This is a genomic window from Colwellia sp. BRX8-5, from assembly GCF_014077325.1.
Classification (GTDB): domain Bacteria; phylum Pseudomonadota; class Gammaproteobacteria; order Enterobacterales; family Alteromonadaceae; genus Colwellia_A.
In genome coordinates, this window is the sequence record NZ_JACGVR010000027.1 from 1 (window position 1) to 56,089 (window position 56,089).

The following is a 56,089-nucleotide window of genomic DNA, read 5'->3' on the forward strand; positions in this document are numbered from 1 at the left end:
AAGGCTTCCTCCATGAAACAGTACAACAAAAATAGAAGTTACCTCGCTTTGGCTATTGCCGCAGCATTAACCAGTAATATAACTTTTGCAGCAGCAGAAGACACATCGGCTGCAGCAAAAGACTCAGGTCTTGAACGTATTGAGGTTACTGCGCGTAAAAAAGTTGAAAGTTTACAAAATGTACCTGTAGCTGTTACATCGGTAGGAGCAGAACAACTCGCACAAAATGGTATTAGTGCCATGACAGAAGTTCAACAATTTTCGCCAAATACAACGTTGCAAAGCAGCCGTGGCACTAACTCAACCTTAACCGCATTCATTCGCGGTGTGGGTCAAGACGATCCATTATGGGGTTATGAACCTGGCGTAGGTATTTATGTTGACGATGTATATATTGCTCGTCCACAAGGCGCGGTTCTTGATATTCTTGATGTAGAACGTATTGAAGTATTACGTGGCCCACAAGGAAGCTTATATGGTAAAAATACTATAGGCGGTGCTATTAAGTACGTCACTAAAAAAATGTCAGGTGACGTTGAAGTCGACCTCAAAGCAACCTTCGGTAATTATGGTCGCCAAGATTATAAACTAGCGGGAAAAATTCCTGTTATCGAAGATAAACTTTATGTGGGTTTTGCTTTAGCCAATTTAACTCGTGACGGCTACGGTGAATTTTTACAGTCTGAATTACCTGATCAAGATTTAGAGAACTACAATAAAGATGTTTTTGCTGGTCGTCTTACCGTTGAATTCACACCGACAGATGATCTTTTCTTTCGTTTTAATTACGATAAAACAATTGATGACTCAAATGCGAAGGGAGGTTACAGACTTTTACCAAGCATTGTTACTGACGCACCTGTACCAGACAGCGTCTACGATTCTTATACCAGTATGCCTACCTGGAACAGTGTTGAGTCAGAAGGCTATAGTCTAACAGCAGAATATTATGTTAATGATACCTGGTCAATTAAGTCAATTACAGCGAGTCGAGAAAATTATTCTAAGACCAATATTGATTTTGATAATACACCAGAGCGCATTTTTGATGTACCCGCTATTTATGATGACGAACAATTTACGCAAGAGTTTCAAGTAAATTATGATTCAGACAACCTAACTTTTGTTTCTGGTCTTTATTACTTTGACGGTGAGTCTTGTGGGACCTTTGATGCGATTCTAGAGCATTTAGGCAAATCGCTTAGCTTACCAGGGCTCACTCGTGAAGTTGCTGGTTGTAATAATAGCGAAAGTTATGCGGTTTATGCACAAGGCTCGTACAATATTACCGATAAGCTTTCTATGACCTTAGGTGCTCGTTATACCGATGAAGAAAAAGTGGCAAACGTTAATAATGGCTTAGCATATGAAACTATTTATCCAGAAAGTGATTGGGTACCAGGTTATGTTCGAAGTGATATTACTTTCCCTGAAGTGCTTAATGACAGCGAAAGCTGGTCTCGCTTTACGCCTCGAGTTGGTGTTGAATATCAATACACCACAGACATGATGTTTTTTGCTAGCTATTCACAAGGCTTTAAATCAGGAACGTTTAACCCTAGAGCCAGTGGCCCTGAGCCAGCAGTAGACCCAGAAGTGGTTGATTCATATGAAATGGGTGTAAAAAGTGAATGGAATGACAATTTAAGAATTAATGCGACAGTATTTTACCTTGACCATACCGACCGCCAATTTGTAACGGTATTACCGGTAGAAGGTGGTGATGGTAGTGAATTAAGTCAACGTTTAGGTAACATTGGGCAATCAACGGCTTCTGGCTTAGAACTAGAAGTTCAATATTCTGTTACCGACAACTTAAATTTATTTGCAACTTTAGGTCTAATTGATGCATCGTTTAAAAAAGTAAATTCTTTTGATGGTGAAGGTAAGTCTATTGATATTAGTGATACTTTCACTATTACCAATACGCCAGACACTACTGCTAATATAGGCTTTGCTTACAATATCGAAAGTACTATGGGGGATTTTGTTGTTAATGGTAATTACTATTATCGCAGCGACTATGACTTAACACCAACAGATAACTTATTAACACAAGACGGTTACGGTTTATTAAACGTTGGCGTTAATTGGTATAGCAATGATGGTGATTGGACCGCTTCGTTACATTGGAAAAACATCACCGATGAAGAGTATTTAGTGGGTAATTATGCTTTTCTGGGCGAGCAAAATAATGATGGTAGCTACGCACCCGGTTTAGGTGGCGATACTACGTTAATTGGTTATTATGGTGATCCATCAACTGTTGCCTTTAGTGTTGGTTATAGTTTCTAGGTGTAGTTTGTTATTTTAACTGTAAAAGGGCGAGTTATTACTCGCTCTTTTTTGTTGATATAATTTTGGTTAAGTCACTACTTTAGTTGAAAATTAAAAGTGTGCGTAGTAGAAAAACATCCCTTAAACTGTTATTAATTAAATGACATTTTGATATACCGATAGAGGATAAAGCATGAGTACAGCGCAAGTAGTAATTGCTGATGATCATCCGTTGTTTCGTACGGCGTTAAAACAAGCTGTGGTCGAATGTATGCCTGCCTGTAGCATTATTGAAGCGTCTAGTTTTAGTGATTTATTGCAGCAAATAGAACAATCACCAGGCTTAGAAATAATTTTTCTTGATTTACATATGCCAGGTAATAATGGTTTTACGGGACTTACTCAGCTACAAAACAATCACCCAGACCTTATTGTTATTATGGTGTCTTCTGATGAAACACCTAATATTATGCAAAAAGCGATTAATTTTGGTGCGGCGGCCTTTATTCCCAAGTCTGTTGATTTATCGGTCATAGCACAAGCGATAAATTGTGTACTCGCTGGCGGAACTTGGTTACCTGATAACTTTGATATTTCATTAGACAGTGAACAAGTTACTGCAAATAAGTTATTGGCTCAGCAATTAGCAAAATTAACTCCGCAGCAATACAAGGTCTTGTCTTATGTTGCCGATGGGCAATTAAACAAGCAAATTGCCGGTATTTTAGATATTAAAGAAAATACGGTAAAGAAGCATGTTTCAGCAATCTTGCTGCAACTGGGCGTTTATAACCGCACTCAAGCGGGTTTAGCTTATCAGCAATTGATGTTAGCGCCACAAGAAAATGAAAGTCTATAATGTTAAATAATACAGCGGTTAATTATGTTTTATTCTTTGATAATTTACCCAGGCTTTGCGTGATCAGTGATAGTGCTGGCGTAATAATTTAACAAAAAACTGTGCTGACTGGGATAACGGATAACGTTTTCGAGTAACAATTCCTACACGACGACTAATGGTTGGTGAAGCTAATGGGCGATGCTGAATGTTAAGCGCTTGTATTTGTTGTTTGTACAAAGACGGTATTGCACTGACGCCTAATTTATTAGCGACCATTTGAACGACAGTAGCCAACTGATTACTTTCATACTTTACCTTTAAAAATAAAGCCTGTTCGGCTAATGTCTCCTCCATAAGTAAGCGAATACTCGAAGGTCGTTGCAAGGCAATAAAAGGATAATGGCTGAGTTGCTGCCAGGTTAACTCTTCAGCTTGTTCTAGGTCATGGTTATCTGGGAATACCGCCAGTAATTCATCACTAAACAGTGTTTCAAAATGTAAATCATCAAATTCACCAGGATCAAAGGTAATCGCAAACTCTACCTTAGCATTTTGCACCATAGCAACAGCTTCTTCGGCGATAACATCATGCACTCTTACTTTAATTTCTTGATATTGGGTTGTAAAAGCCAGTAAATGTTGCGGCAAGTGGGTACTCGCAAATGATGGCATTGCGGCTAAAGATAAATTTCCACGTTTGAGAGAAAACAGCTCAGCAAGCTCAATAAAAGCATCATCAAAGTCTGCTAACAAACGTTTTGCTGTTGGTAAGAAAATTTGCCCTTCAGGCGTTAATGATAAGGTTCTTGTTGAACGCGCCAGTAACTTACCGCCAACGGTCTCTTCTAAATTTTTGATACTAATACTTAATGCTGGCTGTGATAAATGTAAAATTTCACTGGCTTCGGCAAAGCTTTTAGATTGGGCAATAGTGATAAAAGTGCGTAGTTGCTTGAGAGTAATATTCATGCAATTATCCTAAAATATCCAGTTATAAGTTTTATTTATCAATAGTTAATATTAATTAATTTTACATATTTATGCAATTGTATAATGCTGGTGTTAAGTCAACTTCCTTAATAACTGGATAAAAATAATGGCAGGATTTAATAAAGTAGTGAATACCTATGAAGAAGCAATGGCAGGGTTAACCGATAATATGACGGTGGTCGCTGGCGGCTTTGGTTTATGTGGTATTCCTGAGAATTTAATCAAAGAAATCGAGCGCCAAGGCATTAAAGGGTTAACGCTAGTTTCTAATAACTGTGGTGTTGATGATTTTGGTTTAGGCCTGTTGTTACCTAAGCGGCAAATTAAAAAAATTATTGCTTCTTATGTTGGAGAAAATGCTGAATTTGAACGACAAATGATGTCGGGAGAATTAGATGTGGAATTAACACCACAAGGTACTTTAGCCGAAAAAATGCGCGCAGGTGGTGCTGGTATCCCCGCTTTTTATACCGCAACCGGTGTTGGCACTTTAGTGGCAGCAGGTAAAGAACAACGTCAATTTAATGGACGAGATTATATTCTTGAAGAAGCTATTACCGGTGATTTTGCCATTATTAAAGCCTGGAAGGCTGATAAGTTTGGTAATTTAGTTTACAGAAAAACAGCACGTAACTTTAATCCATTAGCCGCGACCGCAGGAAAAATTACTGTGGTAGAAGTTGAAGAAATTGTTGAGCCAGGTGAGCTAGACCCAGATGAAATTCATACACCGGGCATTTATGTTAATCGTGTTATACAAGGCACTTTTGAAAAACGTATTGAACAACGCACTATTCGCACGACAACAGGAGAATAATCATGGCTTTAGACCGAAATCAAATCGCTCAGCGTGTCGCGCAAGAATTACAAGATGGCTTCTATGTTAATCTTGGTATTGGTATTCCTACCTTAGTAGCTAACTATGTCCCTGAGGGGATAGAAGTAATGTTGCAATCTGAAAATGGCTTATTAGGTATGGGACAATTTCCCAGTGAAGCTGAAGTCGATGCCGACTTAATTAATGCCGGTAAACAAACTGTGACTATGGCGACCGGTGCATCAATATTTGATTCTGCACAGTCGTTTGCCATGATCCGTGGCGGTCATGTTGATTTAACGGTGCTGGGCGCTTTTGAAGTCGATGTTAACGGTAATATTGCTTCGTATATGATTCCCGGTAAGCTAATTAAAGGTATGGGCGGTGCAATGGACTTGGTCGCTGGCGCAGACAATATCATAGTAACCATGACCCATGCGTCAAAACATGGTGATTCTAAATTACTGGCAAATTGTACACTGCCGTTAACCGGTAAAGGCTGTATAAAAAAAGTGTTAACCGACTTGGCTTTTATTGAGATTAAAGACGGTCGTTTTCATCTACTCGAACGTGCCCCAGGGGTGAGTGTTGCAGAGATTGTTAAACTAACCGCAGGTGAATTAGTCATTCCTGATGATGTTCCTGAAATGCAGTTTTAGTCATATGTTTTTGACTAGAAAAGAGTGAAAATTAATCAAGCTAAGTGATTATTGTCAATGTTGTTAGAACCGCTAGAAGACAATAAGGCAGTAGTTTATCGTGCTTAGCTATGTTATCGGGCGAGCAGGGCGCAATGGTCTGTAAAGGCACCTAAACAAAACTATAAAGATAAAAAAGGATGGCTGTTTAGCCATCCTTTTCTGTATAACCCATACGGAGTTATTGTGCTGTTACTAAGCTTACTTGTTTACTGGCCGTATTGGTTTGTATAACCCATACGGAGTTATTGTGCTGTCACTAAGCTTACTTGTTTACTGGCCGTATTGGTTTGTATAACCTATACGGAGTTATTGTGCTGTCACTAAGCTTACTTGTTTACTGGCCGTATTGGTTTGTATAACTCATACGGAGTTATTGTGCTGTCACTAAGCTTACTTGTTTACTGGCCGTATTGGTTTGTATAACTCATACGGAGTTATTGTGCTGTCACTAAGCTTACTTGTTTACTGGTCGTATTGGTTTGTATAACCCATACGGAGTTATTGTGCTGTCACTAAGCTTACTTGTTTACTGGCCGTATTGGTTTGTATAACTCATAAGGAGTTATTGTGCTGTCACTAAGCTTACTTGTTTACTGGCTGTATTGGTTTGTAAACCAAAATGGTCAAGTGAATAAGTATAGCTGGCTAGTTCATTAGGTATTTGACTCGAATGAACTCCGCTTACCGTACATGTTCCGCTACCGCAAACTATTTGATCATCCCAACTTTTAATAGAATAAACACGATTAGCAATGACTTTATTACCTAGCCAATCAAGAAATGGACTTGATACCGATAAGCCATTACTGGCACAGGTAGGGATCCAAACATTCCATGGATATGCGCCACAAGTCCATAAACCGCGATAAGCACCTGCAACGCCGACAAAGGCATCCACTTGGCTACTTTTATTGAGTTTAATAATTTGTTGTGCTGCTAAAGTAACCCCCATAGAGTGGCCAATTACATCAATTTTTCCTGTGCATGACGCACTAAGCGCTGAATTGATAGCATTTCGAACAGGTGTTTCTTCTGAGCCGCTGTGATTATTATAAGCGGCATTACTACCACCCCATGCTGGGCGGTATATTTGACTGCTGCTGTAGCCTTTCGCGAGTAAAGCGTCGTAGGTATTATCCCAATCTGACGGCGTGCCAGTATTGCCATGCACCAGTACCACGTTATCGAGACAACTGGCTTGCACGGTTGCACTGGCGAGTAACAAGCCAGCAACGGTTAATATTGCCTTTAATTGGATATTTATTTTTCTTTTCATAATGAATCTCTCTTTGTTTTATTATTATTTGAGTGTTATTTCAATATTTTCTACTTGGTCTATTGGTTAGTTTTATCAAAAGATAAAGTAAACATTAGGAAGTAACTGCAAGTGTTGTATCTAGGTATTTTATTAGCCGCCAATGTTGACCTTTACGGCGAACTATCGGTCGTATTACCAACTAAAACACTAGTCATAAAGCGGTTAGATAAGTTCGAGTGAGGGACGTCACGGTTGTTAAAATGTATGTAAAAAAGTGTAATTAGGACCTGTTTCATAAAAAGCCTATTATTTATTGTCATTTATTTTTGACTTGTCCTGAGGGGTACTCTCCATTTTTGTATCCAAACTGTTTGAAATTTGAACTCAGCAACATTAACGAATATTGGTAGCAAAAGAAGTGACTCTTTAGTAGTAGAAGGATTATGTGGAATAAATTAAATAATTCTCGCTTAATTAAAGTGTCTGTTGTGGCGGACACTTTTATCAGATTTTTGAGTTGTTTTTCAAAGAGATTTTGAAGCCAGTAAAGATAGAAATACTTGACGTTTTTATTCGTAGTTTTATTATTGTTAAAGTCTTTACAAGATATTTAAAATAATAGCAGCGCCACTAACTTTGCTGTCACTGCTAGTATGACTAAAGCGATAATAACTGTCGTATCAATTTTTTTAACGCTAACGCTTTAATTGGTTTACGCATAAACGAGAAATCGGCACCGCTGGTATGCTCTCGCACTTGTTCAGAGGGGTCTGCAGAGCAGATAATACAAGGAGCTTGCCACTTATGGTTAGTAAGCGTTTTTTGAACTAAATCAACGCCATTTTTGTCATCATCTAAGTGGTAGTCTGAAATAATTAATTTGGGTTTGAACTCTTTATCAACTAGTACTTCTGCTAAGTGTTTTTCATTTCTCACGGCAATAACATGACACCCCCATTCAGCGAGTTGCGATTGCATCGCTTTTAGCATTAAGGGCTCATTATCAATAAGTAAAATAGGTAACTGATTAAATTCAGCAGAGGCGCTAATGCTATTTTGAGTATTAACAACCGAGGCTCTGACCGGTAATAACTTACTACGAGGCAGAGTAATGCTAAAGCATGAACCTCTACCAACCGTAGATTTTACTGAAATGGTTAACCCTAAAAGTTTAGCTATACGATCTGATATGGCTAAACCTAGCCCCAAACCCGGTTGGTCTTGAGTTTCATTTAAGCGCTCAAACTCTTTGAAGATAGTTTGCTGTTTGTTTTTCGCAATACCCGGTCCATTATCCCAAACTTCAATAACGATCTTGTCTTGTTGTCGCCTAACGCCAAGTAATACTTTGCCTTGGCGGTCGGTTTGTGGGCAATAGTTAATAGCATTGGAGAGAAAGTTTTGCACCACACGGCGTAACAATCTTTGGTCGGTTTCAATAATACAGTTAGATTTTACATAGCTAAACGTTAGATTAGCTTGCTCTGTCAGTAAGAAAAACTCTTTACTCAAGGGGGCTAATAATTCGTCAACATAAAAAGAGGTGATCGCAATGTGTTGCGACTTACCATCTAAGCGAGATATTTCAACGAGATCTGAGAGTAAACTTTCTGCAGCATTTAGTGAATGACGAATGTTGCTGGCTAATTCTTCTAAATGAGTACCGGTTACTTTTTTATTAAGCATACTGGTAAATAAAGATAAAGCATTGAAAGGTTGCATTAAATCATGGCTGGCAGCCGCTAAAAACTTAGTTTTACTTTTATTAGCTGTTTCGGCTTCTGCCTTTGCATGGTTTAGTTCACGGGTTCGTTCAATCACTCTTTGTTCAAGGGTCTCGTTCGCCCTTTGTAAAGCTTTTTCAGCTTCTATATGTGCGGTTATATCTGAGAAAGTACTAACAAAACCACCGCCAGGCATCGCTTGGCCTCTAATTTCTAAGACAATACCGCTTGGCATTTCTCGCTGAAAATAATGACTGTTCCCTTTACGCATATAGTCAATTCTGCGTGTTATAAAATCATCGGTATGCTCGGCACTATTTTTTGTAGAGTTACCTTTATCAGCAATAATGACTCCGCGATCGGCATTGTATTGAATAAGCTCGGAGATTGGTTTACCGACACAAACTAAACTGCTTGGGTAATCTAGTAATTCTATATAGCGTTTATTCCAAGCAACTAAGCGCATGTCGGCGTCAACAACACTTATACCTTGTTCTATATTTTCTACACCGGCTTGTAATAATTCGCGATTAAATTGAAACAACTTGCTGGCTTCATCAACAATATTAACGACATATTCCAAAGGTAAGGCTTGTTGTTTACTTGCGGCTTTCATTACCATGCGCGTTGAGGCTGAGCCTAATACGCTTGATAACTGCAAGCGGGTATACTCGACCAGCTTTTGACTCGCGGCGGTATTACTAAGTTGTTTTGCATGATTATGATGAAAATCATCGGCGCTTGTATCATTAACGAAGCGTTGCAATAAGTGATAAAGGTCTTTACTTGATAAGTTTTGTTGAATCGCCCCCTGCTTTTTACTGATAAAGAGCTCTGCTTGTAATCTTTCGCCAACACTGCGCTGACCAAATAATGAAAAACCAATAAAACAGCAAGTATTGGCTAATAAACTAAATAATAAACCGTGACTAATATTATCGAGAAAGTCGACACCAAAAAGTGCATAAGGCCGTAAGCTGCTTATACCAAATAATCCTGTAGTTATCCACGGAGCGTTCGGCAATAAACTGGGTAGCAATAAGGTATAAAACCAGCAAAGACTGCCGACAATTAAGCCAATAAAAGCGGCGTTACTGGTTGCTCTTCGCCAATATAATGCGCCAACAACTAAAGGGGCTAATTGTGATAGAAGTACGAATGATAATAGGCCAATGGTGGCAAGGTGATTTTGTTGATTAACGATCCGCTCAAAGCCAAAAGCCAATAGCAGCAGTAAAGCAATTGCTATGCGGCGAATATTTAATAACAGCCCTGACAGTTGTTTTTTCTGGGTATTAATATAACTGTTGTAGTGCAGTAGCAAGGGGTTAACGATTTCTGTTGTTACCATAGTGCTGAGTACTATTGTGGCGACTATGACCATGCTGGTTGCTGCGGCTAAACCACCAATAAAAGCGAGGCCACCAAGCCATGCTTGCTGAAAAAAGAGTGGGATAGTAATAACATACGTATCGGCATCAACACCACCACCCGGAAATAAACTTTGGCCAGCTAAGGCAATAGGTAAGATAAATAAATTAATGGCAATTAAATAAACGGGGTAGAGCCAACGTGCCATTTTCAATTCTTTTTGCTGATGATTCTCTATCATCAACATGTGATATTGCTGTGGCAAAATAAAAATAGTAATTACGCCAAGTATCGCTTGTGATACTGCAAAATAAGTGTTTTTTACCGGTTGATAATTAGTTGACGTTTCGGCTTGGCTGATTAAATCGCCAATACCATCAAAAACAAAGAATGTCGCAAAAATGCCTATCGCGGTTAAGGCAAATAATTTAACTAACGAACTAAAAGCTATGGCTAGAACTAAGCCTTGATTTTGTTTATTGGCGGCCACTTGGCGAGCACCAAATAATATACTGAAAATAATTAATACTAAGGTCACAACAAAGGTCGTGCTTATTCCTGAGCGGTAAGTGCCGGTGAGTAAATCAAAACTTTTGCTGATAGCTCTTAATTGCAGTGCGATATAGGGAATGGTGCCCAGAAGGGCGACTAAGGTTACTGTCGCTGCTATTTTTGGCGATCTGTCATAGCGACAAGCAATAAAGTCAGCAATAGAGGTTAGGTTTTGTTGCTTGGTAATACGTAATATTCGCAGCAACATCGGCCAAGCCAAAACAAAGCATAAAATTGAGCCAATATAGATGGGAGCAAGCCAAGCGCCGGTTGTTGCTGCTTGCCCAACCGTGCCATAAAAAGCCCAAGAGGTGCAGCTTACCCCTAAAGCTAAACTGTAAACCCAAGGGCGAGAATGCCACTGCTTAGTGGTTTGCTTTTGTCCCCAGTAGGCAACAACAAACAACAGTAATAAATAACCTATGGCAAGAAAAGACACCAACCAGGTATTAAGAGAAAGCCAAATTAACACTGAAAACACCTTATAAATAGCAACACTTTACTAAGTACCGATCCCATATCAACTTTACGTCTGCAAATAAAATGGCGGCAGACATCATAACATGGCTTAAATTTCAGCACAGTGCACGAAGGTAGTACATCAATAGATAATTTATTTAGTTAAGCTGAATTTTGACATTACTATATTAGAAATTAATCTATATGAGAACTCTTAAGATAAGTAACAAGTATTTAGTAGAAGCCATTGTTTTTATTAGTTACACCTTATTTGCAATGGCATGGGTTGGCGGCACCGCAAGCATGAATCAAATCATGGCGGCAATGAATATTAATAGTTTAGCTTCAGCCAGCTTTATTAGTGGTGCGGTTACCTTAGCTAAAATTGTAGGGACCTTTGCCGCTGCTTGGTTAGCCCTAAAACTAGGGGGTAAGTATGCTTTTTTTGCATCAGGTATTTTAATTTCAGTGGGGCTATTAACACCTTTTGCGCCCAATTATGAATTGCTATTAGTGAGCCGGTTTTTAATGGGATTGGGCGGAGCGTTTATGATTGTATATTTTAACCCCATCGTTATGTCTTGGTTCCCTCCAGAAGAGCGTGCCACGATAAACGGGATCAATGCCGTTGCTTTTAATTTGGGCACAGGCATTATTTTATGGCAAATGAGTAACTTTAATTCGTTAACCGGTAGCTGGCAAAATACCTTGATTATTTTTTCATTAGCAAGTTTGGCATTAAGTATTGCTTGGTTATTTGTTGACGAAGCAAAACCTCATAGCAAGGCCAAAGATACTAGTGAAATTAACACGCATTATTCGTACACAGATGGCTTAAAAGATAAATTTTCTTGGGTCTATGCGTTAACCTATTCAGGTATTCTTGCCTTTTATTTATGTTTGTTCACTTTCTATCCTAAAGCGGGTATCAGTCAAAGTGCGTTATTGATAGGTTTTGGAATTATAGGAACGTTAGCCGGTATTATTTACAGTAAAAAATTCCCTTTACGGGTGCCTGTGATCCGTTGGTCAGGTTTACTGATTGTGATCACTGTGTTTACCTTATCTTTTAGCCCGTCAGAAGTAGTACAAACACTTAGTGCTATGGTGTTAGGTTTTTCTATATTCTTTCCAATAACGGCATTAGTGGCAATACCTCATGAGTTGTCAAAAATGACCAGCCAAAAAATAACCGTTGTTTTTAGTTTGTTCTATTCGATAAGTTATATGGTGGGTACCTTGGTTTTATGGTTGTTTGGCAAGTTAGTTGATATTCACCAAGGTGACTATACATGGGCATTTGCTTTAACCACCTTGGTCAGTGGTACTTTCTTTATAGGTAGTTTTTTCTTAACTGAAACGGGTCAACAAAAAAACAAGGAAGATGAATTATGCGAGGTGTAATTTCAGAAAAATTAGCGCCCTTTTTAGCGCAGGCAAATGAAGCTTTAGCCGAGTCAAAAAAACAAGGTGTGCAATTTTCTCCTGCACTGGTTCGCTCAAATTTAGATAAATTGGCGCCTTTGATAGGCGAGGGGCCAGCACTCAGTTTTGTGCAAGACCGTGCAGTGCAAGCAGAAGAACGCGCTATTGCCGTGCGAGTTTATAGCCCAGCGCCAGAGGAAGCATTACCCGTAGTTATTCATTATCATGGCGGTGGTCATATGTGTGGCAGTGTTGAATTATACGATCCCATTTGTCGTAAAATTGCCGCACAAAGTCATTGTATTGTTATCAGTGTCGAATACCGTTTAGCACCGGAGCATCCTTATCCAGCAGGTATCGATGATTGTCGAGAGGTGTTAATTAATTACCAAGCCTGTTTAGCTGGGCTCAACTTTTCTAATGCACTTTATATTATCGGTGATAGTGCTGGCGGCGCTATTTGTACTACGCTTGCTATGCAAAGCCAGCAAGATAAACGCTTAAGAATCGATAAGCAGATTTTAATTTACCCAAGTGTTGATTACACCGGCCAGCAGCCTTCTTTTACCGAGAATGGTTCAGGTTTTTTACTTGAGCAAGATAAAATAACTTGGTACTTTAATCAGTATTTTAAAGCGAGTGATAACAGTAAAGCTGCATCACCTTTGTATGGTGAAATAAGCAAGACTTTACCCGAAACCTTAGTTATTACCGCCGGATGCGACCCGTTAAGAGATGAAGGTTTAGCTTATGCTAAAGCGTTAAAAGCGGTTGGGGTAGCGGTGCATCATCATCAGTTTGATGGGTTAACGCATGCCTATATGTTACTTGATGCATTGGTTGCAGAAGAGTGTCAGCAAACTTTTCAGCTGATCGCTAACTTTATTAATAAATAGCTAAGCTTGCCACAGATTTCTGTGGCAAAAGCATTAATTATCGCAAGGTCTTGTTACCAGAGAGCAAGATCTCTTTATCATAATGTCAGTGATCCCGTTACCGACGTTGTTAACACGTTTCATATTCATCTAGGTCATCATAATTTCAATATAGTTTCTTGTTCGGTAAAACACCTACAAAAAATGGTTGAATACGTATTCATCTTCTTTGATATAGCGCTTTGTTTAAATTTAACGCAACCTGTCTTGGCTATTTAATAAGCAAATATAAACATTAATTTTACATTAGGAATAACAATAAAAATGAAAACTAAAGTAATAAAATCGTTATTAACAACAGGTCTGGCATTAGGCATTGTTTGTCAGGCTCAAGCTGCTGCTGAACCGACTACTTTTGTTCATCTCTTTGAATGGAGCTGGCAAGATGTTGCCCAAGAATGTGAAGATTATTTAGGCCCTAAAGGTTATGCCGCAGTTCAGGTGTCACCACCTAATGAGCATATTCAAGGGGGACAATGGTGGACTCGATATCAACCGGTAAGCTATAAAATAGAGAGTCGAAGCGGTAACCGTGCCCAGTTTGTCGATATGGTGAATCGTTGTAAGGCCGTTGGCGTAGAAATATATGTTGATGCAGTTTTAAATCATATGGCGTCTGGCAATGGTACGGGGACTGCAGGGAGTAATTATGGTAACAAAAGCTTCCCTAATTACGGGCCACAAGACTTTCATGATACTTGTGCCATTACCGATTATAACAATCGTTGGCAAGTACAAAACTGTGAGCTAGTGGGCTTAGCTGACCTCAATACTGGTGCCGCTTATGTACAAGAAACGCTCGCGGATTATTTAAACGACTTGCAAGATATTGGTGTTACAGGTTTTCGATTTGACGCCTCTAAGCACATGTCATTAGGCGATATTCAAGGAGTATTGTCGAAAGTTAATGGCTCGCCTTTGGTATTTCAGGAGGTGATTGATCAAGGCGGTGAACCCATCACCTCCAGTGAATACCAAAGCACAGGTTTAGTAACTGAATTTAAATATACCACACAGCTAGGTAACACCTTCAAAAATGGCAGCCTAGCATCACTGAGTAGTTTTGGTGAAGCTTGGGGATTTTTACCGAGTAGTTCTGCGGTGGTTTTTGTCGATAACCATGATAATCAACGTGGCCATGGTGGCGGTGGTAATGTGATTACTTTTGAAGATGGCCGTTTATACGACTTAGCGAATGTATTTATGTTGGCTTATCCGTATGGTTACCCAAAAGTTATGTCGAGCTATGATTTTCAGGGTGATACTGATGCGGGTGCTCCAAGTGTTCCGGTCCATAACAATGGTGATCTAGAATGCTTTGGCAGTAGTTGGAAGTGTGAGCATCGATGGTCATATATTGCTGGTGGTGTCGACTTTAGAAATAATACTGGAGATAATTGGAGCACCACAAACTGGTGGGATAATGGCAATAACCAAATTGCTTTTGGTCGAGGTAGTTCGGGTTTTGTCGCAATTAATAAAGAAGATGTTAATTTAACGTCTACGCTAAATACACAAATGAGTGCAGGTACTTATTGTAACGTTTTAAAAGGGCAATTATCTGCTGATGCTAAATCGTGTAGCGGTGAAACGATTACAGTAAACAACGGTGGAAGTATTAATGCCAATGTGGGTGTTTGGGATGCATTTGCCATTCATCAAGGCGCAAAAATTAATGGTGAAGTGACAGGCCCAGCAACATTGAAACGTACGGTGATATTTATTCAAGCACAAACGCAAAGTGGTCAAGATATGTTTATTCGCGGCGGTATTGATCATAACTACGCCAATAATAATCTTGGTAGAAATTGTCAAACCACTAATTTTGAGTGTGCAATGACTATTCGCCATAACAATTTAAAAAGTGCAACGACAACACCATGGAAAACCAACGAAAGCTACTTAGATTGGTATGGCAGTGAGGCCGCTCAAAGTAGCACCGCTGAAGGAACTCCGCTTGATTGGACCACCAATGCTTGGCCTGCAGGTTGGGGAACAAAGCGTACCGTTGCTAATGATGGTTATGGTGAAGAGCCGTTAAATATTTGGGGTCAACATTACTGGATGTTAGATGTTGATATGGATTGTAGTAAAGCGGTTAATAACAAGTTTGAAGTAAAAGCCTATGTTAAAAATGGTCAAGGTTGGGAAGGTGACATAAACCAAGCTAACACACCTTATGCATCGAGTAATCATTTTGCTGAATGCGGAAAAATCAACAAATTTAACTTCAATAGTAATACCGTAGAAATTCGAAGTTTTTAGAGTTTTGTCGCGTTTTTATGATGATTTTTAACTAAATAAGTAAGCAGGCTAGGCAAATTTTTTGTCTAGCCTTTACAATTTTAAAGCGATATTTATAGACGATTTATAAAACTTCTTTAGCGGCTCTAAAAGCCTCTTGTGCAGCTGGCGCGCCACAATACACAGCGCTGTGCAGTAATACTTCTCTTATTTCCTCTTTAGTCGCGCCATTATTTAATGCACCACGAATATGCCCTTTAAGTTCTTGAGGAGCTCTTAGTGCTGCCAGCATAGCGATAGTCACTAAACTACGGGTTTTAAGATCTAATTCAGTTCGCTGCCAGGTTGCTCCCCAGCCATGATCGTTGATGTAGTCTTGCATAGGCTGACTAAAATCATCGGCATTATTAAGTGCGCGGTCAACAAATTCATCGCCCATAACTTGACGGCGAATTTTTTCACCTGCTGTTTTTTCGTTGTTAGCTATCGTCATATATTATCCTGTTATTTATTGGGCGGTCCAAGCACCATCCATGGGAAGTGCCGAACCGGTTATACTACGCGCACTATTACTGCATAAGAATAAAATAAATTCACCAATTTGGCGAGGGTCCATCATTTCAGGTAAGGGTTGCTTAGCCGTTACTAAGGCATATTTTGCTTGTTCGAAGCTAACACTTTTCTGTTGTGCTATATCATTAATTTGATTATTAATTAATGGGGTATCCACCCAACCTGGGCAAATAGAATTAACGGTAATGCCATGCTCGGCACACTCAAGCGCAACGGCCTTCGTTAAGCCAACAATGCCATGCTTTGCTGCAACATAAGCGGATTTATTTAGCGAGGCCACGAGTCCATGAACAGAAGCGATATTAATAATGCGGCCCCAACCCTTTGCTTTCATACCCGGAAGTGACTTTTGAATGGTGTGAAATGCCGCGGTCAAATTGATGGCAATTATCGCATCCCACTTATTTTCAGGGAAAGTATCAATACTTTCGGTATGTTGAATACCTGCATTATTGACCAGTATATCGATAGAGCCCATGACTTGAGTAGCCTTAGTCATAAACACTGAAATATCTTGGGCTAACATTAAATTTGCACTATCAAAAAGTGTCTTGATATTATATTTTTTCGCAAATTCATCGGCTAAGGCTTGGCCTTCTTCGTCAGCCATTAAACCGTGTAGTACCAAATTAATGCCTTGCTCAGCTAAGACATGTGCAGCCGCTAAACCAATACCACTGGTTGAACCTGTGATCAAAGCTGTTTTACCTTTTAGCATAATTATTTTCCTATTTAATTGTGTTATTAGTTTCTTACCGTTTTCGTCAATAAAAAAGTAATTAGACGTGTGAGCCCCTGCGCCGTTGATCATTATTGGGAAAATACTTGCGATAGGGCGGTTTATTAAAGGGCATCAGATAATAGTAAAAGAGTAAGTTTGGCCATCTCGAAAAGGCTATTTAACCCGTTGCTCTAAAATCTTCAGCATTATTCTTATGCTATATATTAATGCAAACAGTTAACTTTTTAATTGGCACCTTAGTACCATAGGTTTAGTCAAATAACTTTGCTGCTGCTCCATTCATCAACAGCTAAAAATCACATCGCCTTTATTAATTGGAAAACAGATCGTTAATTACCCTATGTAAATGAACAGGCATCAGCCTTGATAATATTTCGACAATTAGACTAAGTAAGAAAATAATTTTTAAGCTAGTAACTTTGTACACTTTCAACAGAGAACGCGTGATAAAACAGTCATCATTTAAAGTTTAGTTAAAATAATGTTAATAAAGGCTTGATGCAATTGAAGGTTATGAGTATTTTATGTTTTCATTATAATCATAGACGGTTAATTATCTGGAGAGAAGGAGGTTTTTGCTCGTCTAATAAGCTGTTTTATTATTACCAAGTTTGGAGTATTAATGAAAAAAATTACATGGACGAATGTTTTAACCATTGCTGGTGCAATCGGTGGGGCAATAATTGGAAATTGGGCAGTAAGTGGTTTATTTAGTGGTGATGCAGGTGAAGATAAAACTAAATTTCTCATGAGTACAGCTAGCGAAATAAATAAGAATCTACCAATGAATGTAGATTCAGAAACAGTTTTAATAGCTACTATTGGTGCAAAAGAAACGTTTACATATAACTATCAATTGCCAAATTATGAAAAAGACAATTTAGATTTAAAAAAATTTGTCGAAACTATGACACCTAAGGTGACGAACTTTGTTTGTTCAACAAAAGAAATGCAAGCATTTAGAGATTTAAATATTTTCATTTCATATAATTACTATGATACTAATCATAAACAGATCACCGAAATAAAGGTCGATACTAAGCTGTGTCAAAAAATATAACGCCCCATTAAACAAGGATGAACAATGGCATTTAAATTTACGTTAGTTTTACTTTTAGTCTTGGGGATTTCTGGTTGCTCTTCTCATGGTGCTGAAGAGGTTGGTTGCAATTTTGCTTCTGGTTCTACTTATAGTGAACACGATAAAGAAAGCTCTTGGAGCTCTAATTTTATTAGCGATATTTTTGTTGGCTTGTTTAACGTAACCGTGCAAGGTGCCCATAGAAATATCTCCCCCGAGACTTATAATTCGTGTGTTAAGCCAGATGTAGCTACCTGTATAGATCCTGAAGGCAATATAATAAAAGAGTGCACGTTAACGAAATAGTTAAAGTTAGCTGGCATTTGCTTATAACAGGCCATTTAAGCAGGACTTTTAACCGTTGGCTACTTGCTTCTGCGCGTCGCCTATTTCAGTCCGCTTTAGGCTGCGTTAGCTTACAATATAAAACTTGGCATTGATAAAATGGATTTTAAATGAAAATACCTTTGTTAATATTTATTATTTTAAACACGATTACATTCACCGTAGATGCTAACGTTAGTGATGATTTTAGTGAGTTAAACTCTGAAACTCCTGGTTGTGCTGTTGGTGTGGTGAAGAAAGGTGAATTAGTTTATGAGCGCTATTTTGGGCAGGCAAACTTACGCTATCAAGTTCCAATAGATAAGAAAACCGTTTTTAACTTGGGGTCTATTACTAAACATTTTACTGCTGTTTTAGCGTTACAATTAGAGGTGAAAGGCCAACTATCTTTAAATGATTCATTGAAGAAATATTATCCCCAAGGCCCCCGTTGGTTTGAAAATATCAAGTTACATCATTTAATTAATCACCAAAGTGGTCTGCCAGACTATTTAAATGATGAAAAAACTAGGGAGGAACTTGTAAAAAGGGTATCTACCATACCCCATGTACTTGAAGATCTAGTTGTAGGGAAGCCGATTGCACGTGATGTTACTCTAATGCACGTTCTTGATACTATGATGGCGTTATCTGCACCATCATTCAAACCGGGCGAAAATTCAAGTTACAGTAATACGGGTTATTTGTTTTTGGCTGATATACTTGAAAAAGCTAGTGGAATACCTTTTAGTGACTTAGCTAAAAAACAACTATTTAAACCACTTGGAATGTCTTCAACTGAACTTGTGAGTTTACAGACTATTGAAATTCCTTGGAGTGCTACGGGGTATAGTGCTGTAAATTCGCCTACATACAAATATCGACGTAATTCATCAAATCTAATTACCCAGGGCGATGGCGGAATTTTATCAACGCTCCCTGATTTTGCCAAATGGATAAGTCATTTAATGTCCCCTATTGATGACAAATTATTTTGGAGTACATTCTTGCATCCGATGAAGCCTGTTTCCAACATTGGAGGACTCTCCAATTTCCAGAATACTGACGACAGTAAAGGTCATTTTATCAGTCAAATATTATCTTCTTTAAAGACCGTTTCTAAAATTGGAGGAGTACCATATAATAATGGACTGTTCATTAGGAAGGTTAAAGGTGAGACAATATATTCTCATAGAGGTTTATCAATTGACTCAATGGGGAGTTACTTTTGGCTTTCACCTAGTCATAATATTGGGTATATTCAACTTTGTAACTTCAGCTTCGATAAACGGCCATCTGTAAACGAAATATTGCATACCTATGCCGATTAGCAAGCAACAACAAATTAAACAAGGACAAAAAGCCGCTGGCTTTTGCTCCTTGGTCGCTATTTTAACTAACCATTATTCCCCCCTTAAATGGGCGTTATATTACAAGGTATTTATATGCTCTTTTTGATTATTAAACTATTGATGTTAGCTCTTTCATATAAATTATACTTGATGAAAAAGGAACCTTATTTTTCAGCATTATTGTTTAGTATTCCCTTAGCTATTGTTGGTTTAATTATGGGGCATACATTTATGGGGGTTTTTGTTGGCAGTGCCATTTTATTTGCCTTAGCTTTCGTTTGCTTCGTACTTATGTCTAAGTTACCAACAGGGATGCCCGAGTACAGTGTATTAGCTGTAACGGCAATTATTGTTGCATTTGTTATATAGCAAAGGTATTCAAGCTGGGCTTTTAACCTTTGGCTAGCTTACGTTTAGCTTCACATTTTAGCTAACTAAACTTTACCCTTAATTGGGCATTTTTTTACGGAGATTTATGTGAAAAGTTTACTTAAAAGTATTCAATATGGAATGTTAGATTTTATTGAGGGAGAAAATCAACCTGATTACACATCTGATAATGTTACTGATTGCATTACATTACTCTTAGAGTTCATGTCGTCAATGGGATCAGAAATTCAAACTGTTGATAGTACTAAAAATCATATTAAATATTTAATTTTATCTTTGAACGAATTAAACGATGACTGTGGTCAATGTTTAATAGAAACTGACCAACGTGAAGATATTTGTGATTTCATTCAAAAAGTAACAACTAAAGCCAATGTAGAATTTGAAGGTGATGTTACAGAAGAATGGCGAGAGTGGTAAAAATAGTAACCGACTCAAGTAGGATACTATAGTTCATGGAGGATTTAGGTTGTTATTTCCAGTATTAGAAACTAATCGTTTAAGGTTAGATAAATTAACTACAGAAGATTCAAATAGCTTATTTGATTTATTCTCAGACAATTCAGTTGTCAAATATTATGATCTGGACGCATTTACTAAACATTCACAAGCGAGTAATTTAATAGAATTCTTTAATGCTCGCTTTACAGAAAACTCTGGTATTCGTTGGGCTATACGCTTAAAAGAAACACATCAATTAATAGGGACTTGTGGGTTTAATACTTGGAGTCCTAAAATGAAAAATGCTGTTATAGGTTACGATTTACTGCCTAAGTTCTGGGGCAGTGGTTACACAACAGAAGCTGTGCATAGAATTGTTAAATCAGCATTTTGTGGTGAGTTACCATGCGGAGCATTGAATCGCATTCAAGGTGATACGGTTCCCGGGAATCTAGCCTCAGAGTCTCTTTTACTCAACGTAGGCTTTAAAGAAGAGGGTATTCGCCGTCAAAGTGGATATTGGAAGAATCAGTTTCACGACCTTAAATGTTTTGGCTTAATAAAGTCAGAGTATGGTGAAACATAAGCTATTAAATAGAATAAATAACCGTTGGATATTTGCTTCTTCGGTGCTTACTTTAGTCAATAACTATGCGCCAGTTAATCGGGCGTTATATGCAGTGCAAGGATCCGAGTAGTGGAGCTGTTAAAAAATAAAATCAATAAACTAGCAGAAATGAGTGAAGCGTTTAATTGGAAAAACTGTAGTAAAAAGCATGAATCACTTGATCTGACTTTAGGGGAGCCTTTACCTACGTGGGATACATGGGTAAATGATATAGAAAATATTTTGAAACAAACAGTTAAGCCAAATTCAGAACCTTTTGTTTATTTTAAAGCTGCAAATAATTCAAAGGTAACAGGTAATAGTGAAGACAAATTTGAGTTTGCAAAAGACAATTATATTAAAACATTAAATGCATTAATTTCGTTAATAGATGAAGGCGATATATTTAATGAATTATTAGTTTCAGGGCCACCAAAAAAAACCAATAAACCCAAAGGTTCGACCGAAAAAACGAATGTAACTAACTCCCTAGTACCAAGTAATAATAAAGTACTTATTGTTCATGGGCATGACAATGCTTTAAAAATTGAATTAGCGCTATTTCTTACACAAATCGGAATTCAGCCAATTTTTTTGCACAGAGAAGTGGATGCTGAGCAAAGTCTCATTGAAAAACTCGAGGCCAACAGTGATGTATCTTATGCATTCATATTACTTACCCCTGATGAAGTTTCGTATACGATTGATCAATCTAGTGTTATAGATGCTGAGAGAAAAAAAGTCATTAGAGCCAAACCTAATGTCATTTTTGAGTTTGGTTATTTGGTCGCTAAGCTTGGGAGAAAAAATGTCTGTGTTCTTCATAAAGGCGATGTGGATATACCTGCTGATTTAAGCGGTTTTATATATAAAAAAGTTGATCATAATATCGATGATATTGGGTTATTTTTAATTAATGAAATTAAAGCAGCTGGTTTTAAGCCTGAATTATAATAGCGTCTATGCAGTTACTTAAACGGCCAAAAAACATTTGCTTCTCTTGTTCCTGTTATTATAAATAGCTATTTTTACAAGCTTAATAAAATGCTTTATGACAAAAAACCATGATTATAGATTACAGTAGAGAGCCAACGACCCAGTGCAATAAATGTGGTTTGAGATATAAAATATCTTATTCTATTTGCCCCCATTGTGTCGGTAAAAACAAGGGACAAATTATTCGTGATATTCACATGACACACTCAAAGCAAGCGGAAAAACGTTCGAGTACAGGTAGGCAGTTTTTTTATTTGGCAATTATTCTAGCTTGTTTTTTAATTGTGTTATTTTAGTTTGCTGTTAATCAAACTATAAGCTATTAAAGAGAGACCAAAAACAGTTTTCTGTTGCGCTCTCATATTTGGAAAATATCTACCATTTTAGTAAACCATTTTTGCCTCTAAATGGGGTGTCATATTTAAAGGTTCAACATGAGTGATTTAATTGTATTAATAACGGGTGCTAATAGAGGCATTGGTTTCGAATTAACAAAACAATATCTTATAAATGGGTGGACAGTAATTGCTACCTGTAGAAATGAAAAGGCATCGGCTGACTTAATAACATTGAAGGATAAGTTCTCTGAAAAATTACTCATTGAATTAATGGATATCACCTGTCCAGAAAATATTGAGAGGTTAGCAAATAAACTCAGTGAAGAAAGTATCAAAATAGATTTAATCATAAATAATGCTGGTTATTTAGATCAAGAAAATAAAAGTATTCATGACATTAATTATGCAAATGCTGAAATGAGTTTTAAAGTGAATTCGCTTGGCCCATTGTATTTAACTCATTGTTTTTTGTCTTTGATGAAGAAAAATCGTCTATGTAAAATAGCTATAATTTCTTCTGTTATGGGATCCCTAACACGAGAAAGAAGTGTAGATTGGTATGGTTACCGAATGTCTAAGGCAGCAGCCAACATGCTAGCCGTGAATTTATCCAATGAACTTGTTAATGACAATGTCGCTGTGGTGGCTGTTCATCCTGGTTGGGTTCAAACAGATATGGGCGGTTCTTCTGCAAGAGAAAATGTTAAAGATTCGGCTCTTGGAATTATGAAAGTGATTCTAAATTTATCTATTGATACCACTGGGAAATTTTATGATTTTAAGGGAGAGGAATTACCGTTTTAAAAAGCTATTAAACGATTAAAGTAGAATAAATAAAAGTTGGTTGTTTCCAATGGCTAATTATTTTAACTAACAATTTTAACGAATTAGTAAAATTTTGGATGTGATGAAGTATCTAATTGTTATATACAACAGCGCTAGTTTTGTAGCTTCATTGTGGTGTCTTTCGGCAATAACGCCATTATTGCTTTTAGTGGGTAATGATATTTCTTGGATGTCGATAGTTGCCGTTGGTTTGATTATTCTTTATGGCTCTTCAATATCCTTATTTAGAAAAGAAAAAATAGCTCAAGGCTGTTGGTGTAAATCTGATGCTTTTGCATATGTTGTTGTTCCAATATGTCTATTTACCTATGTTACTTATATGATGCTATCTAGTGTAAACGCCTAAGTTACTCAACATTTAAAGAGTGGCTGACCTTGTATTTAACTTACTATTTTATTCAACCATCTTTAACTTTTGATGAGGTGTTATATTGGAGATGAGCATTGGATATATCATTGAATTTATGATTTATTACTCAATTTTAAACCTAAACAGTGTTATCAAATAGAGTTAACTTTAAAAGGATTTATTAAAGTGCCACATACCTTCGAATCAAAAAATGTAAAAGCAAAGTTATCAATCTCCTTAAATAAACTCGTGTTATTGACTTTTCTAGTGGTGATTGCCTATTTTGGCTATGAAAAATATGCTTTACATAACGCTGAGCAAACACAAGCATCCGTTTTTATTTTAACTCCTCAAGTCAATGATATTTACTTTTTAGACATGAGGTTGATTAATAATAAATTGAATCCTAAGCATAAATATAGATTAGCTAAAGTGGTAAGTGTTAGCGGCAGTAATGTGGCTATTGTTTATGGAAGGGTTTTCTATCAATGGCAGAATGCAGTGGTAAATAGCATTAAGTATGATGATTTAAATAATAATAATTATTTTGAGCTAATACCCGATTACATTCCTTTTAGTTTAATTAAAGAAATGAGGGCTAATGAGGCTATTTATCTCGTTAAACGACCTATTCGAAATAAACTTTATGGCAAATTTGTTAATTAAGATATTTAATGAATCTGCCTAGTCGGTTTTAGCTCATTACTGCCGTTGTTATTTCACATGCTAACATTCACTAAAAGTACAAATAAGGCTTTCTCTTACTATAAATCAGCATACAAATCGGCTTCCCTAATAATATCGCTGACTTTTGCAAATATAATGGTGGGAGCTTCTAAGGTCTCCACTTAAATGACAGGATCTTACTGCCTGTTTTATTGGACCTAATAGATATACAGGTTAATTTTACCAGTAAGTAGGGTTCGACAATTACGTTTTAATATTATGCATTGAGATTAATTTCTCAATCGTTTTGTTTTTTTCAATTGGATTTTAATATATTTATGAGTATATCAAAGGTTAATAACGCATCAGCGGCATTAAATAAGATGATGTTATCGGTATTGTCAATGTTATCGATATTACTGTTAGCTCTAGCACTACCGATATTTTCAACCTTTATTGTGTTTATATCAGGTCTTGGCTCAATATTTTTAGATGATGTACATACTATTGAACAGCTGAGCACGAATCTAGGCTTTAATTTTACAACATCAATAGTTTCGGTACTTTTAATGCTACCCCTTCTTCAGTATTATCTTTCCGCAAAAAATAAAGAAAATATAGTTAACCGATTAGCTTTAAGATCTATAACGTTAACACGACTAATAATGACCTTATTAGCCGTGTTAACCTTCTCATTATTTGAATATTTTATATTTCGTATGGGCATTTTTGAAACGCCAAGCTTTATGCTCGACTTTTTAGAATCAATAGATACAGGTCTTGAAATTACATTACTTATTTTAACGGTTGGAATCGTAGGTCCTTTTTTTGAAGAAATTATTTTTAGGGGGATCGCCTTCTACAAGTTAGAACAAATCTCCCTAAATCCAACGTTCATTATTGTCATTACCAGTTTAGCGTTTACCTTGATACATTCTCAATATGAACAAACAGAGGTATTTATTTTACTCTTCTTATCTTCATGCTTATTAGGATTGATTAGATATGTAAGTGGGAATTTATGGTATTGCATATTTGGTCACATGGTCATGAATATTATAGTGGTAGCAGAAAATTTTTTATAAAAGACTAAAACAACTTCCTCTTCCTATAACCATAAAGCGTTTTTAAGCTATTTTATAATGTCTGTTACCTTTAAGGGTAATGTCATTAGGGGCAGGGTAGCTCTTTCAACAAAATGTTAGTAATAACACCTAAGCATTAACGGCCATTTTTAACGAGCTGACCACCTAAAATCAATTGATACTATCAAAGGTAGCATTAATAATGTAAGGGTGAATGACCTCTATCTGACTACTTGTGAGGCGTTTTCAAGCTCAAATCCGCCAATGAAATTTTATTTCAGAAAGCTATCCAGTAATTCGAGGTCGTAAATTTACTGAAGTCACAGGTTTACTTCATCAGCACTGAATACAAAGTAGGTCTTCGTGTTTGAAAGTCATCTTTGCAAACATATTGACGACATAAATCTTATATTTCTCTATTGTAAAGAAAACAACTCCAAATAGAATTTATGTAGTAAATTTGTTCAATATGAGTCTAATGGTTATTTGAGGCTTAAGAACTCTACAATCAATCACCATGACAGTATTTTTAGTTCATAGCAGACAATGATTCACCTGAATTTATTGAATTTATTGAATTTATTGAATTTTCATCATATTCGGCGCATTATCTATAACCGCCACCCTAAGAATAAAAATAGCACACACAATGAAAAAATCTAAAGATGTTGTTTCTGAACAACAGGTTGATGAGAAAACAGAGAATAAAACGTCGTCTACTGTTGATGTTTTCCCTATCATTGCTATCGGTGCTTCTGCTGGCGGTCTTCAAGCCATCGAACGATTTTTAAGTAATGTGCCTGCTGACTGCGGCATGGCCTTTATTGTAGTGCAACACTTAGACCCTAACCACAAAAACATCCTGTGCGACTTACTGCAACGCATGACTCCCTTAGACGTACATCAAATTACCGATCATATGGTGATTATGCCCAATAATGTCTATGTGATACCTCCTGCCCACGATCTAACTATTTTAAACGGTACATTAATTTTATTCACGCGTGCTAACCCGCATGGTTTGCAATTGCCTATTAATTCTTTTTTCACTTCTCTGGCAGCCGATAGAAAGGAACACAGTATTGCTGTTATTCTTTCAGGTATGGGGGCAGACGGAACGTTGGGTTTGGGGTCGATCAAAGATAAAGCAGGTGCGGTATTTGTGCAAAGTCCTGATACAGCCGAGTTTGACAGTATGCCTCAAAGTGCTATTGATACCGGATTAGTTGATGCCGTAGCACCAGCAGATGAATTAATGCGTTATATCATTAACTATGTAAATAAAGTGCCATTGCCGATTGAAGAGAACAATAAAAATAAAGAAGATATTGAAAAGGTGATGGTATTGCTACGCGCTCATACCGGACAAGATTTCTCGCTTTATAAAAAAACCACTATTAATCGTCGTGTTGAAAGACGTATGGCCTTGCATCAGCTTTCCAATATACCCGACTACGTGCGTTATTTACGGACTAATCCCCAAGAAAATGAATTGCTACTTAAGGAGCTACTGATTGGTGTTACTAACTTTTTTCGCGACAATACCGTTTGGAAAAAACTAGAAAATGAGGTGATCCCCTCGCTTTTGTCTGAATATCCAGAGGGAGGTACATTACGTGCTTGGGTTCCTGCTTGCTCTACCGGAGAAGAAGCCTATACCCTCTCAATTGTGTTTCAAGAAGCCTTTAAAAAATTTAACTCGACCAAACATTTTGAATTACAGATTTTTGCTACTGACCTCGATATTGATGCCGTAAATAAAGCTAGAATGGGGATTTACAGCAATAGTATTAGCGCTGATATTTCTAAAGAACTATTAGACTTATATTTTGTGAAAATAGACGGGGGCTATCAAATCGGTCAACAGGCACGAGAAAATGTTATTTTCGCCCAACAAAATTTGGTGATGGATCCTCCGTTTACCAAACTTGATATCATCAGTTGTCGTAACTTGCTCATCTATTTAGAACCAGAATTGCAAAAGAAACTATTTCCCTTATTTCACTACAGTTTAAAACCGTCTGGAGTGCTTGTTTTAGGAACGTCTGAAACCATTGGAAACGAAGAGTCACTGTTTACTCTTTTAAGTGGAAAAGAACGTATTTACAAACGACGTGAGACATCACAGCCTTTTAATGTTATGAAATTTCCGGTTAACGAAGTGAATAGTTATTCTCATGAGTTAAAGCCAGAAAAAAACGTGCCCGTTAACCCCCAAGATACAGTTACTATGAACTTAGAAGATTTGATCCAATCCTTATTACAAGAGAATTTTACTCCGGCGGCTCTGCTAACCACTGAAAAAGCGGATGTCATTTATATCAACGGAAAAACCGGGAAATATTTAGAGCCATCGGTAGGCAAGGTCAATTACAACCTTTTCTCCATGGCACGTGAAGGTTTGGCCGCCCCATTGAACGAAATATTTAATCGCGCGGTGCGCCTGAAGAAAAAGTTAGATATAACGAACGTTGAGGTTGTCAGTAACGGTAATATTATTCTGGTCGATGTTAGGGTACAACCAGTATTAGATTCATCAACATTAGGCCCTATGGTTCTTGTGTTGTTTACGACTTCCACAACGGCCATTGCACCCATTAAAAAATCGCTCAAAGGTAATTTAGCCAAAGACCATAGTGATGAAATAGAAAAACTAAAAAATATATTGTCTCAGGGGAGGGAAGAACTGCGACTTACCACTAACGAAATGCAGCTTGCACAAGAGAATCTTAAATCTACCAACGAAGAATTACAAAGTACGAATGAGGAGTTTCAAAGCACTAACGAAGAGCTTACAACTTCCAAAGAAGAAATGCAGTCGATGAATGAGGAGTTAAGAGCGGTTAATCATGAGCTAAACATCAAAGTCAATGAATTGTCTTTAGCCAGAGACGACTTAAAAAATCTACTTAATAGTACTAGCATCGCCACGCTTTTTTTAGACAATGAGCTCAATGTACGTCGTTTTACCCCTGAAACGGTTAAAATTTTCAAACTCATTCCTAGTGATGTCGGTCGCCCTATCACTGACTTGGTCAGTTCATTAATTTATCCTAAGTTATCTGAACATACGGATGAAGTACTACGAAGCCTGATGTTTCATGAAGAGGAAGTAACGACTCATGATGGTCGTTGGTATATTGTACGCATTATGCCCTATCGCACGCAGGAAACTCTAATTGATGGCGTGGTTATTACTTTTAGCGATAATACTATTAACAGGAATGCGAGTATTGCTATGGCTGTGTCAGAATCTCGCTTTCGTTTGCTATTTGAGAATTCATCACATGCCGTTGCTTACAAGAATATAACAATGGAAGGCGGCAAAGCGGTTGATTTCAACTATCTTGAAGTAAACAATGCTTACGCGGGAATAACGGGATTAGATAAGGTAGCAGGGAAAAAAGGCAGTGAAGTCGTGCCAAATATCCTACAATCTAACACTGAATTTATGGCAACCTGTGGTCGCGTGGCGATGTCAGGAAAGTCTGAGAAATTCGAATATTACGTCAAAGAGTCTAGGCAGTGGTTTATTTGTGCTATGTACTCACAAGAGCAAGGCCTATTCGTTTGTGTGACCGAAAATATTACTGATAAAAAACAGAATCTTAGCACGTTAGATGATATTAAGTTGATGTTAGCAGAAGATGATAACACCTCGGCAGAGGCAATGAAAAAAATGCTCGTTAATGTACAAAATACACTAGAAAAACTGCTAATACTGGAATAATAAAGTATCACATAAAGGTAAATGCCCGATGAGGAAGAGTACATCATGAAAAAAGACTCAAAGCAGCTTACAAGCAAAAAAGTTGCTGTGCGTAAAGAGGCTATGCACCGTTTGCAAGAAGATGGGCAACCTGAAAGTGATTCAATTACTGATGAAGCATCGACTGTTAGTCTTCTGCATGAGTTACAGGTGCACCAGATAGAGTTAGAAATGCAGCAAAACGATCTTATTTTAGCCAGAGATTCTTCTGAAGCAGCAGCAATACGTTACGAAGCCTTATACGACTTCGCTCCTGTGGCTTTTATTTCCCTTAACCGTTCAGGCGATATTACCCAAACCAATCTAACCGCTGCCAGCATGTTGGGTATTCCGCGCGCAAAAATAAATGGTTTGAGATTGGCCGCGTTTTTAACCGAAGATTCCCTGCCTCAATTCAACTCACACCTGTCGAATGCTTTTAAAGGGCTAAATCAATCCGCTTGTGAAGTAAAACTATACGTTGATAATAAATTAATTACCGTTCAGGTGATGATGAGTATCAACGACGACGGCCTCGAGTGCTTAACCGTATTAACTGATATAACCGCGCGCAAACAAACAGAAGTAAAATTAAAACTCGCTGCTAGCGTATTTAGTCACGCCCACGAAGGTATCTTAATAACAGATATCAGGGGTAATATCCTTGAGGTCAATGACACTTTTAGCCAAATTACTGGTTATAGTAGAAAGGAAGCTATTGGTCAAAATCCACGAATTCTCAAATCAGGTCGTCAGTCCGATGACTATTATAAAGACATGTGGAAAACCTTGAAGGAACACGGCTACTGGAGCTCAGAAATATGGAATCGACGAAAAAATGGTGACATTTATCCCGAATTGCAATCAATTAGCGCAGTAAGTGATGCCCTTGGTCAGGTAATGCACTATGTATCAATGTTCTCTGATATTACTCATCTTAAAGCGCATCAAGAGCAACTTGAACATAGCGCCCATCACGATATATTAACCGGTCTTCCCAATAGAATACTGTTGGCTAACAAGTTAACGTTGGCTATTAAGCAAAGCCAGCGACACGGAAAAATACTTGCACTTGCCTATATTGATTTAGACGGTTTCAAGAAAATTAATGATAGTTATGGGCACAACACGGGTGATCAATTTCTAATCGACATTTCAGCTAAGTTTGAGCAGTCTTTACGTGCGGGTGATTTTTTAGCGCGTATTGGCGGTGATGAATTTATCGCTGTACTTAGCGACCTCGATAATATAAACGAATGTGAGCCGGTATTGCAGCGCATATTGACAGCTGCATCTCAAAATATTATATGTAATGATAATATACTTAAAGTTTCAGCCAGCATTGGTGTGACGCTTTATCCGAAAAACGGCTCTGACCCTGACCTTTTGCTTCGCCAAGCGGATCAGGCTATGTATATTGCCAAAGATGCAGGGAAAGGTTGTTATCGGTTTTTCGATATAGGCCCCTCAGAGGCAGTTCGAACACGAAGGGAGGGTCTTGAGCGCATTCGTCAGGGGTTTGAGAAAAAAGAGTTTGTTTTATATTATCAGCCTAAAGTGAACATGAAAACCAATGAGGTGATTGGCGCAGAGGCTCTGATCCGGTGGAAACACCCTCAACAAGGCATCTTGCCACCCGATGCTTTTTTACCCATCATTGAAGGCCATTTAATTAGTATTAAAATTGGTGAATGGGTTATTAATACAGCACTTAAACAGATGAGTATCTGGCAGACACAAGGGTTAACCATACCAGTAAGTGTCAACGTAGGTGCTAGCCAATTACAAAGTGGTAATTTTGTAACACATTTAGCGGGAGCGTTAGCTGCCTACCCTGAAATTTATCCTGAATTACTGGAATTAGAAATATTAGAGACTAGTGCACTAGAAGATGTAATTCAGGTCAGTAAACTCATGAATACCTGTCTAAAAATGGGGGTAAAGTTTGCCTTGGATGATTTTGGCACTGGCTATTCTTCGCTAACTTACCTTAGACGCCTACCCGCTGATATTTTAAAAATTGATCAGACTTTTATTCGAGATATGCTTACAGATACCTCTGACCTTGCCATTGTTAAGGCTGTTATCGGCTTAGCTGATATTTTTAATCGCGGTGTGATAGCCGAGGGAGTTGAAACAAAGGCTCACGCTGAAAAACTACTGTCGTTGAACTGCACTATCGCGCAAGGCTACGGAATTTCCCGACCCATGTCGGCGGATGATTTTCCTTTATGGCTGGAGAGTTGGCATATAAATCCAATTTGGACAGCGTAAGACTTCAATTAGAGAAGTTTGTTAAGGTTTTTAGGTCAATTGAGTTTACAAAAAATAATGCCAAGGCAATCATTTAAACGGTAGGTTTGGTGGCTTAGTTGTCTTACAGGGTAAAGCTAGATTTACATATTCTAAATGCTGCAAAGTGTTCAATAAACTAATGGTGTTTACGTTTGCAAAGTCGATAAAATCACAAATTAAAAAAGTTTAATTGATAAAATTTTATTGTTGGTAGCTCTAAGCAGAAACGATTAAATCAAAGCCCAAACAACTAGTTGATATATTTTTATCACCTTGGTTTAGCAAAGTAGCTTAATTTTCTTTGTATAAAATTTAAAGTTCGGTTAATTCATCTTTGTTTTTTCTGAGAGTTCAGTAAAATAGTGAATCTTTAACAATTCAGCAAAGGTTAGTGATGAAACGCGTTGTTTTATATATTTCAGATAAATGCCCCCATTCTCGTGAAGCTCAAAAATACTTGGATAATAATGGCATAAAATACAGATTAACCAATGCGAAAATGCAGCGCGGTAGAAAAGAGCTTGACGCTATAGGAGCTAGCTCTTTACCCGCCCTTAAAATTGGTAATGAAGTCATGATTGGCTGGAATCTAAAAAACTTTAAAAAACTCTATGCCGAAGATTAACAAGCTCAATTATCTCATTAGATAATTGAGTAACCAACGAGCACAGAATGCTTGATTACTCTATTTCGAATGGATAAAAAGATAGAAAAGTAGGGCACCATATAATCTGTCCCTGAGCATTATAATCATTAATGATCACTTTATGCGCCGACTGATCAACGAATAGTACTCATAGGTGTGGTTAGCCATTACCGCATGCGCACTAAAATTAATCGCTAAACATTACTTAATTTATGGTGCCTATTTGCACAGCAACTAGGTTAATGCTGATAATATTTTGCCCAGTGTACTTATCTTCATCGCAAAAAAAGCATTCTAAGGCATCGACAGTTGATATTTGTAGCCGAGCTAAAAATCTTTAGTTGGCTACTTTATCGCTATCCTATTTTCTTTTTTTTCTTGTGCTATTCGTTCTGTTCGTTTTATTTGTTTTACTTACCTTTTTTTTGACTTCTTTAGGCAATTTTGAAAACTCTTTATGAAAAGGCTGCTCCGTAACAATAGGAATAACTTGTCCTATGCTATTTTCGATATTAATTAATTGCCTCATATCATTTTCTACAGCAAATGAAATGGCCATTCCACTTTTACCGGCCCGAGCTGTTCGCCCTATACGATGTATGTAATTTCTTGGATCTTCAGGAAGGTTATAGTTAATAACTAAAGTAATATTATTAACATCAATTCCGCGAGCAGCAACATCAGTGGCAACTAATACTCTTAGATTAGAATCTTTAAAGTTTTGTAGCGCTTCCTCTCTAACGGCTTGTGTTTTACTACTGTGAAGGCTAGCGGCTGTTATCGATGCTTTTTCTAATGCTTTAACAATGATGTCAGCGCCATACTTTGTTTTACAAAAGATAAGCACTTTTTCAAATTCAGGTTTTTGTAATATATTAAAGAGTAAAGGTACTTTATTCGCTTTATCAAGATGGTATACGCTTTGATTAACCAAATCGATAGTGACCGTTTCAGCCGCAACTTGAATTTTTATTGGATCTGTTAATATTGCTTCTGCCAGTATTTCTATTTCAGCGGGCATAGTCGCTGAAAACAATAGTGTTTGTCGCTTCTTTGGCAGTTTAGATATAATGGTTTGAACATCTTTAAAAAAACCCATATCAAGCATAGTATCTGCTTCATCTAAGACAAATATTTCTAACGCCTTAAAATTTATATCACCCGTTTCAATTAAATCTAATAATCGTCCAGGGGTTGCCACTAAAATATCAAGTCCGAGCGCGATCGAGTCAACTTGAGCTTGTCTTCCTACACCACCATAAACAACCTTAGTTTTAAGTTCTAAACCTTCAGAGTAGTCATCAATGTTTTGCATTATTTGCGAGGCGAGCTCTCTCGTTGGCGTTAGTATTAGCGAACGCGTGCTCTTCGCTTGAATATCTATTTTATTTCGACCAAAATTATTGATAATAGGCAGTGAAAAAGCCGCCGTTTTTCCTGTTCCCGTTTGCGCTATACCAAGAAGATCATTCCCATTAATAAGAGCCGGAATACATTCTTTTTGGATCGGTGTAGGCTGTTTATAGCCCTTAAGAGTAACGCGATCAATAATTGACTCTAAAAGTGAAAATTCTTTAAATTCTGACATGCTGCCTCGGTGTCCTTTAATCAATAGCCGACTATTCTAACAGAATGCTTTAATATATTTAAGACGTATTAAAGGTGGCTTTTTCTGACGGGTTCTCACTTCAATAATACCGGTTATCAAAAATATGTTACTTTGTTGCGAACCATTACCTGTTAGTCTATTACTCCGAGCAGACGCTAAATACTTTGCTTAACTACTTTGTTTAACTACTATGTTTAACTACTTTGTTTAACTAATTTGTTTAACCTTGTCATCTTCACTTTCTTTTTTGCTAGTATCATTTGCGAGTCCTTTTAAAGATTGATATAGCGCTTCTTCTGCTGCTGATAAGCTTTTTGGAAAAACAATTTTGAGTTTTACAAAAAAGTCTCCAGCAATTTTACCTGGTAAGCCCCGACCTTTTAGACGCATTTTAGCACCACTATTTACTAATTTAGGCAGGCTTAAATCAATTGTTCCTGTTGGTGTTGGCACTTTTACTTTTTCACCTAGTGCTGCTTGCCATGGGCTAATAGTAAGCTCAGTGGTGATGTCTTGCCCTTCAATGGTATATAAGGGATGAGGGTTAAAGCCTACTTCAATATATAAGTCACCATTGTTAGCGCCGCCAAAACCTGTTTCACCTTGCTTTTGTAAACGAATTTTCTGTCCGGGTTTAATACCTTTTGGAATACTTACTTTCAAGGTTCGCGCTTTTGATTGTGCTTGTCCATGTTCATCAACCATTTGATCTTGCAAGGTAAAGCTTCGAGTTGCCCCGGTATATGCATCAGGTAAGTCAATTAATACTTTTGCATGACTGTCTCGCCCTTGCCTAGACTGAGGACCACGCGATGAATGCTGGTTTGCGTTGAAGCCGCCACCAAATAATGATTCAAAAAAATCACTAAAGTCGCCTTGACCACCGGCATTAAAATTCCCATTACCTTGCTGATATTGCTCTTGCCATTTAGGTGGCGGGGTAAAGCCTGCTTGGCCCGCCTTCCAATTACTACCCAGTTGGTCATAAGCTGCGCGCTTTTCTTTATCGCGTAACACGTCATAGGCTTCATTAATGTCTTTAAAGCGAGCTTCTGCATCTTTTTCTTTACTGACATCGGGATGAAACTTTCGTGCTAATTTCCGATATGATGTTTTAATTTCATCCTGAGACGACGTTTTATCAACGCCCATAATTTTGTAATAATCTTTATAATTCACAGTGAACTCCTGCTTAGTAAACCGGCAGATAAATATTGTCCTAATGTTAACTAGTCCAATTTGATGGTGTTATTATAAGAATAAATAAATATGATGAATGTCAGTAATGTGACACTTTCAGTAAAATATGGCAGGTAGACTTAGATCTTTCATGCTATTTTTGAAAGAAGTCGTTTTAATCTCTTTTAAGGAAAAAATAATGTCTTACACGCTCATACATAACGCAAACGAATGTAAATACGAATACCATATCGATGGCGCGGTTGCTTATATCACTTACGATGATCAAAACGGTAATATGCACTTAACCCATACTATTGTTCCTGATGAGCTAGCGGGGAAAGGCCTAGCAAAAACACTGTTAGAAGATGTTCTTCAGCAGATAAAAATTGATAATAAAAAAGCGGTTGCGCAGTGTTCATACATTATCAAATATTTAGAAAAACACCCTGAAGCAAGTCACTTATTTGTATAATTATTGACAATAAAAAGCGTCATTAGCGATGAGTTTTAAAATGAATAAAGTCACTTTTATCTATAGGCGCTTATAACCAATCTGTTATTTCCATAATGTTGACCGTCATCTTAATAGTATATTAATCAGTACTTATTAAGATCAACCCTATAAAAATAGTTTAGTTCACGCTTAAAACGGGTATTTTTAACACTTCTCTTTTTAATAGGCTTCTTGCTATTTCAGGCGATACTTCATAAAACTCGTTAACGTATTTTTTCGCATCAAAATACTGTCTTATCTGCTTTTTAACTTTACACGGATTTTCGCATGCCAAAGAAAAAAAGAGTTGATAATGGCCTGGGCTCTTCTTTGACAGCGACTTTGCATATTCTTCAGTATTGCTTGAAGTACACCCTATTCTAATTACATTTGAAAAAATAGAATGTGTCATTATGTAGACATTGCCAAACGAAACATTATCAAGTGGGTTAACCAAGCGGGAATTTTTTAAGCTCATAAGTTTGTTCTCATTGAGTAATAAAATGTAGTGACTTATTGTCTTTATCTTTATCTATGACGTTATTTTATCGAGTTCTTTGTCTCGAATATTGATCTCGAACTGTTATTTATGTCGTTGCGTTATTATTTGAACGCAGACTTGATGCGGGTCAATGTTTTAGTTATTGATAAGTAGGTTAGAGAAAGGTCAGTTAATTTAGTGATACAAAAGGGTCGAGATTAAGATAGTTTGCGTTGCTAAATGCGTATTGGTGTTAATTAATATAAAAATTTACCGGCTAGACTTCTTATATTTGCCGCTTGTTATTTGGTCGAAGCGCTTGTTTTTTAAACGTGATTTATTAATCTATTCTATCTTTAATAATTGTTACACAAATTAAGGCGATAATTGTCGTAAAAAGTAGCATTCTGCCTCACTTTATATTAAATTTGCCGCCCTTAATTAGTACAGTTAACCAGAGCGCCTTATGAACGAAAATACTCTCCCACAACTCGAACAACTGATCGAAAAAATCATTGATAAAAATAACCAATTAAAAAGCCAAATAGCAGAATTAGCAGAGCAAAAAGCAGGCTTAGCTCAGCAAGTGGCAGAATTAGCAGAGCAAAAAGCTTTGCTTGTCGATGAAAATGAAACCTTTCAGCTTGAAGTCTTAGAAGGTGAAGAAAAACAGAAACAAACAAATAATGTATTAACTGCTTTATTAGCTAAATTGCAAAGTGCAGAAGAGCTTAGTTAATGTCTATTAAAGACTCTAATGGCATCAGCATTGAAATTATGGGTAAGCTACATCAGTTTTCTTGCCCAGCTGAACAGGCAGAGGATTTAAAGGAAGCGGCTAGTAAACTTGCTGTTATGTGCGATGACATTAAACAGCAAAGAGGAAATGCTAGCAGCGAGCGTGCTTTATTAGTTGCGTCAATTAATTTAAGCTATTCATTATTAATAGCAAATAATAAAATTGAGCAAAATCAACACAGACAAGAAGTGTTGATTTCGACACTTAAAAACGCTTTATAAACACTTTCACCTTTTCTAGTATTGCCACTATCGCTGAGTAAGTTAAGATAGTGGTAATCATCGTTACTTTATACTTAGGAAAAATTTAGCTATGGCTGATGCTAGCATTGAATTTAAAGGTTCAAGCTTTACCCTGTCTGTTTTACATTTAAAAACATCAAAATTAGCAGATATTCGGTCTGATTTAGCAAAAAAAGTCGCGCAAGCGCCAGATTTTTTTTATCTTGTTCCTATTGTGGTTAGTATTGAAAAATTAGAGGGTTCGGTTGACTATCAAGCAATCAAATCATTAATTGAAGAATTCAATTTTACCTTTGTTGGCTTTACGGGGTTGATAGCTAACGAACAACGAACGTTGATCCGCGAACTTGGCTTTTCATTCGTTAATACGGCAAAAAACCAGTCTTTAGATAAAGCGCCTCGTGCAGAAAAACCAGAAATTACAAAAACTGAAACGATAGCAGATATACCAGATCGTGGACTTTTCAGCGATAAAATACATCGTGGTCAAATTCGTTCTGGTCAGCAAGTTTATGCTAAAGACCAAAATTTAGTGGTTATTGGCTCAGTATCTGCTGGAGCTGAAGTGATTGCTGATGGTAATATTCATGTTTATGGTTCGTTACGTGGTCGAGCCATTGCCGGCGCAACAGGTCACCATCATGCGCAAATATATTGCCAAAATCTTGAAGCAGAATTAGTTTCGATTAATGGTAACTATTGGCTAAGCGAGTCAATGGAGCAACATTGGGGCTCACCCGTATATATACATTTGACTGACAGTGAATTAACGTCATCAAAACTTATTTAACTTTTAACTTATAAAGGATATTCGGTCTATGGCACGAATAATAGTAGTTACATCAGGAAAGGGCGGGGTTGGCAAAACGACATCAAGTGCGGCAATAGGTCTTGGTTTGGCGTTAAAAGGTCAAAAGGTTGTGTTAATTGATTTTGATATAGGCTTACGAAATCTTGATTTGATTATGGGCTGTGAACGCCGAGTTGTTTATGACTTTGTTAATGTGATTAATGGTGAGGCCACCCTGAATCAGGCATTAATTAAAGATAAGCGTGTCAGTAGTTTATCTATATTACCTGCTTCACAAACCCGTGACAAAGATGCGTTAAATAAAGAAAACGTTGGTAAGGTTCTTGAAGAGCTTGGAAAAACCTATGACTATATAGTTTGTGATTCTCCCGCTGGTATTGAAGCAGGCGCTATGATGGCGCTTTATTATGCTGATGAAGCTATAGTCACTACTAACCCTGAAGTTTCATCGGTTCGTGACTCTGATCGAATTTTAGGTATGTTAGCTAGCCGTTCTCGCAGAGCTGAGCTTGGCTTAGAACCTATTAAAGAACATTTATTATTAACGCGTTATTCACCTAAGCGTGTTGATGATGGTGAAATGCTAAGTGTTGAAGATGTGGTAGATATTCTATCAATACCTTTATTAGGTGTTATTCCGGAATCACAAGCGGTACTTAAGGCATCTAATGCCGGTGAGCCAGTGATCTTAGATACTGAAAGTGATGCAGGAAAAGCGTATCAGGATGTGGTTGATCGCCTTTTAGGTGAAACCGTTGATTTTAGATTTTTACATGCTAAGAAAAAAGGCATTCTTAGTCGTATGTTTGGAGGATAACATGGCATTACTTGATTATTTTTTACGTAAAAAAGAAAAACAGGTAACAACCGCTTCTAAGGCGAAAGAACGTTTACAAATTATTGTTGCCCATGAGCGCAATAGTCGAAATAAACAACCTGATTACTTGCCGCAACTCACTGCGGATATCCTTGAGGTATTGCGTAAGTACATTAAAGTCACCGATGAAAGTTTTTCGATAAACCTTGATAATAAAGGTGGCGATTTAAATGTCTTAGAACTTAATATTGAATTAAGTGATGAGAACAGTATTAACTAAGTCGATTTGATATTGTTTATCAGACCTTATTGGTAAACATAAAAAAGGCGCGTATTCTTTGAGAGAATACGCGCCTTTTTCATTTTATTTACGATAAAATGATTAAACATTTTACCGTCATCTTGTTTTTAACACTTAGTAGGCTTCTGCGATGGCTTCTTCAACTAACTGAGTTAACTGTTCGTAGCCAAAATTAACCAGAGGTTTTCCATTAACAAAAAACTGCGGCGTTGCTCGAACTTCGAGGGTTTTACCGTCTGCGATATCTTGCATTATAACCTTGCTAACGTTTTCGCTACTGACATCACGCATAAACTGTGCACTATCTAAAGGTAAGTCCTTTAATAACGCACGAGCACTTTGTGGTTGAGCAACATGATGGCGAGTCCAGGCTTGCTGTTTGGCAAATAAAATTTCTACTGCCGGCCAAAACTGTTCTTGTAAGTGTGCGGCTTCAAGTAGTTTAACCACTTGATCTGAACCCTTATGGAAAGGGGTGTAGCGCATCATAACCTTAACTTTACCAGGGTAGCGTTTAATTAAATTATTTACCAGTGGGTAAAAAGCTGAACATGTTTCGCAAGCAGGATCGAAAAATTCGACAATGGTCACTTTTGCCTCTAACGGTCCTTTTATTGGCGCGCCAACACGTTCAATGATGTCGAGGTTTTCAACCTTAGCGCTCTGGTGGCTATTGTTTGCTTTAAATATTGTTGCTGCGCCAATAAAAGCCAAAAGGATAATAAGGCTGGCGCTAATGAAAAGTGTTTTTTTATTCATGATGATTCCGATTTAGTCATAAAAAATAATAATAAAGCCATGAGACTAAAGGTTAGTAAAGACATCATTGGCATATTTAAGAACCCAAAAACATTGAGATGCGTTTCTGAACAAGGAATATCTTGTACGCAGGGCTGTGCGCTTTTAGGAATATAACCGGCCACTAATAACACATGAAATAATGCGGTTAGCCAACCAAATAAAACCAATACACTCGCATAGCGGGTCACTTTAGCGTCGAATGGAAATAAGGCCATTGGTAAAATAACGACCAAAGGGTACATAGCAATTCGCTGATACCAGCACAAAGAGCAAACGGGGAGTTTAACAACCTCACTAAAAAATAAACTAGCAAGCGTGCTTATGGTGGCGAGTACCCAAACTGAAAAGAGTAACAGCCAACCTTTGGATAACGTATTGTTAGCAGGTATATCGTTCATATAATCTCGTTTAGTTAACGTTAAAAATCCAGCCTAAGCCGGATTTTTAAGGGAAATAAAATTAAGTTAATTATTCAACTATATCCATTTCTTCAATAAGATTGGTCGCGCCGTCAACATGTTCCATCACCCATAACATGTATTTAATATCAACGTGAATCGATCTGTTTAATTTAGTGTCGTAATCCCAATCACCAATAATACTTTCATAAACACCGTCAAAGACTAAACCAACAAATTCTGCCTTATCGTTGAGAGTAGGTGAGCCAGAGTTACCACCGGTAATATCTAATGTGCCTAGGTAGTTTACTGGCACTGAGCCGAGTTCTTTCTTAGCGTATTCGCCATAATTTTTACTCTTAATTAACTCGAGTTGTTTTTTAGACGCATTAAAAGGTTTAATACCTGTGTCTTTTTCTACTATACCTTCAAGTGTGGTAAAAGGTGTTGCAGTGAGTCCGTCTACTGGCGAATAACCTTTTACGTTACCGTAAGTAATACGTAATGTACTGTTAGCATCTGCGTATACAGGGAGTTTTTTATCGTTAAAATAGGCGATTAACGCTTCCATATACTTAGGACGATAAGCTTGAATATTACCTGACAATTCTTCGTCTTTTTCTTCAAGTGCTTTTCTTACAGAAAAAGTCTTTACGGCAAGTTGAATAAAGGGATCTGAGCTTTTTTCAAAGTCGGCTACCGATTTATTCATCCAAGTAAGGCGAGTTTCTTGGTCAGCAATTGTTGATGTTTGATACATTTTTTCAAGCTTAGTGCTTAAGGCTTTTTTATTTAGCCCTTGTTCAAGTTCAAAAAATTCATCGATGGCGAGAATACGTTCTGATTTAGGCAATTCAACATAATGTGTCAACATAGCGAATAAGATCTTTTGATCGATATTCGCGTCGAATCGACGATTAAAGGTTTTCATGCTTTGTTCAAAACGTGCAAGATCACGTTCTTGGTAACCCCTTTCTCTCGCTACGTTTGGTTTGTTTTTTTCTACGGCTAAACGATGTAAACGATAAGCGGTGCTTAACATTTTGTTGTAAGCCATATAACCTAGAATAAGATCGCGTGCTTGAGTTTTTTGGTTTTGTTTTAGGAGCTTATTTAGGCCGGTAAGTGCGTTGCCATATTTAGCTTTTCGCATTTTATCAGCATTGATCCAAGCGCTTAAGTCTTGTTCTAGTTGCTGTTTACGGGCTAACGTTGTGCCTTTATTGTAGCTTTTTATCATGCTACCGTAATTTTTTGCGTAGTTAGCTAAGCCGGCTAAGGTGCTTTCGTACTTTATTCTCGCTTCACTTTCTGGTGCAGACTCGTTATGAATTAAGTCGATAAGCTCTTCACGATAATTTTTAGCATTAGGGTAAGTCCAAGTAAATTGGTTTTCAACCTCAAGTGCAGTGCGGTAACGGTTGGTGCGTCCTGGGTAACCTAGCACCATAATGTAATCGCCTTCATCAACACTACTTTTATTCACTTTTAGGTGATGCTTTGGCTCATAAGGTACGTTGTCTTTACTAAAATCGGCGGGTTGGCCATCTTTACCGACATATGCACGATAAAAACCATAGTCTCCGGTGTGGCGTGGCCACATCCAGTTATCAACATCGCCACCATACTTACCAACACTACTTGCTGGAGCATGGACTAAACGAACATCGCGAATAGTTAATTGTTTAAATAAATAATATTCTAAACCGCCATGAAAATTGACAACACTACAACGATATTTGTCATCACTTTCACATTCAGCTACTAATGTTTTAGAGTTTTTATCTATGGCTTTATAGCGCTCAGAGCCCGACATGTTCTCGGTAATACTGCCTTTAATTAACGTGGTAACATCATTGATTTCTTCTGTTACATAGATACGACTGCCGGGTGTAGCAGGTAGCTCTTCATCAAAGGTTTTTGCTAGAAAACCATTGGCGAGTAGGTTGTTTTCTGCTGTTGAGTTGTATTGAACAGAGCCATAAACACAATGGTGATTAGAGGCAACTAAGCCTTTATCAGAAACAAAAGAAGCCGTGCAGCCACCAAGGCTGACAATAGCACCCATAGGAAAACCAGTAAGATCGGTTAAATCGTTAGGATTTAATTTTAAACCTGCTTGGGTAAGTTCTGATGCAATGCTTGGCAATTGGTGAGGTTGCCACATACCTTCATCAGCTGTGGCAAATGTTGAAGCCATCGCTAATAATAAAATCGTTGTTTTTTTCATTAGAATTCTCTGGATTGTATTAATTTATAGTTTTAATTTTATAGTTATAAGCTGCGCGTAAATATTATAAAATACTTAGTTGTCATGTTTTTACTTAATATTGCTAATCGACATTATGCCAAAGATAACTTTAAGGATAAAGAGGGCGTTTTAAGCAAAATAAACAAGGCGTATGATTATTGTGATCACACGCCTTGGTTTCTGATAACGTTTACGTTATTTTAAGAGGTTTTGACTTTAGTTTAAAACGGGCAATAAACCATAATCTTTACCATATTCCAACATCTGCTCTTGGAAGTTATCAGGGTAAGTGATTTTAACATTAGTCATTTTATCACCTAGATAAACGGCCTCTAATTTAGGGTTAACAAAACCAGAATATGGTGCTAATTTAAGTTTCTCATAACGGCTCAACACTTCTAAGTGCAATTTTTTGTCAACCTTAACCGCATAGCCTTCAATTAAAGCTTGGCCTGCAGCAAAGTCACCTTCAGACTTTATTCGTTGTAATTCACGTAATAATTGGCCAAATAATGTCCGTAGCTTTTGATAGTCGTTGACAACAAAAAAAGTTTTTCCATCACGAACTCGCTTTTCAATAACATTGTCAGTGGCACCTTTTTCAAATGCCCAACTTGCAATTAACTGGCGGTTACGCATGTGTGCTTCTTCAATATGCTCACCCTCTTTTAGACGCCTTAATTGCAACATCATGCCGTTACGAATATAACTGTCGTAGCTTGCTTTACCCACTTCTAAGCTTGGCATTGCACCCATATCAATTAATTTTTGATCCATAAGATAGTACAAGGCAATTAAGTCGGCGCGACCTTCTTCAAGGGCTGACGAATATTGCTTTAACGTTTCTTTAGGTGTGCCAACGCCTTCGTTAATTTGCCCCGAAGCATGACCAACAACTTCATGTAAATCGGTATGTAAGTGAGACGCTAACGGACCAAATTCTTTGCTGCGGGCAAGTTCAGCATCGTCCCAAACAAACTCGGCTAACGAACCACCTTTTACGTTGTCATAAGCACTAACAATATTAGTTAAGCTTACCGACTTTGAACCATGCTCAGCGCGTATCCAGTTAGCGTTGGGTAAGTTAATGCCAATAGGCGTAGAAGGAGAAGCATCGCCAGATTCAATAACAACGGTAATGGCTTTACCGGTAATACCTTTGACTTCTTTTTTCTTATGGCTTTCAATGAGTGGTGAATTATCTTCAAACCACTGAGCTTCTGCGGCAATCTTAGCAATCACCTTGGTGGCTTCGTGATCTTTTACCGAAACAACGGATTCAAATGAACCTCTGTAAGCTAGAGGATCGTCGTAAACTTCGATGAAACCATTTACTACGTCAACATCTGAATTAACGTCTTTAACCCAAGCAATAGAGTAGTCGTCAAAGTCTTTTAAATCACCGCTTCTATAGTATTTAGATAACAAGGTTAGGGCTTTACGTTGTTGCTCGTTTTCAGCAACGGTTGCTGCTTTATCTAGCCAAAAGACAATTTCACTGATGGCTTTATCGTACATACCACCAACTTTCCACACTTGTTCAACTATCTTGCCGTCAATTTTTACTAATTTAGAATTCAAGCCCCAAGATACTGGACGCTTAGGGTCTACATCGACCTTATTTTTATAAAAGTTTTCAACTTCTTGTTCGGTAACGCCTTCATAATAGTTAACGGAAGAGGCAACAACATTATCAATGTTAGCAGACTGATTAACCATTTTAGGTGCGACCGTTGGGTCGAATAAAATAGGCGTTAGTAAGGCCACTAACTGCTCAGCACTTTGGTCTTTATTTAAGGGTAATTTACCTTTTTCGGCAACTGACATGACATAGCGTTCAAAAGTTTCAGGGCTAAATTCAGGGCTGAATTTACCTGACATATAATGGTGATGAATGCCGTTAGAAAACCAAACACGTTTGGTGTATTCATTGAACTTTTTGAATTCTTCGCTGCTTTTGTCTCCGGCATAATCAGCAATAACCGCTTCTAGTGTATGACGAATGGTGAGGTTGTATTTGTAGTTATGATCCCAAGTAATATCACGACCAGAAAGCGCTGCTTTATAAAGATAAAATAACAATTCTTTAGTTTCTAGAGGCAACTCTTCAAAACCAGGTACTTGATAACGTATAACACGGATATCAGCAAAACGGTCTACCTGCCATTTAAATTCATTGTTGCTAGTTGCTGTCGCCTGATGAGTTTGCTTTGGCTCTGCTTTATTGCTGCTTGTTTCTTGTTCAGAGCAGCCAGAAAAAGCGAGCACAGCTGCTAACGCTGCAGATATTTTTGATAATTTCATGTGGTTTTAATTCCAAGTATTGCCCTGCGATCGAGCCTTTTATTATAAGTATTACTTAACGCTAAAATAATACTCACAATGTCGCAATATGTATACCTGTTAACTTTATTGGCAACAATCAGTATTTAGCTTAAAAGGTTCTTTAAAGGACGGAAAAATTAATATTTAGCGTTTTTAATGATTAAATATAGCGGCAATAGCTTGATATTTAATCATAGCGGACCTACATCATAGTAAATCCTAACCAGTAAAGTTCACTATGTTGTCTTATCTTCTTCCCATATTTATTGGCGTTTTACTTATTGGCTATTCTGTCGGTAAGCCTTACTGGCGAGAATATCAGCGAGATAAAATAAGGCGTCAGCCATTTAAAAAAACATGGCGAAAAATCATTCAACAAAGAATGCCTTATTTTGGACAAATGCCAACAGATTTACAGTTGCAGTTAAAGCAACATATTCAGGTATTCTTGGCGGAGAAAACCTTCGTTGGTTGTAACGGTGTTAAAATAACCGATGAAATACGTATAACTATTGCTGCCCAAGCATGTCTATTGTTGCTTAATCGCAAGACTAATTTTTACCCTAAATTACAAACCATACTGGTTTACCCTCGGGCTTTTATTAAGCAACAGCAAAATATGGGGACTGATGGCTTAAGATACCAACAAAAAGTAGCATTGGCGGGTGAATCATGGGATTTTGGTAAAGTTGTATTATCTTGGCAAGATACTTTAGACGGTGCAAAAATACCTGATGATGGTCGTAATGTGGTCATTCATGAGTTTGCCCATCAGCTAGACCAAGAAAATGGCAGCGCTAACGGTGCGCCTATACTGGATAAAGGGCAGAGCTATCAAGGTTGGTCTGCTGCTTTTTCTCTACAATTTGAACAGTTAAAGATGCAAGCAAGAACCGGAGCACCCTCATTATTTGATTATTACGGAGCAACAAATCCGGCTGAATTTTTTGCTGTTACCAGTGAAGTGTTTTTTGAGCAAGCTAAACAGTTTCATGCTAAGTATCCGATGCTCTATCAGCAACTTAAAAATTATTATCATGTTGATCCTGTTCACTGGGCTTAATATTCATATGACAGATAACATCACTTTAATAATGACAAATCTGGTGATTATTCTAAAGTACTTTATTGATATACCAAATTAATAGCGCAAGCTCCTGTTAGTACTGGGTACTATTTAGGCGGAGCTATAAAATCTTCGGCTAATCTATCTTCACTGTAGTAAGATGCTCATAACTTGTTGTTTAAAATTATTACGGTTAGGGTGTGGAGTTAACAACTTCTTGTTTTAATGGTGATGATTTTCTAGATATTTCTAAAGATCCTGCTATGCGTTTACTAAAATCAACTATTCATCCTGACATTCGTGATATGTCAGCACGCCAATTTACTCGAAAAGCAACGCGGGCTATTGTCTTAAAGGGTGAAGATATACTTTTGCTGTATACAAAGCGGTATCATGATTACAGTTTACCCGGTGGCGGTATCGACGAAGGTGAAAGTAATGTTGCCGGTTTGGTGCGCGAGTTAAAAGAAGAAACTGGCGCGCATAATGTGCAAAATATTCAAGCGTTTGGTTTATATGAAGAGTTTAGACCTTGGCATAAGCCCGACTTCGAACTTATTCATATGGAGTCTTACTGTTATATTTGTTCAATAGATGAAGAGTTACTTGAACCCGAGCTTGAAGCGCATGAAATTAATAATGGTATGCATCCAATTTGGATGAATATACATCAAGCTATTAGTCATAATGAGCAAACAATAGCGAATAGTCTAAAAAAGGGACTTTCTATTGAACGTGAAACTTTTTTGTTAAAGCTTATTGTTAGTGAGCTACTAGTCAAATAGGGTTAAGTGGTTTTATTGTGGCTATTGTCTGGGGCAGGGATGTTTTCTATAAAAATTAGTCAGTACTTACTTCATTAGTAATGGCAATTCTTAAGGTTTCTCTTTTTAATAGTTTTGCTGCGACCTCTGCCGATACTTGGTAAAACTCATTAACGTATTCTTGTGCGTTGAGATATTCGCGTATTTTCTTTTTTATCGCGCACGGGTTGTTACACGCTAAAGAAAATACCAGCGAGTAATCACCTGGCGAGTTTTTTGATAGTAACCGAGCGTATTCGACCGGATCATCTGGAGTACAGCCTATTCTTATCACATCTGAAAAAAAAGAGTGAGTCATCACATAAACGTTACCCGTTGAAACAGTGTCTTTTTCCATGTCTTTTATAAACTTCTTTTTTATATTAAATAGTTTAAAGGTACTTTATCTTTGAAATAAAGTACCTCATCAAATAAATATGTACGGGCTTAAACTACTTTTAAATAGTCTTTAATTATTTTTGCGCCATTACTGGCTTGAATTGGCTTAAAAATAAAACCAGAAACGCCACTTGCTTGGCATTCATCGACGAGTCCTTTATCGGTAACCGAAGACAACATTACCACAGGTACATTTGAGCCACTGGCACGAATAGCTTTCAATGCTTCGTTACCGTTCATCTTAGTCATCACGACGTCCATGAAAAGGAAGTCAGGTGCTTGATTTTTTACCGCTTCTACCGCAGTACTACCATCGTCTGCTTCAATGACATTTTCATAACCTAAACCGGCTAAAAAGCGTTTTATTGCTTTTCGTATCATCGCACTATCGTCAACAAGTAATATTTTACTCTCTAGTGGTAAAGGTGTGCTGTGTGGATTTGCAATGCCTGAGCTTTGTTCTCTTTCAACATTACTGGTTTGAAAATTAACATTACGCACCAATAAATTAAAATAGTAACGACCAACACCTTCAACGGTAATTGGTACAGTTATTATCTCTTTAACGCCTGCTAAGTATTTTTCCATATCTTTAAAATTATGGATAAAATATGGGCTAGAAAAATCAAATTTTAAGTTGTTGCGGCTCAGTAAATCAGTTGCTCGACCAACAATGGTATTGCCCCATTCAGCTAAAGCATTACTTAACTCGTCATTTATTTCTGTGTAATCATATGCTTCATCAAACATATTTTGGCAAACAGAATTACCAATAGCTACTGCGGTTTCTGGGTAATGATGCATCATAATTACCCCATCTAAACAGCCGGTAATATCAGAGCAAACTGCATAACCTTTAAAGCGAAAGTCTTCAACTTTATCCATAAAAGCTTCGCCGGCGCTCCCCGATAAACTGGTCATCGATTTTAAGCTAGCAATAGATTCATTAATGAAAGGATGTAAAGTGACCTTATAAATTGTATCAATAGACATGAAATATCCGCATATATTATTTTTATTGTGCGAATAAAATACTAGAGCAAATAAGGTTTTGCAAGCAAATACCCTAGGCGATTAACGAGCTTTGATTATTTTTTTTAATAATATATCAAGCACTAATCACTTCTGTGTTGATACTGGTGAAAAAACAACCAAAAATTTTAAGGATTAAGTAGAGAAAATAGAGTTTTTACTGTATAATGCGCCACTTTATTTTGATGGTCTTAAATATGTTTCTATTTTTGCTATCTTCACCGTTGCTGGTTAACAATTTTAGTTAGCACTATTTAGGAATTTATCTTTGATCACTACATCTAACATTACAATGCAATTTGGCGCAGAGCCTTTGTTTGAAAACATTTCGGCTAAATTTGGCAATGGTCACCGCTACGGTTTGATCGGCGCAAATGGTTGTGGCAAGTCTACATTCATGAAGATACTCAGTGGTGACTTAGTACCAAGTTCGGGCAATGTCTCGGTTAGTACTGGCAACAAAGTAAGTACGTTGGGTCAAGACCAGTTCGCTTTTGAACAACACAATGTTATTGACACTGTTATTATGGGTGATATGCCATTATGGAAAGTAAAGCAAGAAAGAGATGCTATATACGCACAAGCTGAAATGAGCGAAGCCGATGGTATGCGTGTTGGTGACTTAGAAAGTGAATTTGCTGAAATGGACGGTTACACCGCAGAAAGTCGCGCAGGTGAAATACTACTAGAAGCAGGTATCGAAGAATCTTTTCATTATGGTTCAATGCAACAAGTTGCTCCAGGTTGGAAACTTCGTGTTTTACTTGCGCAAGCCTTATTTGCTAACCCTGATATTTTATTACTCGATGAGCCAACCAACAACTTGGATATCCATACCATCAGTTGGTTAGAAGCTGAGTTAAACAAACGTAAATGCACCATGATTATTATTTCTCATGATAGACATTTTCTTAATTCAGTATGTACACATATGGCTGATATTGATTACGGTGAATTACGCGTTTATCCGGGTAATTACGAGTTCTTCTTAGCGCAGTCTGGTTTGTTACGCGAGCAGTTATTAGCCGGTAATGATAAAAAAGTTGCTGAGATCGCTGAGTTGCAAGACTTTGTTAACCGTTTTGGCGCTAACGCTTCTAAAGCGAAACAAGCAAGTTCTCGTGCTAAGAAAATGGATAAAATTAAACTTGATGATGTAAAGTCTTCAAGTCGTATCACCCCAAAAATAGCTTTTGCCCCTGGCAAGAAAATGCACAGACAAGCACTAGAACTTGAAGGTTTAGCGCATGGTTTTGACGGCGTTACTTTGTTTTCTAAAGGTGATTTATTGTTAGAAGCGGGTGCTAAATTAGCTATCATCGGAGAAAACGGTGTTGGTAAAACAACGTTACTTCGCTGTTTAATGAGCGAGTTAGAGCAAACTGAAGGCGTTGTTAAATGGTCTGAAAATGCCTCTGTGGGTTATTGTCCACAAGATAGTGGTTCATTCTTTGACAATGACTTAACATTGATGGAATGGATGTCGCAATGGCGTAGACCTTGTCACAATGATTTAAGTGTTCGTGGCATGCTAGGACGTATGTTATTCACTGATGATGATGCTAACAAGAAAGCACGTAACTGTTCAGGTGGTGAGAAAAATCGCTTGTTATTCGGTCGTTTAATGATGGCTGATATCAACGTATTAATTATGGATGAGCCGACTAACCACATGGACATCGAAGCGATAGATGCATTGAACAATGCGCTAAAAGACTTTGAAGGTACGTTAATTTTTGTTAGCCATGACCGTGAGTTTGTTTCTAGCTTAGCAACCCGTATTATCGACATTAAAGATAAAAAGCTTGTTGATTTTCAAGGTTCGTTAGATGAATATCTTGATAGCCAAATACAGGCTCAAAAAAGAGCTTAGTCCTCTTTTAGCTGAGTTATTTGATTGTTGAAAACGCCTTTAATGGCGTTTTTAACGCTTTAACTAAGCACTATTTAATAGACAAAAAAATGAGTTAGCAAACATTTAAAACGAGTGCGCTATACTCTCTACCACTCTGAAGACAACTCTACTGCTGCCTTCACCTTAACAACGTTCTCTAGGTCTAAACATGATAAACAATGATATTCTTCGTCGCTTAAGTACTTTACTTGATTTTGATGACGAAAAAACCCGTGCCGTCTTTAAATTAAATGCTTGTGAAATATCAGCAGAGCAATTGGTTTGTTTTTATAAAGAAAAAGACGATGAGACTTATGTTGAACTACTTGATGTAGAATTTGCTAGTTTCCTCAATGGCTTGATTGTTGAAAGAAGAGGCGCAAAAGAAGGGCCACAAGCGGTTCCTGAAGCTGTCTTAACTAATAACGCTATTTTTAATAAGTTAAAAATTGCTTTTTCTCTACAAGCTGATGAAGTGATTGATACGCTTGAATTAGCCGAGTTGAGCTTAACCAAATATGAATTAAGTGCATTTTTTCGAAGCATCAATAATAAACATTATAGAGATTGTAGTGATGAAGTTTTATCGACCTTTATTAAAGGTTTAAAAATTAAACTTCAAGGATAGTATTATGCCATTTTCGACACTGGGATTAAGTGAACCGCTTTTAAAAGCACTTGCTGACTTAAAATATGGCGAGCCAACGGCTATTCAGAAAAAAGCCATTCCGGTTATTTTATCGGGAAAAAACCTTGTTGCTGCAGCGCAAACAGGTACCGGTAAAACGGCCAGTTTTGTTTTACCAATACTTGAAAAACTTAATACCGAACGAAAATTACGTGGCAAACGTATTCGAGCGCTTATTCTTACCCCAACACGTGAACTTGCCGTTCAAGTAGAACAAAGTATCCGTGATTATGGTAAGTATTTAGACCTAAGCTCGATGGCAATGTACGGTGGTACTGACATTGAACCGCAAAGGCAGAAGCTTATTTGGGGGGTTGATATTGTTGTTGCGACTCCCGGGCGATTACTTGATATGGCTCATCAACGTGCTCTGCATTTTGATGAACTTGAAGTCCTTGTTTTAGATGAAGCTGACAGAATGCTTGATATGGGTTTTATTGAAGATATTAATAAAATCATTGAACGTTTGCCACTCGAACGTCAAAACTTATTATTTTCAGCCACTATTTCTGATGATGTTCGAACGTTATCAAAGCGTACCTTTAGTAATGCGACAGAAATCTCTATCGGCAATAATAGCGCCTCTAAACCTAAAATTGATCAATGGTTAATAACGGTTGATAAAGGTAATAAGTCGGCATTACTGAGCCATTTAATTATTGAACATCAATGGCAGCAAGCGCTGATCTTTATCGAAACAAAACACGGTGCAGCTAAACTTGTTAGCCAGCTAGAAAAACGTGGCATTAGTGCCGAGTCTATTCATGGTGGCAGAACACAAGCGATGCGAGAACAAGTTCTTAATGACTTTAAAGCCGGTAAAATTAAGTTTCTTGTCGCTACAGGTATTGCTTCACGCGGTCTTGATATCGGCGAGCTCACTCGAGTGGTTAATTACGACTTACCTGATCAAGTCGATGACTATATTCACCGTATTGGCCGAACAGGGCGAGCGGGAGCCTCTGGAGAAGCGGTATCATTTGTAGCCAAGGATAATTTTAGAAACTTGTGTGCGATAGAAAGCCGTTTAGGGCATGTTATTAAACGCAAAGAATTTGAAGGATTTCCAGTCAAAAAAGTGGTGCCACTTTCTATTCTAAATTATGTGCCAAAAAATAAACGTTAACTGCGGCTCATTAATTTATTAAGTTTGTATTGCGCTTGTTGGGGATGGGTTAAATCGATGATTTCTATCATTTCACACTCATCCCTGAGCATCTCACTGACATTACTCGGATAATCCCGGCAGTCTTCAGGGCGGTCTTGATAAATTGCGCAAGTATATTTAACTTGCTCGGTAGCATCTTGGTTAGGCATTTTTTCTAGGAAAGGGCACTGTGTCAGTTGTTTACCGGTTTGAGGATTAAACCAAATCTTATCTTTTATTACATATTGATGAATATGAGGGCGAAAAATTTCCCACATCTCAATATCTTCAATCGAAGCTGCTATGCCTCCGTCGCCATATTTTATACAGCATTTTCCACATTGATTACAATCTTTCAATGGTTGCTTAACTCGTTTTAGTGTTTAAACAAAAGTGTATCATGTTAGCCTAACAATTATTGCGCTGGGCATTCGTGTTTCTCTATACAATTAATTATCTCGCCTTGTACTGATTTGATATCCCCAGTATGCTCACCGACAATAAAGCAAATTTTCGAATTATAGGTAATAATAACAGCGTGAAAAAATCTATTTTAATAACAGGTTGTTCAAGCGGTATTGGTTTAGATGCGGCTCTGACGTTATCAACAAGAGGCTATCAAGTTTTTGCTACCGCAAGAAAACAAGCCGATGTTGTTATGCTACAAGAAAAAGGTTTAACCGCTTGCCAGCTTGATTTAACCCAAGTTGACAGTATCCATGCGGCACTTGCTTTTGTGCTCAATGAAACTGGGGGGACATTAGATTTTCTTTTTAATAATGGTGCCTATGGTCAACCGGGCGCATTAGAAGACTTACCAACTCAAGCGCTTATAAGCCAATTTGAAAGCAATGTTTTTGGCTGGCACGAGCTGACTAAACAAGTTATTCCGGTTATGCGCAAGCAAGGTCATGGCCGAATTATTCAATGTAGCTCAGTGTTAGGCTTTGTTTCTATGGCTTATCGTGGTGCTTATAATGCCTCAAAATATGCTGTTGAAGGTTTGTCTGACACCTTAAGGTTAGAATTGAGATCAGCGAATATCGCAGTGATACTTTTACAGCCAGGTCCCATTAATACTCAATTTCGCGCCAATGCCTTAAGTGCTTTTACAGCCAACATTGACGCTAAAGACAGTGCCCATCATCTTGAGTATCAACAACAAATAGCAAGGCTGGCCAGTAAAACCTCGAATGCAAAATTTACCTTAGAAGCGGCAGATGTCACCAAAGCGTTGATCCATGCCTTAGAGAGTAAACGCCCGAAAATAAGATACAGAATTACCGTGCCTACTAAACTATTTGCCGTATTCAAACGTATACTACCGACAAGTTGGCTCGATAACCTTTTAGCTAAAGGTTAATGAGCTAAAATAAGGTAAACTAACAAAAAATATTATTCATTTTTAAAAGGTAACTCTGATGAAAAGAACATCAAAAGTAGTTTGTACATTTTTAGCATTAATGACGAGCTTTAGCTTGTTAGCCTCTGATTTAAAAGTGGGAGAGCAAGCACCAGATTTTAAATTGCAAGCCACCAATGGTGATTATTACCAACTTAGTGACTACCAAGGTAAGCAAGCGGTTGTTTTAGCTTGGTATCCAATGGCTAACACGCGTGGTTGTACCATAGAATGTAAGTCATTGGTTGAGAAAGGGCATTTGATCAGAGCGTATAATGCAAGTTACGTTATGGCCAGTGTTGACCCATTAGATGACAACAGAGATTTTGCTAAGAAAACCGGCGCAGACTTTCCGATGTTAAGCGATCCGACAAAAGCGACTGCAAAAGCCTACGATGTGTTGAATATGATGCAGGTTGCTAGTCGTGTGACATTTTATATTTCTAAAGAAGGTAAAATCTTGAAAATAGATGATGATATTTCGCCAAGAACAGCGGCAGAAGATATTGCCAGTAACCTTGAAATGTTAAAAGTAGCAAAAGCTCAATAAGATAATAAGAGCAGCCAACACTTTTGGCTGCTTATTATAAGTTACTCAGCGAGTAACTTTTCTATATCCGCTTTAATGCTAGTCGGTTTAGTGGTTGGCGCATAGCGTTTAACTACTTGGCCTTTCTTGTTCACTAAAAACTTAGTGAAATTCCACTTGATGCTCTTAGAACCTAGTATTCCAGGTGCTTGTGCCTTTAAAAAGGTAAAAAGAGGGTGAGTGTTGTCGCCATTGACGTCAATTTTATCAAATAATGGGAATTTGATATTAAACGTTAGATCACAAAACTGCTGTATTTCCTCATTACTGCCTTTTTCTTGTTGCTTAAACTGATTACAAGGAAAAGCTAAAACCGCTAAACCTTGTGTTTGATACTCACTGTAAAGTGATTGTAAACCTTCATACTGAGGCGTAAATCCGCAGGCACTTGCCGTATTTACAATAAGCATTACCTTACCTTGGTAGTCTTTCAACTCAACGGTTTCTTTTTTATTGTTCAGCGCATTAAACTGATAAATAGCGTCAGACATTGGTTATTCCTTTATATTAAGCGGCTTAAAATTTAGTGAAATTCTTCACAAGCTATCAAAGTGTTCTCGATTAAACTTGCTACTGTCATTGGGCCTACGCCGCCAGGTACGGGCGTAATATAAGCGGCTTTCGTTTGAGCTATATCAAAACCTACATCACCAACAAGTTTGCCATTGGCCAAACGGTTAATCCCCACATCAATAACAATAGCGCCAGCCTTAATCCATTCTCCAGGAATGAACTCAGGTTTTCCTACGGCCACAACAAGTAAATCAGCGTTACGTATTTTATCTTCAAGATTTTTAGTGAATCTATGCGTGGTGGTTACTGTGCAACCGGCCAGTAATAGTTCTAATGTCATTGGACGACCAACAATATTTGAAGCACCGACTATAACCGCTTCTAAACCATGTGGGTCTATACCGGTAGTCTCTATCAGCTTGATAATGCCCTTAGGTGTACAGGGGCGCAATCCTGGTTGACGAAGTGCTAGTTTGCCGACGTTGAATGGGTGGAAGCCATCAACATCTTTTAAAGGGTTAATATGCTCGATAATTAAATTAGCATCTAAACCTTTTGGTAAAGGGAGCTGAACAAGAATACCATCAATATTTTCGTCATTATTTAATTCATCAATTAAAGTAAATAATTCAGCTTGAGTGGTTGTTGGGGGCAGATCATATGAGCGAGAAAGAAAACCAACTTCTTCACATGCTTTACGCTTACTACCAACATAAACTTGTGAAGCAGGATCTGAGCCGACTAATATCACGGCTAGCCCGGGAGGTCGTAAGCCATTTTTAACGCGTACTGCTACTTTTTCTTTTACTGAGAGCCTAAGCTGCTGAGCAATATATTTACCGTCTATAAGAGTTGCTGTCATGATAGTTTCTATTAACTTAGTTAAATGATGAAAAACGACACTATTTTCGCATAAAAACCTGGACTGTTATAGCTACTGTTCTTATAAATGGTCTTTTATTCGGTAATATATCGTCAAATGAAGATTTAAAAATAAAATATACGCTTATCAAGTATGCCAAAAACTGAATTTATTGATAATTGAAGAGTTGCTATATTTATAGGCAATAAGTGCTGATTATCAAGCGGCTTGTTTTAAAAGTGAGCAAACGGTTATTTTTTTATAAAAAAGGTTTGACGGGACTCAGGCAACTAGGTAATATCCGCATCCGTTGAAAGGGGCATATTTTTAGTTCTTTTAAACGCAGTACATATCGGTGATTAGCGCAGCTTGGTAGCGCACTTGGTTTGGGTCCAAGGGGTCGCAAGTTCGAATCTTGCATCACCGACCACTTTTTTAATTATTTTTAATAACTAAAAATTTGGCCTGTAGGTAATGTGCGCCCTTAGCTCAGCTGGATAGAGCAACGCCCTTCTAAGGCGTGGGTCGCAGGTTCGAATCCTGCAGGGCGTACCAAACAGTATTTTACAATGGTGGCTATAGCTCAGTTGGTAGAGCCCCGGATTGTGATTCCGGTTGTCGAGGGTTCAAGTCCCTTTAGCCACCCCATTTTTTCTCAAGAAATGGTGATAAAATATTGTAGTAAAGTAGGTTAAGTAGAAAATGTCGGTGATTAGCGCAGCTTGGTAGCGCACTTGGTTTGGGTCCAAGGGGTCGCAAGTTCGAATCTTGCATCACCGACCACTTCTTATTTTATATGCCTTTTATCTTTTTCATCTCCCGTTATACACTTCTATTTACAAATCATAAATTTAATCTAGAACAACTCTTTAACTATCAGCTACACCAATTTTAATGCACTTTAAATTTAATTTATTACATTTAAATGAAGTCAGCACACACTGTTTTTACTCGTTTTATCACCCATTTAAAAAATAAGTCAAAAATAACGTCATTAAAGGGTCGACTCTTATATCAAGCATCGCTATAATTTCGCGTCATTATTTTAAAATCTAGGTCTATATCATGCCTTTTAAACCTCGCTGAGCGAGGAACTATTTATTAGTGTTGG

Annotated in this window: 51 protein-coding genes and 4 tRNA genes; 38 read left to right on the plus strand and 17 right to left on the minus strand. The window is 37.6% G+C overall.

The window, feature by feature from the left end:
- Window positions 1-12 precede the first annotated feature (12 nt).
- Window positions 13-2,295, plus strand: a complete 2,283-nt coding sequence (locus tag H4J62_RS15180) for a TonB-dependent receptor (RefSeq protein WP_182217778.1) — start codon at window positions 13-15, stop codon at window positions 2,293-2,295.
- Between the two features lie 175 nt (window positions 2,296-2,470).
- The gene (locus tag H4J62_RS15185; protein WP_182217780.1) at window positions 2,471-3,136 is read left to right on the plus strand and encodes a response regulator transcription factor; all 666 of its coding nucleotides are present in this window, start codon (window positions 2,471-2,473) and stop codon (window positions 3,134-3,136) included.
- 63 nt (window positions 3,137-3,199) lie between these two features.
- Here the strand turns inward: H4J62_RS15185 and H4J62_RS15190 are convergent, their stop codons facing one another.
- Entirely contained in the window at window positions 3,200-4,087 is an 888-nt protein-coding gene (locus tag H4J62_RS15190; protein WP_182217781.1) for a LysR family transcriptional regulator, read from the minus strand.
- Window positions 4,088-4,214: 127 nt separating this feature from the next.
- Here H4J62_RS15190 and H4J62_RS15195 point away from each other — a divergent pair, with 127 nt between their 5' ends.
- Window positions 4,215-4,925, plus strand: coding sequence for a CoA transferase subunit A (locus tag H4J62_RS15195; RefSeq protein ID WP_182217783.1), 711 nt, complete (start codon window positions 4,215-4,217; stop codon window positions 4,923-4,925).
- A 2-nt stretch (window positions 4,926-4,927) separates the two neighbouring features.
- The gene (locus H4J62_RS15200; protein ID WP_182217785.1) at window positions 4,928-5,584 is read left to right on the plus strand and encodes a 3-oxoacid CoA-transferase subunit B; all 657 of its coding nucleotides are present in this window, start codon (window positions 4,928-4,930) and stop codon (window positions 5,582-5,584) included.
- A 604-nt stretch (window positions 5,585-6,188) separates the two neighbouring features.
- On the opposite strand, the gene H4J62_RS15205 is transcribed toward H4J62_RS15200, so the two are convergent.
- Both H4J62_RS15205 and H4J62_RS15210 read right to left on the minus strand, forming a co-directional pair.
- On the minus strand, window positions 6,189-6,902 hold the full coding sequence (locus H4J62_RS15205) for an alpha/beta fold hydrolase (RefSeq protein WP_182217787.1): 714 nt from the start codon (window positions 6,900-6,902) through the stop codon (window positions 6,189-6,191).
- 639 nt (window positions 6,903-7,541) lie between these two features.
- Window positions 7,542-11,003, minus strand: a complete 3,462-nt coding sequence (locus H4J62_RS15210) for a PAS domain-containing hybrid sensor histidine kinase/response regulator (protein ID WP_182217788.1) — start codon at window positions 11,001-11,003, stop codon at window positions 7,542-7,544.
- A 191-nt stretch (window positions 11,004-11,194) separates the two neighbouring features.
- Between H4J62_RS15210 and H4J62_RS15215 the strand changes: the two genes are divergently transcribed.
- The 3 genes from H4J62_RS15215 (at window position 11,195) to H4J62_RS15225 (ending at window position 15,615) form a co-directional block, all read left to right on the plus strand.
- Complete coding sequence (locus H4J62_RS15215; protein ID WP_182217790.1) at window positions 11,195-12,394, plus strand: CynX/NimT family MFS transporter; 1,200 nt, start codon at window positions 11,195-11,197, stop codon at window positions 12,392-12,394.
- On the plus strand, window positions 12,382-13,311 hold the full coding sequence (locus H4J62_RS15220; RefSeq protein WP_182217792.1) for an alpha/beta hydrolase: 930 nt from the start codon (window positions 12,382-12,384) through the stop codon (window positions 13,309-13,311). The genes H4J62_RS15215 and H4J62_RS15220 overlap by 13 nt, the downstream gene beginning before the upstream one ends.
- 303 nt (window positions 13,312-13,614) lie before the next feature.
- Window positions 13,615-15,615 carry an alpha-amylase family protein gene (locus H4J62_RS15225; protein WP_182217794.1) on the plus strand — a complete coding sequence of 667 codons (2,001 nt, stop codon included), beginning with the start codon at window positions 13,615-13,617 and terminating at the stop codon, window positions 15,613-15,615.
- A 103-nt stretch (window positions 15,616-15,718) separates the two neighbouring features.
- On the opposite strand, the gene H4J62_RS15230 is transcribed toward H4J62_RS15225, so the two are convergent.
- Together H4J62_RS15230 and H4J62_RS15235 are read right to left on the minus strand one after the other, a co-directional pair.
- Window positions 15,719-16,087 (minus strand): carboxymuconolactone decarboxylase family protein, encoded by a 369-nt coding sequence (locus H4J62_RS15230; protein ID WP_182217796.1) that lies wholly within the window; start codon window positions 16,085-16,087, stop codon window positions 15,719-15,721.
- A gap of 15 nt (window positions 16,088-16,102) precedes the next feature.
- Window positions 16,103-16,885: a 3-hydroxybutyrate dehydrogenase gene (locus tag H4J62_RS15235; protein WP_182217798.1), complete on the minus strand. Its 783-nt coding sequence runs from the start codon at window positions 16,883-16,885 to the stop codon at window positions 16,103-16,105.
- A gap of 646 nt (window positions 16,886-17,531) precedes the next feature.
- Here H4J62_RS15235 and H4J62_RS15240 point away from each other — a divergent pair.
- The 14 genes from H4J62_RS15240 (at window position 17,532) to H4J62_RS15305 (ending at window position 32,052) form a co-directional block, all read left to right on the plus strand.
- Window positions 17,532-17,969 carry a hypothetical protein gene (locus H4J62_RS15240; RefSeq protein WP_182217800.1) on the plus strand — a complete coding sequence of 146 codons (438 nt, stop codon included), beginning with the start codon at window positions 17,532-17,534 and terminating at the stop codon, window positions 17,967-17,969.
- Between the two features lie 24 nt (window positions 17,970-17,993).
- Window positions 17,994-18,296, plus strand: a complete 303-nt coding sequence (locus tag H4J62_RS15245; protein ID WP_182217801.1) for a hypothetical protein — start codon at window positions 17,994-17,996, stop codon at window positions 18,294-18,296.
- 149 nt (window positions 18,297-18,445) lie between these two features.
- The gene (locus H4J62_RS15250; RefSeq protein ID WP_182217803.1) at window positions 18,446-19,645 is read left to right on the plus strand and encodes a serine hydrolase; all 1,200 of its coding nucleotides are present in this window, start codon (window positions 18,446-18,448) and stop codon (window positions 19,643-19,645) included.
- A gap of 114 nt (window positions 19,646-19,759) precedes the next feature.
- Window positions 19,760-20,035 carry a hypothetical protein gene (locus tag H4J62_RS15255; protein WP_070374206.1) on the plus strand — a complete coding sequence of 92 codons (276 nt, stop codon included), beginning with the start codon at window positions 19,760-19,762 and terminating at the stop codon, window positions 20,033-20,035.
- A 108-nt stretch (window positions 20,036-20,143) separates the two neighbouring features.
- The gene (locus tag H4J62_RS15260) at window positions 20,144-20,476 is read left to right on the plus strand and encodes a hypothetical protein (protein ID WP_070374205.1); all 333 of its coding nucleotides are present in this window, start codon (window positions 20,144-20,146) and stop codon (window positions 20,474-20,476) included.
- 49 nt (window positions 20,477-20,525) lie between these two features.
- A complete protein-coding gene (locus H4J62_RS15265; RefSeq protein WP_182217804.1) occupies window positions 20,526-21,083 on the plus strand; it encodes a GNAT family N-acetyltransferase in 558 nt (185 codons plus the stop codon).
- Window positions 21,084-21,194: 111 nt separating this feature from the next.
- The gene (locus tag H4J62_RS15270; protein ID WP_182217806.1) at window positions 21,195-22,058 is read left to right on the plus strand and encodes a TIR domain-containing protein; all 864 of its coding nucleotides are present in this window, start codon (window positions 21,195-21,197) and stop codon (window positions 22,056-22,058) included.
- A 476-nt stretch (window positions 22,059-22,534) separates the two neighbouring features.
- Entirely contained in the window at window positions 22,535-23,242 is a 708-nt protein-coding gene (locus H4J62_RS15275) for an SDR family oxidoreductase (RefSeq protein ID WP_182217807.1), read from the plus strand.
- 103 nt (window positions 23,243-23,345) lie between these two features.
- Entirely contained in the window at window positions 23,346-23,630 is a 285-nt protein-coding gene (locus tag H4J62_RS15280; RefSeq protein ID WP_182217809.1) for a hypothetical protein, read from the plus strand.
- Window positions 23,631-23,819: 189 nt separating this feature from the next.
- The gene (locus tag H4J62_RS15285; RefSeq protein ID WP_182217811.1) at window positions 23,820-24,299 is read left to right on the plus strand and encodes a hypothetical protein; all 480 of its coding nucleotides are present in this window, start codon (window positions 23,820-23,822) and stop codon (window positions 24,297-24,299) included.
- A gap of 338 nt (window positions 24,300-24,637) precedes the next feature.
- Complete coding sequence (locus H4J62_RS15290) at window positions 24,638-25,384, plus strand: CPBP family intramembrane glutamic endopeptidase (protein WP_182217812.1); 747 nt, start codon at window positions 24,638-24,640, stop codon at window positions 25,382-25,384.
- Window positions 25,385-26,033: 649 nt separating this feature from the next.
- The gene (locus H4J62_RS15295) at window positions 26,034-29,114 is read left to right on the plus strand and encodes a chemotaxis protein CheB (RefSeq protein WP_182217814.1); all 3,081 of its coding nucleotides are present in this window, start codon (window positions 26,034-26,036) and stop codon (window positions 29,112-29,114) included.
- Between the two features lie 45 nt (window positions 29,115-29,159).
- Window positions 29,160-31,406, plus strand: a complete 2,247-nt coding sequence (locus tag H4J62_RS15300) for a GGDEF and EAL domain-containing protein (RefSeq protein ID WP_182217815.1) — start codon at window positions 29,160-29,162, stop codon at window positions 31,404-31,406.
- Window positions 31,407-31,821: 415 nt separating this feature from the next.
- Entirely contained in the window at window positions 31,822-32,052 is a 231-nt protein-coding gene (locus tag H4J62_RS15305; RefSeq protein ID WP_070374193.1) for a glutaredoxin family protein, read from the plus strand.
- 382 nt (window positions 32,053-32,434) lie between these two features.
- Here H4J62_RS15305 and H4J62_RS15310 read toward each other — a convergent pair whose 3' ends face one another.
- Together H4J62_RS15310 and H4J62_RS15315 are read right to left on the minus strand one after the other, a co-directional pair.
- Window positions 32,435-33,661 carry a DEAD/DEAH box helicase gene (locus H4J62_RS15310; RefSeq protein ID WP_182217817.1) on the minus strand — a complete coding sequence of 409 codons (1,227 nt, stop codon included), beginning with the start codon at window positions 33,659-33,661 and terminating at the stop codon, window positions 32,435-32,437.
- 228 nt (window positions 33,662-33,889) lie between these two features.
- A complete protein-coding gene (locus H4J62_RS15315; protein WP_182231345.1) occupies window positions 33,890-34,861 on the minus strand; it encodes a DnaJ C-terminal domain-containing protein in 972 nt (323 codons plus the stop codon).
- Window positions 34,862-35,060: 199 nt separating this feature from the next.
- Here H4J62_RS15315 and H4J62_RS15320 point away from each other — a divergent pair, with 199 nt between their 5' ends.
- Entirely contained in the window at window positions 35,061-35,336 is a 276-nt protein-coding gene (locus tag H4J62_RS15320; protein WP_182214830.1) for a GNAT family N-acetyltransferase, read from the plus strand.
- Window positions 35,337-35,496: 160 nt separating this feature from the next.
- Here H4J62_RS15320 and H4J62_RS15325 read toward each other — a convergent pair whose 3' ends face one another.
- Window positions 35,497-35,835, minus strand: coding sequence for a GIY-YIG nuclease family protein (locus H4J62_RS15325; protein ID WP_182214831.1), 339 nt, complete (start codon window positions 35,833-35,835; stop codon window positions 35,497-35,499).
- Window positions 35,836-36,304: 469 nt separating this feature from the next.
- Here H4J62_RS15325 and H4J62_RS15330 point away from each other — a divergent pair, with 469 nt between their 5' ends.
- From H4J62_RS15330 to minE, 5 genes are all read left to right on the plus strand, one after another.
- A complete protein-coding gene (locus H4J62_RS15330; RefSeq protein WP_182214833.1) occupies window positions 36,305-36,577 on the plus strand; it encodes a DUF904 domain-containing protein in 273 nt (90 codons plus the stop codon).
- Window positions 36,577-36,858 carry a cell division protein ZapA gene (locus tag H4J62_RS15335; RefSeq protein WP_182214834.1) on the plus strand — a complete coding sequence of 94 codons (282 nt, stop codon included), beginning with the start codon at window positions 36,577-36,579 and terminating at the stop codon, window positions 36,856-36,858. Before H4J62_RS15330 ends, H4J62_RS15335 begins: the two co-directional genes overlap by 1 nt.
- 91 nt (window positions 36,859-36,949) lie before the next feature.
- The gene (minC, locus tag H4J62_RS15340; RefSeq protein ID WP_182214836.1) at window positions 36,950-37,669 is read left to right on the plus strand and encodes a septum site-determining protein MinC; all 720 of its coding nucleotides are present in this window, start codon (window positions 36,950-36,952) and stop codon (window positions 37,667-37,669) included.
- Window positions 37,670-37,697: 28 nt separating this feature from the next.
- A complete protein-coding gene (minD, locus tag H4J62_RS15345) occupies window positions 37,698-38,507 on the plus strand; it encodes a septum site-determining protein MinD (RefSeq protein WP_070374181.1) in 810 nt (269 codons plus the stop codon).
- Window position 38,508: 1 nt separating this feature from the next.
- The gene (gene minE / locus H4J62_RS15350) at window positions 38,509-38,787 is read left to right on the plus strand and encodes a cell division topological specificity factor MinE (RefSeq protein WP_070374180.1); all 279 of its coding nucleotides are present in this window, start codon (window positions 38,509-38,511) and stop codon (window positions 38,785-38,787) included.
- Between the two features lie 135 nt (window positions 38,788-38,922).
- Here the strand turns inward: minE and H4J62_RS15355 are convergent, their stop codons facing one another.
- From H4J62_RS15355 to H4J62_RS15370, 4 genes are all read right to left on the minus strand, one after another.
- Entirely contained in the window at window positions 38,923-39,567 is a 645-nt protein-coding gene (locus H4J62_RS15355) for a thioredoxin domain-containing protein (RefSeq protein WP_182214838.1), read from the minus strand.
- Window positions 39,564-40,007, minus strand: a complete 444-nt coding sequence (locus H4J62_RS15360; protein WP_182214840.1) for a disulfide bond formation protein B — start codon at window positions 40,005-40,007, stop codon at window positions 39,564-39,566. The genes H4J62_RS15355 and H4J62_RS15360 overlap by 4 nt, the downstream gene beginning before the upstream one ends.
- Window positions 40,008-40,077: 70 nt before the next feature.
- Window positions 40,078-42,237, minus strand: coding sequence for a S46 family peptidase (locus tag H4J62_RS15365; RefSeq protein WP_182214841.1), 2,160 nt, complete (start codon window positions 42,235-42,237; stop codon window positions 40,078-40,080).
- A 237-nt stretch (window positions 42,238-42,474) separates the two neighbouring features.
- Window positions 42,475-44,562, minus strand: coding sequence for a dipeptidyl-peptidase 3 family protein (locus H4J62_RS15370; protein WP_182214843.1), 2,088 nt, complete (start codon window positions 44,560-44,562; stop codon window positions 42,475-42,477).
- Between the two features lie 259 nt (window positions 44,563-44,821).
- Between H4J62_RS15370 and H4J62_RS15375 the strand changes: the two genes are divergently transcribed.
- Together H4J62_RS15375 and H4J62_RS15380 are read left to right on the plus strand one after the other, a co-directional pair.
- Entirely contained in the window at window positions 44,822-45,646 is an 825-nt protein-coding gene (locus H4J62_RS15375) for a zinc-dependent peptidase (protein ID WP_182214845.1), read from the plus strand.
- Window positions 45,647-45,912: 266 nt separating this feature from the next.
- Window positions 45,913-46,434 carry an NUDIX hydrolase gene (locus H4J62_RS15380; RefSeq protein WP_182214967.1) on the plus strand — a complete coding sequence of 174 codons (522 nt, stop codon included), beginning with the start codon at window positions 45,913-45,915 and terminating at the stop codon, window positions 46,432-46,434.
- Between the two features lie 55 nt (window positions 46,435-46,489).
- Here the strand turns inward: H4J62_RS15380 and H4J62_RS15385 are convergent, their stop codons facing one another.
- Window positions 46,490-46,810, minus strand: coding sequence for a GIY-YIG nuclease family protein (locus H4J62_RS15385; RefSeq protein ID WP_182214846.1), 321 nt, complete (start codon window positions 46,808-46,810; stop codon window positions 46,490-46,492).
- A gap of 89 nt (window positions 46,811-46,899) precedes the next feature.
- Window positions 46,900-47,844 (minus strand): response regulator, encoded by a 945-nt coding sequence (locus H4J62_RS15390; protein WP_182214848.1) that lies wholly within the window; start codon window positions 47,842-47,844, stop codon window positions 46,900-46,902.
- A 307-nt stretch (window positions 47,845-48,151) separates the two neighbouring features.
- Between H4J62_RS15390 and H4J62_RS15395 the strand changes: the two genes are divergently transcribed.
- From H4J62_RS15395 to H4J62_RS15405, 3 genes are all read left to right on the plus strand, one after another.
- Window positions 48,152-49,756 (plus strand): ABC-F family ATPase, encoded by a 1,605-nt coding sequence (locus H4J62_RS15395; RefSeq protein WP_070374171.1) that lies wholly within the window; start codon window positions 48,152-48,154, stop codon window positions 49,754-49,756.
- Window positions 49,757-49,946: 190 nt separating this feature from the next.
- Window positions 49,947-50,405, plus strand: a complete 459-nt coding sequence (locus H4J62_RS15400; RefSeq protein ID WP_070374170.1) for a DUF1456 family protein — start codon at window positions 49,947-49,949, stop codon at window positions 50,403-50,405.
- 4 nt (window positions 50,406-50,409) lie between these two features.
- Window positions 50,410-51,591: a DEAD/DEAH box helicase gene (locus H4J62_RS15405; RefSeq protein ID WP_070374169.1), complete on the plus strand. Its 1,182-nt coding sequence runs from the start codon at window positions 50,410-50,412 to the stop codon at window positions 51,589-51,591.
- Here the strand turns inward: H4J62_RS15405 and H4J62_RS15410 are convergent.
- Window positions 51,588-51,971 (minus strand): YkgJ family cysteine cluster protein, encoded by a 384-nt coding sequence (locus tag H4J62_RS15410; RefSeq protein ID WP_182214850.1) that lies wholly within the window; start codon window positions 51,969-51,971, stop codon window positions 51,588-51,590. The genes H4J62_RS15405 and H4J62_RS15410 overlap by 4 nt on opposite strands.
- 179 nt (window positions 51,972-52,150) lie before the next feature.
- On the opposite strand from H4J62_RS15410, the gene H4J62_RS15415 reads away from it, so the two are divergent.
- Window positions 52,151-52,975 (plus strand): SDR family oxidoreductase, encoded by an 825-nt coding sequence (locus H4J62_RS15415; protein WP_070377001.1) that lies wholly within the window; start codon window positions 52,151-52,153, stop codon window positions 52,973-52,975.
- A gap of 58 nt (window positions 52,976-53,033) precedes the next feature.
- Complete coding sequence (locus H4J62_RS15420; RefSeq protein WP_182174330.1) at window positions 53,034-53,564, plus strand: redoxin domain-containing protein; 531 nt, start codon at window positions 53,034-53,036, stop codon at window positions 53,562-53,564.
- A 41-nt stretch (window positions 53,565-53,605) separates the two neighbouring features.
- On the opposite strand, the gene H4J62_RS15425 is transcribed toward H4J62_RS15420, so the two are convergent.
- The gene (locus H4J62_RS15425) at window positions 53,606-54,094 is read right to left on the minus strand and encodes a glutathione peroxidase (RefSeq protein WP_182214852.1); all 489 of its coding nucleotides are present in this window, start codon (window positions 54,092-54,094) and stop codon (window positions 53,606-53,608) included.
- Between the two features lie 32 nt (window positions 54,095-54,126).
- The gene (folD, locus tag H4J62_RS15430; RefSeq protein ID WP_182214853.1) at window positions 54,127-54,978 is read right to left on the minus strand and encodes a bifunctional methylenetetrahydrofolate dehydrogenase/methenyltetrahydrofolate cyclohydrolase FolD; all 852 of its coding nucleotides are present in this window, start codon (window positions 54,976-54,978) and stop codon (window positions 54,127-54,129) included.
- Window positions 54,979-55,331: 353 nt separating this feature from the next.
- On the opposite strand from folD, the gene H4J62_RS15435 reads away from it, so the two are divergent.
- From H4J62_RS15435 to H4J62_RS15450, 4 genes are all read left to right on the plus strand, one after another.
- Window positions 55,332-55,408 (plus strand) — tRNA-Pro (locus H4J62_RS15435).
- A 48-nt stretch (window positions 55,409-55,456) separates the two neighbouring features.
- Window positions 55,457-55,533: transfer RNA gene (locus H4J62_RS15440), tRNA-Arg, on the plus strand.
- 17 nt (window positions 55,534-55,550) lie between these two features.
- Window positions 55,551-55,626: transfer RNA gene (locus H4J62_RS15445), tRNA-His, on the plus strand.
- A 58-nt stretch (window positions 55,627-55,684) separates the two neighbouring features.
- A tRNA-Pro gene (locus H4J62_RS15450) sits at window positions 55,685-55,761 on the plus strand.
- Window positions 55,762-56,089: the final 328 nt, after the last annotated feature.

Bases quoted from the DNA above. Each gene is read 5' to 3' on its own strand.
- H4J62_RS15335 (WP_182214834.1), top strand. From the start codon at position 36,577: ATGTCTATTAAAGACTCTAATGGCATCAGCATTGAAATTATGGGTAAG.
- H4J62_RS15180 (WP_182217778.1), top strand. From the start codon at position 13: ATGAAACAGTACAACAAAAATAGAAGTTACCTCGCTTTGGCTATTGCC.
- H4J62_RS15240 (WP_182217800.1), top strand. From the start codon at position 17,532: ATGAAAAAAATTACATGGACGAATGTTTTAACCATTGCTGGTGCAATC.
- minC (WP_182214836.1), top strand. From the start codon at position 36,950: ATGGCTGATGCTAGCATTGAATTTAAAGGTTCAAGCTTTACCCTGTCT.
- H4J62_RS15300 (WP_182217815.1), top strand. From the start codon at position 29,160: ATGAAAAAAGACTCAAAGCAGCTTACAAGCAAAAAAGTTGCTGTGCGT.
- folD (WP_182214853.1), bottom strand. From the start codon at position 54,978: ATGACAGCAACTCTTATAGACGGTAAATATATTGCTCAGCAGCTTAGG.
- H4J62_RS15200 (WP_182217785.1), top strand. From the start codon at position 4,928: ATGGCTTTAGACCGAAATCAAATCGCTCAGCGTGTCGCGCAAGAATTA.
- H4J62_RS15420 (WP_182174330.1), top strand. From the start codon at position 53,034: ATGAAAAGAACATCAAAAGTAGTTTGTACATTTTTAGCATTAATGACG.
- H4J62_RS15405 (WP_070374169.1), top strand. From the start codon at position 50,410: ATGCCATTTTCGACACTGGGATTAAGTGAACCGCTTTTAAAAGCACTT.
- H4J62_RS15235 (WP_182217798.1), bottom strand. From the start codon at position 16,885: ATGCTAAAAGGTAAAACAGCTTTGATCACAGGTTCAACCAGTGGTATT.
- H4J62_RS15250 (WP_182217803.1), top strand. From the start codon at position 18,446: ATGAAAATACCTTTGTTAATATTTATTATTTTAAACACGATTACATTC.
- H4J62_RS15255 (WP_070374206.1), top strand. From the start codon at position 19,760: ATGCTCTTTTTGATTATTAAACTATTGATGTTAGCTCTTTCATATAAA.
- H4J62_RS15425 (WP_182214852.1), bottom strand. From the start codon at position 54,094: ATGTCTGACGCTATTTATCAGTTTAATGCGCTGAACAATAAAAAAGAA.
- H4J62_RS15295 (WP_182217814.1), top strand. From the start codon at position 26,034: ATGAAAAAATCTAAAGATGTTGTTTCTGAACAACAGGTTGATGAGAAA.
- H4J62_RS15195 (WP_182217783.1), top strand. From the start codon at position 4,215: ATGGCAGGATTTAATAAAGTAGTGAATACCTATGAAGAAGCAATGGCA.
- H4J62_RS15365 (WP_182214841.1), bottom strand. From the start codon at position 42,237: ATGAAAAAAACAACGATTTTATTATTAGCGATGGCTTCAACATTTGCC.
- H4J62_RS15325 (WP_182214831.1), bottom strand. From the start codon at position 35,835: ATGAGCTTAAAAAATTCCCGCTTGGTTAACCCACTTGATAATGTTTCG.
- minE (WP_070374180.1), top strand. From the start codon at position 38,509: ATGGCATTACTTGATTATTTTTTACGTAAAAAAGAAAAACAGGTAACA.
- H4J62_RS15185 (WP_182217780.1), top strand. From the start codon at position 2,471: ATGAGTACAGCGCAAGTAGTAATTGCTGATGATCATCCGTTGTTTCGT.
- H4J62_RS15275 (WP_182217807.1), top strand. From the start codon at position 22,535: ATGAGTGATTTAATTGTATTAATAACGGGTGCTAATAGAGGCATTGGT.
- H4J62_RS15320 (WP_182214830.1), top strand. From the start codon at position 35,061: ATGTCTTACACGCTCATACATAACGCAAACGAATGTAAATACGAATAC.
- H4J62_RS15380 (WP_182214967.1), top strand. From the start codon at position 45,913: ATGCGTTTACTAAAATCAACTATTCATCCTGACATTCGTGATATGTCA.
- H4J62_RS15290 (WP_182217812.1), top strand. From the start codon at position 24,638: ATGAGTATATCAAAGGTTAATAACGCATCAGCGGCATTAAATAAGATG.
- H4J62_RS15280 (WP_182217809.1), top strand. From the start codon at position 23,346: ATGAAGTATCTAATTGTTATATACAACAGCGCTAGTTTTGTAGCTTCA.
- H4J62_RS15355 (WP_182214838.1), bottom strand. From the start codon at position 39,567: ATGAATAAAAAAACACTTTTCATTAGCGCCAGCCTTATTATCCTTTTG.
- H4J62_RS15370 (WP_182214843.1), bottom strand. From the start codon at position 44,562: ATGAAATTATCAAAAATATCTGCAGCGTTAGCAGCTGTGCTCGCTTTT.
- H4J62_RS15205 (WP_182217787.1), bottom strand. From the start codon at position 6,902: ATGAAAAGAAAAATAAATATCCAATTAAAGGCAATATTAACCGTTGCT.
- H4J62_RS15400 (WP_070374170.1), top strand. From the start codon at position 49,947: ATGATAAACAATGATATTCTTCGTCGCTTAAGTACTTTACTTGATTTT.
- H4J62_RS15225 (WP_182217794.1), top strand. From the start codon at position 13,615: ATGAAAACTAAAGTAATAAAATCGTTATTAACAACAGGTCTGGCATTA.
- H4J62_RS15330 (WP_182214833.1), top strand. From the start codon at position 36,305: ATGAACGAAAATACTCTCCCACAACTCGAACAACTGATCGAAAAAATC.
- H4J62_RS15215 (WP_182217790.1), top strand. From the start codon at position 11,195: ATGAGAACTCTTAAGATAAGTAACAAGTATTTAGTAGAAGCCATTGTT.
- H4J62_RS15390 (WP_182214848.1), bottom strand. From the start codon at position 47,844: ATGTCTATTGATACAATTTATAAGGTCACTTTACATCCTTTCATTAAT.
- H4J62_RS15310 (WP_182217817.1), bottom strand. From the start codon at position 33,661: ATGTCAGAATTTAAAGAATTTTCACTTTTAGAGTCAATTATTGATCGC.
- H4J62_RS15385 (WP_182214846.1), bottom strand. From the start codon at position 46,810: ATGGAAAAAGACACTGTTTCAACGGGTAACGTTTATGTGATGACTCAC.
- minD (WP_070374181.1), top strand. From the start codon at position 37,698: ATGGCACGAATAATAGTAGTTACATCAGGAAAGGGCGGGGTTGGCAAA.
- H4J62_RS15220 (WP_182217792.1), top strand. From the start codon at position 12,382: ATGCGAGGTGTAATTTCAGAAAAATTAGCGCCCTTTTTAGCGCAGGCA.
- H4J62_RS15375 (WP_182214845.1), top strand. From the start codon at position 44,822: ATGTTGTCTTATCTTCTTCCCATATTTATTGGCGTTTTACTTATTGGC.
- H4J62_RS15305 (WP_070374193.1), top strand. From the start codon at position 31,822: ATGAAACGCGTTGTTTTATATATTTCAGATAAATGCCCCCATTCTCGT.
- H4J62_RS15190 (WP_182217781.1), bottom strand. From the start codon at position 4,087: ATGAATATTACTCTCAAGCAACTACGCACTTTTATCACTATTGCCCAA.
- H4J62_RS15360 (WP_182214840.1), bottom strand. From the start codon at position 40,007: ATGAACGATATACCTGCTAACAATACGTTATCCAAAGGTTGGCTGTTA.
- H4J62_RS15230 (WP_182217796.1), bottom strand. From the start codon at position 16,087: ATGACGATAGCTAACAACGAAAAAACAGCAGGTGAAAAAATTCGCCGT.
- H4J62_RS15245 (WP_182217801.1), top strand. From the start codon at position 17,994: ATGGCATTTAAATTTACGTTAGTTTTACTTTTAGTCTTGGGGATTTCT.